The organism is Nostoc sp. DedQUE12b (assembly GCF_034530835.1).
Classification (GTDB): Bacteria; Cyanobacteriota; Cyanobacteriia; order Cyanobacteriales; family Nostocaceae; genus Nostoc.
Genome location: NZ_JAVRCI010000021.1, coordinates 57,672 through 99,754 on the forward strand (window position 1 = coordinate 57,672; position 42,083 = coordinate 99,754).

The window sequence follows — 42,083 nt, forward strand, 5'->3', positions numbered from 1 at the left end:
GCAAGGCATCGTAGACTTTCAGAAGTTTCTTGATAGCGGTTTCTGTCGCTTGAGTGATGGTAATACCCAATTTCAAAGCAGCTGTGACACCGTAAAGGCCAAAAAGCCCAAAGGAGAATACTACACGACCCAGACCCCAGGCACAATAACGCCCAAGGGTTTGAATATTGGGCAAGTGCATCTCTACCCAGGTGTGAGCGTTGGCAGTTCTGGGAGGCGTGGCAACTTTGATATCTATTAGATCATTTCCCATACTGCACCTCTATTTTCAAGTAAAAAGGGTGCTGGCTTTGCTGTTTGCACAGTGCAATGATGCCAATAATTAGCGCTGAGGTGGTGAGAATGAGAATGAAAATTTGATTCATCCTTTCACCTCAATTTCAGGAATTTCAGCAACCGTAATTACTGGTGGATCGATTTCAGAACTTAGGTAAGCAAGCGCTGTATAAGCATCACCCACGGTCAAATCTGGGTAATATCCTTTTTCTATCAAAGCTTGGTAGTCTGGATGATTGCTAATTTCACTAATTAGTAATGAGGCTTCAACTATTAGTTCAGAAAGTGTTTTCATCCGCCGATCCTCTTGTACATGAAGGAATTAGATGATGAACCCTCGCGGGCTACTAATTCGGATTCTGGAGTATCAGCGATGATGTCAGCCCAGCCAGTTTTATCGTTATTGCGGATGTTGCTTTCTGCGATCGCACCAAGTCCCGGACGAGCTTTTTCAAATTCCTCAACTACTTTTCGTTCTTTAGGCGTTAGTGGTTGGTCGTTCATGGTAAGTTTTGGTTAGGTAGAGATGGGAACAAGTTCTAACTACGACCTAGAGCTTGTTCTGTATCAGTTCAGTGGTTAGACAGTGAGACGCGGTAACAGCGTCCAGAGCCGACCATCATCACTTGACGGTCGGCAAGTCTCACCGCTTTGGAGCGGCTAACTTTCATCATGGGAAACGAGCCATCAGCACTGAGGCTGAACATCTCGTAATTTTTTAAAGAACCCCATTCCACAGCAGTTTTGTCTGATAACCCAGAAAAAGTTACTGGGTTCATGTCTGCGGCAGAGGCGGCACTTGGTAAAGATGGCAAGTGTCGCTTTTGTTTGTCTTTTTTCGGCTTATCCTCGGTCTTTGGTGCTGCTTTAGTGCCGTTAGTAGTGGCTTCTAGTGCTTCCATAGTCATTGCATAAGGGTATGATGCACGGTCTTAAGTCCGTGCATAGTGCTGTTAACGTCCTTGCATAGTGGGGTTTAAGTGCCACTATGCAACAGGTTTACTACTGCGATCGCAGTTGAGTCATTTTTGTAAAATGCTTGTTATCACTGGGTTTGCCAGCTTTTTAGCGGGGTTTACCTCCGTTAATCTTGGGTTTTGAGTCAGCTTTAGGGTGTTTCCACGCCGGGGCACTAGAGCAATGGCGTGGGTGCTTTCTCCGGTTTGACCACGCAAGGTAAAGGCGTGGGGGAGTGAGATCACAGCAGGTTTACAACTGAGTGAGAAACTAGCAAAAGATCAGCCAAATACTGCTCTTAGCCAAGTCAGGTTTTTGGCTGGTCTTTTATTGTCCTCTAACCAGACATTATGTCTAGACGCATGGTTTTTGTCAAGCGTTCTAGACAAGGTGTCTAGAACGTGTATCATGATAAAGAAAAGACCGACTAGAAACGAACAGCAAGGAGAATCCCCATTGCGGAGTCTAAGGCTTGAGCTAGATATGTCTCAAGAGGATTTTGGACGCACCATTGGAATAACAGCTAGAACTATTAGCCGTTGGGAAGCAGGAGATAGCGTCCCTACCTTTACGGTGACTCAAATGAAAGCTTTAGACCGCTTACTGCGATCGAAGGGTAAAACTATTCAAGATTTACCTGATGATTTTGGCCCACCGAAGGGACTGAGCGAAAAGACCTAACGCAAAGTCTAAAAAAACCAAAAAGCCACCCAGATTTACAAGGTCGGTGGTGGCTTTCTGATATCAAACTAATAGTATTATGCCAGAAAATTCATCAAAAAACGCACTTCCTTGGACGGAAGAACACGAAGCATTCTGCTACAAACATCATATTTGCCCTGCCGCTAAATCACTTTGGCAATGGCTAATGAGGCAGGGTGTAATAGCTGAAGAAGTCGAGCCAGATTTATCAGAATTTAATGCCACCGTAGCCAAGTCCAGAGGTAAAGGATACTCCCACAATTACCTCAAAAAGATATTCGATCAGTTAGTAGAACACAGAGTTATACAAGTCGTTAAGCAGTACAGTTGGAAGATATTTAAGTTACTTGTAAGACCGCTTGAATGGTTGAAGCCACCGAGGAAGAAGCGAGAAAAAAACTTACAAAACCATAATTTAAGTTACACTTCACCCACTTCAAATGATAAACCTGCCGTTCCGAGTGATATACAGCAGCAGCATTCTAATTCTGATATCAACTTAGAAACTCTAGCTGAGAACGGTATACATTTTGACTCAAACGAGAAAGAAGTGCTTGAACGTCCAACTAACGAGATTAAACTCGCACTTTTAATGTTTAATCTTCGTGGTGCTTTAGACAAAATTCTTAACCCAGAAGGATTTATACGCCAGTGTTTGAGACAGAGATGGTGGGAGTTTCCGCGTAATTACAATCTTTTACTTCAAATGTTTGGGAACTCTACAGAGTGGGATGAATTATTCCCCTCTGGATGATTCATCTGTATAAAAAAGGGCCGCGCTAACGGCCGTCATTATTCTTACTTTCAAAAACATTATGAAACACAAACCTTATGTAGGTGAACAATTAGCATTATTTGCAATTGCACCAACAGTTGAAACAAGGACTATCATTCACGATCCTTACTGGGATGAACTGGATACCCGCCAAAATAGTCATAGTGTTGGGGCGCAAATCTTAAACTCTAGCAATCCGTATAAAACTGTTGGGGCGCAGGTTGCAACTGATACCTTAAAAACTGCGCCCCAACACGATACCCACTGGATAGAGAAATATTGGGTAGAGCGCTCTGGTAATAGATATTGGTATTACCGCTATTGCTGGATGGTAGGCAGGAAGAAAAACCGCCTTTACCTGGGGAGTGTGGATAGTGTACTGGCCAAGCGGAAAAAGGCAGATGTAGAAATTGCGATCGCAGATGGTAAGCTTCCATCTGAGATAAAGGACTTGATCCGAGGCTGGAAGAATGAATCGCCCACCATGCCCAAGATGCAACGGAACAACGCTAATTTTTAAAAACGGCAGTTATAAATTGTCTGACAATACCGTAGTGCAAAGGTGGTACTGTCAAAAATGCCGTAAAAGCTTTAGTCCTGCAACATTTCTGGAGATTGCCGCAGCAGGTCTTGAAGTTTCCGCAGCTCATCCCAGGTACGAGCGGTAATATCTGGTTTTGCAAAAAGCTGTGTGGAGCGGTAATTCTTGGTTCTCCAAGCAATGTAGCGGTCAATTATCACGAGGAAATCCCCTATCAGCATGGGGATTTTTTCAGACTCATTATTTAACAGTTTGGAGTCTACAGCCCTAGCGTAAACCGAAATGTTGTCTTTGAGCGCTAAGGGGACGCGAATTGTTGTTGTCTTGCCACTGCGCCAGCTGCTGCCTGATTTCCAGGTTGTCCGAGTCCGTCCCATGCATTTGTATAAAGTGCCGTGTTACACGGCAATATTACCATTCCCCATTCCCCATTCCCCATTCCCCATTCCCAATGACTAATGACTAATGACCAATGAAAAGCGATCGCACAAATAGGATGAACGCGCGATCGCAATAAATCCAATAAGGTTAGGTGTTTCTAACCGAGTCCAGCTTATCCGCCCTGGCTGCGGTTTGTCATAAGTTCGGGTACACCCGGTCAACTTCATCCCATGCCTGGTTGGTGAGATTTTCCAGCGCCATCGCCAAATACACAGGATGATCGTAATGTCCGTGCTGTAAGCGCTCAAAGAAGATTTCGATTTGGAGGAATAGGAGGTTGGGGTTCATAGAGTTGCGATCGCGCCTCTTCTCTCATCCGCCTCTATTTCAAAGTAGGGGTCAAGTCCTTTATTGTCGCGGTGTCCGGTGAACGTGCGAATAATTTCTTTTTCGATGCCATTTCTTCTCAATCGGTTCACAAAACTCCTTCGCATAGTATGAGTAGAAATACCCTTGGCTTCATATCCTGCCTTTTCCACCGCAGCCATCAAGATGTTGTACGCATTTTTCCAAACAATAGGTTTAGTCCCACATCGTGAGGGAAACAACCATTCACTAGTTGTTTTTGGCTCGTATCGCTCCAAAGACTCCTTCAATGTTGGATGTACTGGAATTTCTGTAGTATCGGCTGTCCCGTCTGGCCGATGCTTTCTGATGATTGCGGGAAAGATGATATCCGTTTTAGGAATGCCTGGGCGATCGTAAACATCACTTACCCTCAGTTTTACGAGGGCCCCCCAGCGCTCCCCGGTGAACCATCCAAGGTCTAAAAGCAGTTTGTATTTTTCTGTCAAAATTTTTCGCCGGATTTTAGAATATTCAGCGTCTGTGATTACAGCAGCTTTCCCAATTCTGTTATTCTTTGGCATAGATATAAAAAAATGAACTTCGCGTATTCCGCTTTTACCTGGTTCAGGGGTAAAAGTGGAATTACCTAAATATTCACTAATAGTAAATATTCGCTCAATCCTATTCCCAGCAAAGGATACGCGTCGTCAGGATATATACCACTTCTACATAAAAGTGGAACATTTACGATTTTTTCTATTAGCAATACAACGGGAGAGTAGCTATTTAAAAATCAATAAGTTATGACAGCGCTCAACCTTGCGACTCAGATTCCTTCACAAATAAACACCCTTGAAAAACTTCACATGTGGAGCGCACAAGCTCTATTTGCAATAAACACATCATTAACAGTAGTTGAAGGGGTGGGTTATACCGAGAGGGCAGCACAGGCTGGTTTATTTTGGGTTGCAGCTGATAGTAAAACACGAGGTATTTTTCGTGTCAGCCTTGCAATTGACTCAAGCTATCTCAGTGCGACCGGTAAACCGTGGACATTTGCACAAGAACTATCTACGACTGCTATTCCTGTTAACTTCAGCAGCAACTAATAGGATAGTAAACCGACATGGACAATCCCCGTCAGTTTTCATCCCTGGATTACGCCGATGCTGATATGTACGGGGCATTAGTTGAGCGTCCATCACCGGGGGTTCCACTTGAAAAGCCTAGACCCGTTACAGCGACAAATAGAGAGAATGCCACCGAACGAGCAACCGAGAAACGGCTATGGCAAGAAGAAACTGCTCGTAACGCTGAATACTTTCGACAACAAAAACAACAGGAAATTGCTAGAGAAGCTGAGATACTGAGGCGAGAAGCTGCTCAACGGCAAGCTATTGCTAATAGGATTAGCGGTAATGCACCGGCTGACCCAGAAGTGGCGACCCCAAGGCGCGAATCACCACTCGCACAGCAGCAGCGCTCAACACCCGAACGGCAGCCACTGCCTTCTAGAGGAAGCCCACCGCCGACAATCAGCGGGACTGCTGCAAGACCATCAGCACTGGTGGAACCGACTGCGTTACCAGCACCAGCCGCACTTAAGGAAGCGATCGCCAATACATTAGGGGGTGCTGCAAGTGCATTACCCCGCTCAGTTCCCACATCCGCAGGTAGATTACTTATTCCCGGTGTATCAGCAGGTTTATCACTTGGAAGCAGACTTGTCGCTGGTCAATCAGTGACCCAGGCTGTTGTTGGTACAGCAGGCGTATTTGCTGGCAGTACAGCGGGTACGTTGATTGGAACTGCTGTAGGTGGGCCCGTCGGTGGAATGATTGGCGGAATGATTGGCGGTTATGTTGGGGGATACATTGCGGATTCATTTTTTCGCAATCAGTTACCATCAACTGTCCCAGACGCGCCAATATACACGCCGAATTATCAGACCTTCGTTGGTGGACAAGACCCAAGCCGACAGTATTACGTTTATTGGGAACGCCGCTCATCCATCGGTACGGTAGTTCAGTACCAATCCGCGCCATTAATTGGTGCGATTACCGCATTCACTGTAACAGCTACGACCGACAACCGCTGGAAAGTAGACATCTACTACAATAGCGGCAACTCAGTCGGTAGCACTACTGTTGGCTCCACATCCGATCAACGTGCGCCGTACGTGACAGCAGTTTCTCGCACGGATGGCTCCCCGGAGATATACCCTGATACACGGCCATCCACAGCACAACCACCCGATAATCGACCTTATTACCTTAGCGAAAATCCACTTAACAGTGATGCAACGATACCGTCAGGAACGCCAGCGGCGGGGCGTAATAAAGGTAAGACACGAGAAATAGCACCGTCACTGCCATCTAATAACGTGCCTAATGGTGGTGGTGCCTTCCCCGGTCACGGTGGATTAGCGCCGTCGTTCCTGCCTAATCCCACTCAAACACCACAGCCTTTGCCCGGTTTGATGCCAGCACAACAAAATCAACGTCAGCCATTACCGTTTGCTGAACCGGAAGATATGCCACAGGCACGACCCGTCAGGTTTGGACTGCAAATAACACCCTCAACAGGTGGAGTAGTCGAGCCAAGTTACGCTGATGTTACACCTGCGACCATAACACCTACAACCGTAACGCCTGCCACGATTACGCCGAGCGAAGGCAATGATAGCCAGGGTAATCCGATATCGGGTGTACCTTACGTCAGCCCAGTTTCGACAAACAGCACCGGAGTACCAACGTCAATACCATTTCCAGTACGCCTGGAACCGATACCCGATGCATTGTCACCGACACCAAAAGCGAATAGTGCCCCAAAGGTAGAATCACCCACAGAAACCATTGCCCGTAAACAAGCTGAAGATAATGAAGCTACCAAAAAGGCAATAGAAGACCAAGTGGGGCGATTGACAGCAATAGCAACAGCAATTGCAGCCCTAACACCTGCCATTCAAGGCATACCGAACGCGATCGCAAATAGTCCCAATGTTCGTGCTGCAAACCGCGACGATGTGCAAGGGGCTGTTTGCGAGATATCTCAGCCTACTGGTTGCCTTGGTGCGCCAATCAAGCAAGCTGAGGATGCAGCAAAAGCCAACGGTAATAAACTTGATCAACTAAATGCTGCTCTTGGTGCAGGTAATGCGGGTGCAAATGCAGCACTTCTTGCGGGGCAGGAAACTATTTTACAAAGATTGGGCGATCAACTACCTGGGGGAATTGGTGGGAAGCTTTCAAGATTTGCTGATTGGATGCATCTTGATCGCCTTTTAAATTTAATGACTTTTGCTGCAACAGTTCATAATGCAGCAATGCTATCCAACAACCTAGCGCAAACTTTATTTAGTGCAATTGGTAATGTTTTAAGTGCAATTGGACTAAAAAAAGAAGATGGTAGCGCTTTTGATATTGGTAGTGTAATTTCTTCCGGGATTGAATCTTTAATCAAAGGAATGATTGGAGAATAAAATTACAAGGCGCTTAATAGCACCTGGAAAAAAGCAAATCGTATTTATCAAGCTGCGGCTAACCTTTTAAATTCAATTCAATCGCTCAGTGCATCTATTCTTAGTGCTTTGGAGGTTGTTGGGCAATGGAATGCAAAAGTTGCTAATGCTTTAAAGCGTTTTGGAGTCGTCGGTGAAAAAGCTTATTCATGGATGAATCCGAATGTCAATTTTCAAAATAAATACTTCACTGCCCTTGAAAACGCCACTAACGTTATCTCTCAAGTAGACCAAGTAGCAAGTGAGGTTTTATCAATTAAAGAAACAGTGGGGCAGATTGTAGAACAGAAAAAAGAAGTTGATGATTCATTGAAAGAAACTGACACTAGTAAACAAAAAACAGATTTACCCGAAGCGGTCAAAATAGCACAAAAAGAAAGTGAATCAAAAGCAGCAAGCGCGGCAAAACCCGTAAGCGAAACCGATAAAGAAGCAGATGAGGATTAAAAATGGTTGCTCAATTTCCAATTACCCCAACAACACCAGCGAAGAACCTTACACCGCAAATCAAGGTAGATGTGCTTACTTTCACCGAAGCAATTCTACTAGTAACTGAACTGGGGATGCCAAGACATTATCGAATGTGTGCTATTGATATTGCAATAAGCAATGTCAATAAAAACCTAGCAGTGGGAACATTCTCAAGGGTTTTTGCTTATGCACAATCTCTAGCTAACAATGATATTAATCCGACACCAAACGTTAATGCTAATCCAGTAGAAGCTTCCGCTAACTTGCTTCAGGCTAAACCGACTACAGGTATAACGCTATCCATAGATTCAACAGAAATAATATCAGTGTGTGCCTTGACGTTGAGCATTGCCAACCTCCGGTTAGATTACATGGACGAGTATTTCAATAGCACACTAACATACTTGACAAATGCTATTGCAAGCGATTTAAATCCTAGCACATAGACATGGCATTACCAACTAACTTTAGCGAATTTGAACACCTCCAAGATACAGTTAGACTTGCACACAATAAAGCTGTTCGAGCATATTTTAAAAATCAAGCTGACGACGATATTTCCACCCCAAAAGCAAGTCTTAAACACGCTTGCTTAATGAAAGATGAAGATAGCGCAGTCATGACACAAATGAGGTCATGGCTGTTTGAAATTACCATTGGACACGCTCAATCTTTACAAGCTCCTATTTATGGGATTCCAGTACAAGAGCTACAAAGAGAGTCTAAATTCAGGCCACAAATAAAACTTTATTTCAAAGAACCATACGATTTTGAAAAACATGGTGATGGTACAGAACAGGTACGCGGTGAAATCGGCTTTCGGATCATGAACAAAACTGCTGATACTATTTCAAGAGCCGATGCTGTAGGATATGCCCGTGAAATCAAGGCAGAGTTTGCTACACCTCCATTGATTTGGAAAAAAGGTAAATATAAATGCACATACCTAGATTTAGATAATGGGTTTGATTTACGCTTGTTGTGTTTATCTAAAACTGAGGGTGAATCTACGGTTAAATCAGTTTTAAAAATATTAGATAAAACTTATAGTGATAATAATTTTCAATTTATAGAAAATACTAAAGAGTTTCCAACTAATCCAGGCACACATCGAGTTTATGGCAGGACAGTTAAGAAATTTAGGCAACGTCCAACGGCGGAGGTGAAATTTACACACGCTCAACTACTTATTCCTGGACAAGTCAAGCCCGTTAATCTGGTAGGACTTAACGGACGACTCAGAAGTGCCATCGAAAACGTGACCGCTCCATAAGGCTTTTAATTCTTTCTAATTCTTTTTCGGAAAGTTAACTTGTCACTGGTTTAATTCTGCCTAAAACACGGTGCTAGCTTGGGTTGATAACTAAGTAGCAAGTTTGTAGGATTTTAGACAAGATGGGCAGATATGGTGACATTCGGCGAGCTAAAGAACTAGGCGATGCTTTAACCAAACTACGTGAATGGGAAGACAAGACGCTAAAGGAAAAAAGAGCGGCATACAAAGCACAGCGTGGTACTTCAGTAAGGGTCAAAGTTATTCGCGCTAAAGGATATGTTGAGTCTTTTGAACTTCAGGGGCGTATATATTTGCCAGTGAAACTGCTTTCAGATAATCAAACGGGAGGCAACGCCACCACGCTAGCAAATGTAGTCCGCGAAGCAGTACAAACAAGTGGACGGACTCTTGCAGTAGGTTTTGAATTGCCTACGGGTGGTTTGTTGCTTGATAATTTAACCGGCTATCGCCCAGCAAAGCTATCGCTAACAGATCGTGGGGCAGAAGTCGCTGACAGCAAATCACGCATTACGGATCTTGAGTACAAGCGGTATGACAACAAAAGTGTTTCGTCTGCTTTCGGTTCTAAAGCTACCGGCAGTGAGCCTTACGCAGATGCTGTTGCAGAAATAAGTGACATAGCATCAATTAAAGCTTTTGCTCAAAAAGAAGGTAATCGAGTTTCGTTTATTCCAGAGGTTATCTAATGAGCGGTTTGTTACTGCCAGATTACCGTGATTTGTTAATGGTATCCTCTGGCGATGAGCGCAGTATCAAAGGGATGGTAACTATCAATCAAGCTTCTGCTGACTGGCTAGCAAGCAGGATAGATACAGGTACTTATTTTGATGTGTTAGATCATTTTGGGATAGACCCTTTTTCACATCTTAATCCTGTAGAAGATTTGGTTTTTAATCAAGTTATTACGTTAAACCTTTGACATGAGGGAATTACAGCTTGGTAATTCTAGTAATTGGGAGAATATTCACAACGAAAATATTTCGGCAATATTTCTACCTAAAACTGGGGGCGGATATATAACCGTCCCTATTCCGGAAATATCTATTGCTGTTTTGCTAAATGTTTTTGTTGTAGCAGTTAAAATCTCTACTAATGTCCCAGAAGGTAGAGAATGGAAATTTGCGGGGCATATAAAGCAATCTGTTAGCACAGGAATAGCTTTTGATAATTCTCAGGATGCTAGCTTTAACAGAAGGCAGCCTTTGTTTTTAGATAAGATAAATCTTGTTTTCTTTCCCAAGATTTCCACTAGCTACAGTATTTCTATTCAGGTTCCTAAGTGGTTTGAAAATGCTGGGGTTGCTGTTTGGCGTTACACGGGGCCAGATTATGATTCTGATTTAGCCCGTATTGAATCAAAAATTGATGCTCTTTAAATGAAAATCGATGTTGGCAACACTCTAACTATTATCCTTGGACTACTTACTTTAATTGGAGCGATTTACCGATTAGCTCAAGTTGAAGCAAATATTAACAGCAAGATTTCTGATAATGAATCAAAAATGTTGATAATTGTTGATGCGCTGAAAGACAGCTTAGTTGACAAATTAAATGCTATCAATGCCAAGCTAGAGATACACATAACTAAATACGAAGGCGACAAAGAATATATTTATATATATCGATTGAATGACAATGAGAAAACCATTGAGCATAAATTCAATCGACTCGCCAGCTGGATAACTCAAATAGCTGGATTTCTTCACAGGAAAACTGGTTTTCAAATCCGCGATGATAAATTCTAAACCTACTTAAAATCAATGCTATCTCTTCAAGACTTTACCGATGAATTAGAAACCTGGGATAATTTCAAAACTTATTTAGAAGCACTCCCAACCAATCAAGTTGGTGGTTTAACAGCAAGTGCTAAATTCCACCCGGTAGGGCTTTAACTGCGGATTAAATATCAAAACCAAAGTGTTGACATTAATTCGGTTTTATCGGCAATCGATGCCCATGAAATTCTGACTCCAATTTGGATCAGAAAATATCTTGATTATTTTTTGGGTAGACAAGAGGAAGAGATGTACTCTGTTGAAACTTGTCTAAATCTACTCAACAGAATTATTGAGGAATTGACTCCTCTTTCTGAGCAACCAGAGCAAGCCATTGATTCATCTCAATAAAAACTTCACACTTTTGATTGTTATCCCACATCCACCACCCACCAGCTAATCCCGCGTAGAAGTTAAAATCAGCAATTTCCCTCAAGGTCAGATCATCCGAGCATTCTCTGACCTTTTTCCATAGGATAAACTCAAGCCCTGAAAGCCATCTAGCTGACCACATTCTTTCTGAAAAACTGGTCATCATCTCCCAAACCATTTGTTTTGGGTCTTCTGCGATCGTTAATTCATTCATGTCTTGCGGGGATGCTTTAGGGTAACTGAAAGTTTTTGTCACAGGATGGGCAAAGGCAGTCTGTATGTGATTTGAACGATAATTTGACCAAAGAGACGGGACATACTTCACTGGGGATTCACTCTAGCTGAGTAGCTAAAGCCTTAACAAACTCTCTAGACGTAAACTGAAACATAAACTGTAAAACTTTAGATATCTGGTTTAAATATGCATTATCCAGAACCCTTGTAGAGATGTAGCACTGCTACATCTCTACATTTTTTCTACCAAATATCTCGTGAGTAGAGTAAGTGAAAGGGGTAAGCTTTTTTAAAATCGTATGAGATGGGCTACTTTGATGTTCGTCGATTAACTAGGGTAGCGCTAGCTTGGTCAACAGGCATTAGCACAACTTCATTAATATTGACATGGGGCGATCGCGTCACACAGAAAAATATCACATCAGCCACATCATCTGCTGTTAGGGGTGTAACTCCCTGGTAGACTTTGTTGGCGCGTTCAGTATTTCCGTGAAAGCGTACCTCGCTAAATTCCGTTTCTACCATACCAGGGTCAACGGAAGTTACACGTACCTGTGTTCCTAATAGGTCTTGTTTTAAACCTTCAGAAATTGCTCTGACAGCAGCTTTGGTAGCACAGTAGACATTACCACCGGGATAGGTTTGATGTCCGGCGATGGAACCTAAATTTACCACATGACCGCGATCGCGACTTACCATTCCCGGAACGACATAGCGGGAGACGTAAAGTAAACCCTTAACGTTAGTATCAATCATGTCTTCCCAATCTTGAAAGCTGCCTTCGTGCAACTTGTCTAAACCACGACTTAGACCAGCATTATTAATGAGAATGTCGATGTCAGACCAGGCAGAGGGTAGAGTCGCAATGGCAGATTCAACAGCATGGCGATCGCGCACATCTAATTGTAGTAAATGAATTTCAGTACTAAAATCTTTACTTAGAGTATCTGCTAGCTGCTGCAAACGTTCTAACCGTCGTGCTGCTAAAATCAGTTTTGCACCCGCACCAGCAAAGATTTTTGCACAGGCAGTACCAATACCACTACTTGCACCAGTGATCAAAATAATTTGATTTTGTAGGGAAATCATTAGGATAGTTAGGAGTGAGGAGTTAACAGTTATGAATTATGAATTAGCACAAGTTTCATCGTTCATAATTTATCATCAGTCGGTCATAACTCCTAACTCCTAACTCCTAACTACTTCTTCACTACTTGCAAGCGCTGAGTTACCATAGTCATTCCATTACCCCGCAGGATGACAGCAGAAACCCATTGGCTACCTGGGATAGATGGTGCTTGTCCAACTTTAAACAGTCCGCCAGATGTTAATAATTGCAAATCTACGGGTGTGGGGTTAAGAAATTTATCTGGTTTAATGGGTTCTTCTAGCGCCGTTCCTAGTAGAAAATCATCACCAAGTGGCTCTTGGACGATCGCATCAAAATTATACTTCTGACCAACTTGCACCTGCTGTGGTAATTTAAAATCAATTTGGGGTGGTTTGCTACCAGAGGTAAGCAAGGTTCGTTCTGACAAAATGTCTTGGCGGACTATTTTTCCGCCTTCAATACGCTGACGCGATTTAATCGTCGCATTAAGAGCCAACTTATTAGTGTTACCAGAGGGTAAGCCAGTTATCTTTGTTTCTGTTTCAGCAATAATCCCATTGGCTTCAGGTTTTGAAGATAGCAGTTTCGTGCTGTATTGCAATTTCGGATATCGTTGCCAAAATGAAGTCAAAGACTTTTCCAGGGTTTGGAGGTTTAATCCATCGCCATGAGTGAAATTGGGGCTGTAAAATTGCAACACTCCTCTGACATCGCCTCGGCTAGCAGCGCTATCAACTTGTGTCAACAGGTTTTTCAGATCGGCTGGTGCATTTTGGGATGTTGTGGCTTGAGATAATTGCTGTGGTGTTGCAGCCTGAGTACGTTGCCAACCAGTTGTTAAACCAATAGTCAGCAGAAACGAAACCAGCCAGATATTTGCTGGAAATTTGAGTTGTCGTCTCACTAAGGCGGTAATAATGTTAGTCATTGGTAAGAATTTACTGATTTGATTAGAGAAAGTAAGCAAATTGTTTTATCTTAGTTAAGCTAGACGCTAAACGGTAGAGGTTTGATGGCAAACGCACCGATACGATTATTAATAGCTGCCAGTGGGACTGGTGGACATTTGTTTCCAGCGATCGCCCTGGCGCAAAAACTTCCAGACTATCAAATAGAATGGCTGGGAGTACCCGATCGTCTAGAAACTCAACTTGTCCCCAAACAGTATCCCTTGAATACTATTGCAGTTGAAGGGTTTCAGCAAGGGTTTGGACTTTCTTCGATTCGCATTTTGGGTAAACTCGCCCTTTCGATTCTAGAAGTCAGACGAATTCTCAAACAGGGGAATTTTCAAGGGGTATTTACCACAGGCGGTTACATTGCCGGGCCAGCCGTAATTGCGGGGCGTTCTCTCGGTTTACCAGTGATTTTCCACGAATCTAACGCCTTACCAGGTAAAGTAACTCGCTTTTTTGGCCCTTGGTGTAGTGCGGTAGCCTTGGGATTTGAAGTAGCTGCTAAGTATTTACCTCGTGCCAAAAATGTCTATGTTGGTACTCCTGTAAGAGAGCAATTTCTTGATGGGGCAATTAATGCACCATTGGATTTAGCTATTCCTGATGGTGTTCCTTTAATTGTTGTTTTTGGTGGTAGCCAGGGTGCAGTTGCAGTAAATAAGTTGGTGCGCGAATCTGCAAAAGCTTGGTTTGATGCTGGTATTTATGTAGTACATTTAACTGGCGATCGCGATCCCGAAGCAGACAGTCTCAAACATCCACAGTACATAGCCTTACCTTTTTACAACAATATGGCAGCGTTGTTGCAACGTGCTTCTTTGGCGATTAGTCGTTCTGGCGCAGGTAGCTTAACAGAGTTGGCAGTATGTGGAACGCCAGCGATTTTGATTCCTTACCCCTTTGCCGCAGAAGACCATCAATCTTACAATGCAGACGTATTTACAAAAGCTGGTGCGGCGTTAACACTGAAGCAATCGGAGTTGACGACTGAAGCATTGCAAAGTAATGTCTTGAATTTATTGCAGTCACCGCAAGAGTTAACAAATATGGGGGAAAAAGCAAAGGCGATCGCAGTTCCTGATAGTGCCGACAAGTTGGCGCAGTTAATGCGTGAGGTGATAGAAAAATAACTTTGATTATTTAGTATTAAAGAATATGTTATTTAGCAAAAAATTCCGCTTTACAGTAGGTTGTGCTGCCTTATTACTTGTCAGTTTAGTAAGTAGTTATCTATATACCCACTCAAAAACTAAACAGCTAGCTCAAGAAAATCACTCATTTACTCAACAAGAAAATTCTACCCTACTTCAATCACAGATTTTTCTGACCTCAAATCAAGCTGCCGATCAACTTACTTCAAGGTTTCAAAATGCTTTTTCATCTCGACAGAACTTGTTAGCAGCATCTGTACCCTATCCAGTTATTGATGAGTTCAAAAAATATAAATTTAACATTAATGGCAGCCAGATTGCTACACCAGGAAAATTACCAAATAGTAAAGTTAAATTTAATCAAGGAGATTTATTAACTGTTCTCGTTAATACTAAAAAATATTTTCAAGATTATGCTTCAAAAGACCCAGATATTATGCGTCCAGGAGTACTTACTACTCAAGGAGTTACTGTACCAGATGTCCTCACAACTTTGGATTTCATGATTGCTGTTTTGAAAGAGGATATTGCTAATAATCGGGCTACTCGTTTACAAGACTCTAAATTTATTAATACCAATTTTCGAGTCATTAAATGGTCTGCCTACAACCCCAAAAGTAAACAGCAAAAACAATTACGAATCACCAAATATGCTGTATTTACTCACCCTGGTTCCCGCAAGAAAACCTCTACTTTTAATATACCAATTTATAGCTTAAAAGATAACTCTAATAACGATAAGTTTTACACTCGATACACAAAGCAAGATGTTTTGTCTGGTATTTATGAACCAGGTGGTAGAGAATTTGGAAAAGTTACAACTCTTGCTTATCTAACTAGAAATGGCTTAGAAGAAGCAATTATGCAAGGAACAATCCTGATTAATTTTACAGATGGTGATCAGGCATTTTTTAATGTAGATAGAAACAATGGAATGGCTTATATCCGCGGATTAAAGGCAACAGCACAAAAGCGTTATTGGTATTTTAGAGAAGTTGATGATATTAAAGGCTATGGATACAAAATAGATGCAAAAATTTCTATTAAACCCGGAGTTACTTTTGCTGGAGATGTTTTGAATATCGGTTTAGGTAAGGTGATTGTGATTGAGCATACTCAAGGTGGTCGCAAACATTTGCAAATGGGAGTCATCGCCGATACAGGTGGAGCATTTTTACCCAATCTTTATCAGCTAGATTTTTTGGCTGGGATTTTTAAGAATAAAAAAGAATTTGGGCAGAATATAAGCCAATTACCGGAATATGCCACAGCATATTTTTTAGTCAAGAAGTAATGCATTGACCAAAGAGGGGGGGAGGGGGGAAGGGGGAAAGGGGAAAGGGGAAAGGTTAAAGGGAAAGGAAAAAGATGTATTTCGAGATACGTAGTACGAGACATACAGCGTCCTCGCCTCGTATCAAGCCCCTAACTTTAGTTATGGGGTTCCCTTTCCCTTTTGCCTTTAACCTTTTCCCTGCCCGAAGGAAGGGCTTGACCTGATGTCAAAAATCTATGCACGGGTTAACAATTCTAAGTTGTGGCCATCGGAATCATAGAAATAGAAGCCACGACCTTCCTTTCTGTGGTTAATCTGTCCTTTATTCTGATGCATGGGGTCGCTACTGTATCCAATACCTGCCTCTTTGATGCGTGCAAAAATTGCATCAAATTCTTCATCACTGACATGGAACGCATAATGATGTGGCTCGAACGCTTCAGCGTCGGCGAAGTCGAGCGTTAATGCATCATTTATATGCACAGCAGCGAAGTAACCAGCGGGAAGCTCGACCTCTAAACCGAAAATTTTTGCAAAGAACCTCGCCGATGCTTCTTTATCATGTGCGGGCACTATAGTGTGATTTAAAGTAATTGTCATGTCACACCTTCCCTCCTAATTTTGGTAGTAATCCATATCAACTCTCGATTTCAGAGTCGATAACAACAATGTTCCTTTCTATTTTATCTTTTGGGCGCTAACGCCGAAGTAAATATATCTAAATCCTGTGTTCAATGTATTTGGAACAACCGCAAACACTAAGCATCAAGTTTAAATAAGCAAACCTGATAACTCGTATCAGATTTACTGTAGTAATAAAACTTGATTAAAAATTGTAAAGCAGTGTAAAGTACATTCACAGGCGAAAACTTTACCGCCTGATTCATAAATAACTAACCGCACTTATAAAACAATGACAACAACCTTACAACAGCGCTCAAGCGCCAATGTATGGGATCGATTCTGCGAATGGATCACCAGCACCAATAACCGGATCTACATCGGTTGGTTCGGCGTAGTGATGATTCCAACCCTACTAGCCGCAACCGCTTGCTTCGTAATCGCCTTCATCGCAGCTCCTCCAGTAGACATAGATGGTATCCGCGAACCAGTAGCAGGTTCCTTAATTTACGGAAACAACATCATCTCCGGTGCAGTAGTACCTTCCTCCAACGCAATCGGTTTGCACTTCTACCCAATTTGGGAAGCAGCATCACTTGATGAGTGGTTGTACAACGGCGGTCCTTACCAATTGGTAATTTTCCACTTCCTGATTGGCGTATTCTGCTACATGGGTCGTGAGTGGGAACTATCCTACCGCTTAGGTATGCGTCCTTGGATTGCAATTGCATATTCTGCTCCAGTTGCAGCAGCAAGCGCAGTATTCTTGGTATACCCCATCGGACAAGGATCATTCAGCGATGGTATGCCCTTGGGTATAAGTGGAACCTTCAACTTCATGATCGTGTTCCAAGCAGAACACAACATCTTGATGCACCCCTTCCACCAATTAGGTGTAGCTGGTGTATTCGGCGGAAGCTTGTTCAGTGCAATGCACGGAAGTTTGGTAACTTCCTCCTTGGTTCGTGAAACCACCGAAACCGAATCTCAAAACTACGGTTACAAGTTCGGACAAGAAGAAGAAACCTACAACATCGTTGCGGCTCACGGCTACTTCGGTCGGTTAATCTTCCAATACGCTTCCTTCAACAACAGCCGTTCACTGCACTTCTTCCTCGCAGCATGGCCTGTAATCGGCATCTGGTTCACCGCCTTGGGTGTCAGCACAATGGCGTTCAACTTGAACGGTTTCAACTTCAACCAATCAATCATTGACTCTGAAGGTCGTGTGATTTCAACTTGGGCAGATGTAATCAACCGCGCTAACCTGGGTATGGAAGTAATGCACGAGCGTAATGCTCACAACTTCCCTCTGGATTTGGCTGCTGGCGATTCTGCTCCTGTAGCAATAAGCGCTCCTGCTATCAACGGTTAATCATAATCTGAGATAAGCTCTTCACGTTTATCTGTAAAAGAAAGACGCTCTCCCGAAAGGGGGGGCGTTTTTCCATTGGGTTAATTAATCCATTAAGCATGACATTGAAGTGTAAAAATGACCCTCATAGTTGAGAAGTTAGGTAATAATTATCAAAAAGTAAATTTTACGGGTAATAATTGCTAGCAGCGCAGATAATTGCCTGAAAGCTCAAGTATAAGGAGAAGCCAATAATGATTTTACACCGTGGACGTAGGGTAGTAGCTGCTTTGCTGCTGTCAGTGGTACTACTGACAACAGCCTGTAGCCCAAAAGAACCTGGACGTTTTGACCAGGCGCAAAAAGAAAGCACTCAACAGAAAAAGGGTCTTGCGGTAGCTAAAACTGCAACTCAGGGTAGCGAATTTAATAAATTTTTCCCAAAAGCTGGTGATGGCTACCAACGCGTCTATACCCAAGAGAAAAAAGGCTTTGCGGAAGCGAAGTTGAAAAAAGGCGGTAAAGATATAGCGGTGCTGTCTATTTCTGATACTACTAGCACACCCAGTGCAGCAGCAAAGTTCTCGAAAAGCACTAAAGAAATTGGCGGTTATCCTGCAATAGAAGTTGGTAAAACGCAAACTGCAATTTTGGTAGGTAAGTACCAAGTAAAAGCACTTTCTCGTGATTCATCATTTACAGGTAGCGATCGCGAAGATTGGCTAGAGAAGTTTAATCTTAATGGTTTGGCTAACCTGAAATGATTTGCACTACTAACATTCAGATCATAAAACCTAAATAAGGAGATTTTTGTGAGCAAATCGATTGTTGAGTTGGTTGATCAATTGCCAACTGGCGGCTTGACTGTTTCTATGTTGAAGTCTCTCGATTTTGTTGCTCCTGGAGAGTGGCAAAATACCGTTGGCTTTGTCAACACTATCAAGAAAGTCACAGGGGAAGACGACGAAGATTTAATTCAGCAAATTGGCGAAAGAGCGATTTATCTATTCAACGATAAATCCCAAGGATACCAAACAGCCTTGTGGTTATATCAAACCGTTGATGCTACAGATAAAGCGCTTGGTGCAGCAGCCTTAGCTAACAAAGTCGGCGAAAAAATTCCTTTGTTGGGTTTTTTAAACTCTGTCACTCCCAAGCCAGATAAAGCCCAAACCATTGATTTGACATTAAAATTAGTGGCTGAGTTGGTAGCCTTTTGTCAAATTAATGGGATTCCGGGAGATAGTATTGGGGATTTTGTCGCCTCTTTAGGTGAGTATAGTGGAGAGTCGCTGATCCGTATGGTGGCATTAGTTTGCGTTGATGGTTTGATACCTTTGGGCCCAGATTTTATCAGCAAAGCGATATCTGGGCTGAATCAAACAAATCCACAGGAGTTAGAACAAAACTCGACTTTCCAAAACATCAAAGATGTGATTCCAGGTAACAATGCTGGTAGTAAACTCAACTTTATCGGCGAAAGCTTTGACTCAGTTAAAGGTTGGATGAATGGGTTAGTTAGTGCCAATAATTTAACGCCGCAAAAGGTTGTCCACAACTTGCAAAGTTTTACCGATATTGCTGATGACAAGTTGGACTACCTCGCAGCATTCCTGGATGTAGCAACAAATTATTATGAGCACACTGGCACGCAAACTTTAGCACATCGCTTGATTGAACGCGCGGTGGCTGAGATTTAGGTTGATGGGTGATTGAAGAAGGTTACAGGTTACAGGGGACAGATTATTCCCTATTACCTGTAACCTGTAACCTCCTAATCCAGGGCCTATTGGGGTAAATGCAATTCTGCTGCGATCGCATATAAGTAAGGTTGAAAAATAGCCAAGTTCTCTAGTTTATCAAACTTACCTGTTTGCGTACCTGTGTCAAATGCAGTAGTCATTACGTAAAGTTTAGTACCATCAAAGGCAACATGACCGATATGTTGCTCTTGTACTCCACCTTGTCGCTTAAGTCCGGCGAACCCATAACGGATTCCCTGAAGCTTACCAATGGGTACTGGTTGCGGTGGGTAGGCTGAGAAAATAATCTCTTTTCCATATTCACCCTGGCGATCTTTGGCTAACGCAGCGTAGTGGTCTATAACCCAAGTTTTAAGTACTGGTAATAACTGGGTTTGGTACTTGGGACTTTGGTAGTCTACTAAAGAAGCAGTTGGAATACCCGCTGCTAAGAGTTTCTTTCGGAAATCCTCATTGTTTGCTAGTGGGTAAATGTTAATCTCAACTGTACCCAAACGTTTTCCTTTGGAGGAGACACACAACAGGGGTGGATTTCCTTCACAGGGATAAATTTGCCAGTTAGTTGGAGCAGCAGTACTTCCCAGGATTTTCTGCCAGATATTTTCCTGATTAGAGTTGGGAAGTTTCGCAACGGTAGGAGGTTTTACTACTTTGGGTGGAGAAAATTGGGGTAGAACAAATTTGGCTCCTACTGGTATTAATACCAGCAAAATAGAGCCTAGTAATAAATGATAAAGTCGTAACATTTTTTCAAAATCCAGAGCCAGGGATTGCAAACTAACGATATTTACAATACTTTACGGATACAGAGGAAGAATACATTTATATTGCTGCAAGTTCCGCAAATGGAACTCAACAAACTATAGCGCTTCTTTGTAAAATCAGGTATAAATTAGGAGCGCATAGTTAGCTGTGCGTCTCTACGAAATGCTCTAAGTAGCTATGTATAAATAAATTAAAGTTTGTAGTAAGGACTTTAGTCCTAATACACCTTGCTATGAGCGATGAATCGCTCACTACAAACTAGGATTTTATTGTATGTTTTATTATGCCTACTTAGTTCACGCAATTGAAAATATATACACTTAGTAGCGCTGAAAAACGGTACAGCCCTACTACGAACAGCTTGTTTATTAATTGATGTGTGCCTAATTACTTGTGGCTTGCCGGAGGTATGGCAACAATGAAGAGATGCTGGCTAGATGTCAAATCGAAGGGCAAATTTGCTGGGACTTTTAATTGAAGCGAGAACGTTGTTGACGACGTTGTTTGTGCCTAGCAATTGCTTTACGCTTCTCTTTTTCTATTGGCGTCTCAAAGTGACGCTTTTTTCTCATATCTTGGAAAATTCCTGCTTTAGAAACTTCCCGTTTAAATCTTCTCAAAGCTGATTCGATACCTTCATTCTCTCCCAAAACTACTTGTGTCATTCTCATTCCTCCTTAATCTGGATGAATAGTTCAGGACTACATACTAAATAAAATATTCCAGCAGAATGGAGCCTTTGGCTTTATCTGCTGGAGACTCTAAATGTGAAATTTTCAGGAATCTACTTAGTAGCGATTATTGTTGCGGCGGGCATTATTACCGCCACCCCAGCTACCACGAGAGGAGTTACTTCTTTCCTCACGAGGTTTAGCTTTGTTCACTTTCAAATCACGTCCCATCCATTCAGCACCATCAAGTGCATCAATGGCAGCTTGTTCTTGTGTGTCTGATTCCATTTCCACAAAAGCGAACCCACGAGGCCGTCCTGTTTCCCGATCTGTGGGTAGTTGAACACGATTTACTGTTCCGTATTCTGCAAAAGCCTGCTTTAGGTCCTCTTCTGTAACCTGATAGGACAGGTTTCCGACGTAAATTGACATAGAAATCTCCGAATTCAGGGAGTGTAGAGAGTTAAATTCGGAGAGACGGTTTTTAGAAATCAAAACGAGTTACTCAACCGAAAATAATCTTTATGTCCATGAGTGTAGCACAGCATTCAGCCTTTGAATATTGTCTGGTAGTGAATTTTATTCACAAATCAAACCTTTAAGGACGGTTTGCAGACTTTCTAAAGACTGGCTTTTGTTGCTTGTACTATAAAAGTTACACTTTTAATCGGAAATCGTAATTAACTCGCGATCGCCCAGGTATTTAGTGTTTTGAAAATTAAGCTGTGGACTAAAGAGTAAAGATTATTATTGGTGGTAGTGCTAATCATACCATGATTAACTATCTTAAAAGAAATTTCAAAAACATTCATTCTCAAATGCATTATTAGCTATGGTCAAACTGCGCTAAAATCCCTTCTGCTTTGTTACACAATACTTCGTGATATTCAGCATTACTAGCTAGCAAACCTCCCCATTGATTGATATCACCAGTGTTATACTGCAACGGCGTGCCATCGAAATGAGTAAATTTGCCACCAGCTTCTGTTAAAATAAGCTCTGGGGCTGCTATATCCCAATCTTTGGGCGCAGACTTGCCGGAAAGGGAAATGTAGATATCTGCCTGTTGCTCGACAATGGTAGCGATTTTGCAGCCTACACTACCCACAGATTTCTGATTTTGACAGGGTAAGTTTTGTAGTAAATAATCTAAGCGTTGGTTGCGGTGAGAGCGACTAACGACTAAGGTTAAATCTTCAATTCGTTTGCCTGACGACACTTGTAAAGGAACAGATCCGTCACAAGTTTCTACAAATGTACCCCCGCCTTTGGTAGCGTAATACAACTTTTGAGCCTCTGGTACTGCCACCACTGCCAACACTGGGCGTGTTTCCTTGACTAAAGCAATGTGAACTGCATAGTCGCCAGTTTTTTCGATAAAATCTCGCGTGCCATCCAACGGGTCAATTATCCATACCCAAGAGGCAGAAGCCTGTCTACCACTACTTGACGATTGATAAGTTTCTTCGCTGATGTAAGCAAAATCTTCGTTACCCAAAGTTGCTTGTAGCCTCTGCAAAATGTATTGACTCACAGCTACATCAGCAACAGTGACAGGCTCATTCTGCTTATATTGAATTTCTAAGTTAGGGTCTTTTGCTGTGCCGTCGTAATACGATCGCAGTATATCTGCTGCGCCCCAACCTACCTCACGAGCGATCGCTAATATTTCTTGTAAATCTTTCATTAATTTGGCCTATCTAAAAATATGCATAACGTGATTAGGGACGGCACAGCGATACTTAGTTTAACTAATTACGAATTACGAATTATCTTAAATCCATCCAGCGCCGAGTACCAAAAAATTTACAGGAATCAGCAGCAATATTAGCTGCCAGTGTTAGTGCATCAGTAAAGCTTTCCCTTAAAATGTAATGACAGAAAGCACCGTGAAAAATATCTCCAGCCCCTAACGTATCAACTGCTTGAATCTGCGGCACATCTACGATACCAGTTTTAGTGCCACTCAAGTATTCAATTGGTTCTTGTCCGTGGGTAATGGCGATGTGAGGAATATGAAATCCACTGAGATAGCTAAATACATCTTCTCCAGTCTGGCAGTTGGGGGGATAAAAATTAGCTGAACAGATAGCATAATCCACAAACGGTAGAATTTGCTCAAATCCACGCTTCCAACTACCACCATCAATTACCACTGGGATATTATTGGCCTTAGCCATTTGGGCTATGGAATCACCAACCACCATCTGATGTCCATCAATCAGTACGATATCGACATTCTGCAAAATATCTGGCGGGATAGATGCGCTGCTAGCTTGAGTTTTCACAGCATTGATCGAAACCACAGCGCGTTCACCTGTGACTTGAGTGACAATAATCGAAGATACAGGCGGTACTAAATCAGTGCTAGGCTCAAGGTCTGCGATCGCAACTTTGTAATTTGCCAAGTCATCTCGAATTAGCTGCGTCATTGGGTGAGAACCTACTACACCTAAGACAGTAGCCTGATTTCCTAAATAATTAAAAGTTACAGCCGCATTTGTTGCTGGGCCCCCTGCCGCTATAGTATGGTCAGTAGCGACAATCTTCTGATTATTCTTGGGGGCAGAGTCAGCAAGATAAATCAAATCTAAAGTTGCTAAACCTACAAATAACCCACTATTCATCTGCTCTTTTGTTCAAAATTCAATTCTGAGTTCTGGCTCACTTCGACTCCTTTCGACTTCGCTCAAGGCAAGTCGCTCAGTGACTTCCTGACTCCTGAATTCTTTCTTGGAAAATGGATATGGCTCTTGGCGACTGATAACATCAATCGCTGTCTTCAACCAATTAATATAAGTCTCTTCTCTTCGGATTACCAACTCCAGCACCAGCCTTTGCATTACCTGCTTGCGGTTGGCAGATTCATCACCCAGCGATGGCAAATCGATGCTTTCACATTCAGCCAGCTTTTTGCTTCGAGCCACCAATTGTTGCTCCAGTAGGTGAATGATGGTTTCATTGGACAACTGATCTGCAAAATGCAATTGGACGAGTAAAGGTTCTCTGATAGTCGGTAAGGGCTGATGAATCCCTAGCCATCGGCTAAATTCGACTTTCCCTGGCTCCGTCACACTGTAGACTTTGCGGTTGGGGCGATCGTGTTGAATCTCAATGTTACAGGTAATCCAGCCTTGCTCAACTAGCTTATCGAGAGTTCTGTAAATTTGTGCCTGATCTGCTGGCCATAGATGGGCGATGCATTGATCAAAGCAGCTCGTTTTGAGGTCGTAGCCCGTCATTTCTTGCTGCTGAAGAAGACCTAAAATTACATTTGCTAGCGACATGAAGATGGTTTTCCCATAATTGATATTTTCTCGCTCGGTTCTACACTATGTATTTCTTATAATTTTATGTTAATATATGATTAATCAAATATAAGATATGACGTTTATAAAAGATATAGTTATTATAGTGCTTCTTAGCAGGGAAACCAAATACATAAAAAACTCTATTCACAAGGACATGGGGAAGAAGAAGGGAATAAGTTAAAAGTAACAGCGTACAGATTCCTATCACCTGTTACCTGTCACCCCAATCCTAATGAAATTATTTAAGCCATTGAAGACTATTGTAACAAGAGGATAAGTAACATTGACTTCTAACACACTTACCCAAAGAATACGTCAGCATCAATATCTGCGTGATTTACGAAACAAATTACTCCACCTTCATAAGATGTTGCTGGAGACAGAACGTATTGCCTACGAACAGATTAGTGGACGAGTATCAAGTGCAGAACTTCTTCAACTAGTCATTGCTCACGAACAATTTGCTTGGCTACATCGCATTTCTGAGATGGTTGTGCAAGTTGATGAAATGCTCCAAGCAGATGAACCGATATTGCTGGACGATTTCCAAAAATTGATTGCTGATGTCCGTACACTCATTGTACCGCTAGAGACTGGTAATACCTTTGAGAGAAAGTACTACAACGCTCTCCAGCGTGAACCTGGTGCTATTTTGGCACATGCGGATATATCCAAATTTCTCACGGCTAAGGTTTAATATCCCAAATTATTTGTAGTAGGGACGCACAGATCACTGGTGTCAACTTAAGCTAAAAGCCTTTTCAAATCTCGTTTCCAGCCCAGAGGCTGTAAACGAGACAAGGAGACAATATCTAAAAGCTGGTTCTAGGCTGGCTTTCACGTTAAGTTGACACCAATGGCGAGACGCCCACTCTACAAAAATCATCCCTTGATTCAGCAACGCCGCTTTTTTAACTGGAAGTCCCTAAAGGTAAGATATTTTTAGGCGATCGCTAATTTACCCAAACAGTGCTGAGTACAAAAGTAAGAATCCTCTCAGCATAGGGAAGCAAATGGAAAATAATAACTCCTTATTCTTAACTCCTAACTAATGACCAATGATCCATTTGCACCAGTTATCGGACAACAGCAAGCTATAGAATTACTTACTCAGGCTGTCAGACAAAACCGGGTTCCTCCAGCTTACTTATTTGTGGGGCCAGATGGTGTAGGCAGGAGTTTAGCAGCCAGGTGTTTTGTGGAATTGCTATTTTCTAGTGACATGGGAGTCACTGCATCTTTACAAAACCGTTTGCGTCAGGGGAACCACCCAGCTTTATTGTGGGTGCAACCAACGTACCAATACCAGGGACAACGATTAACAGCAGCAGAAGCAGCCGAAAAAGGACTAAAGCGTAAAGCACCGCCTGTAATTAGACTAGAGCAAATTCGGGAAATTACCGAGTTTTTAGGTCGTCCGCCTTTGGAAGCACCGAGAAATGTGGTAGTGCTAGAAGAAGCTCAAACAATGGCAGAAGCCGCAGCCAATGCTTTACTTAAAACTTTGGAAGAACCGGGACAAGCGACATTAATTTTAATTGCACCTACACCTGAGTCTGTGTTGCCGACTTTGGTATCACGCTGTCAACGCATTCCTTTTTATCGCTTAGATACACAGTCCTTGGCTGTTGTACTCACACAAATAGGTCATCAGGAAATTTTGTCAAATCAGGCAGTATTGAGCATAGCATCTGGTAGTGCTGGAAGTGCGATCGCATCTTATGAGCAATTACAAGCTATTCCTGATGAGTTACTCGAAGACTTGAAAAAAGCGCCTAAATCTTACCGTAATGCCTTAGAGTTAGCCAAAAAAATTGATAAGGATTTAGATACAGAAGCACAACTGTGGTTGGTTGATTATCTTCAGCAATTTTACTGGCAGCAGTGGCATCAACCTAGTATCATTAACCAGCTCGAACAATCTCGAAAACACTTGCGTTCTTACGCTCAACCACGGCTAGTTTGGGAATGTCTGCTTTTATCTGTGTATCAAAAATCAAATTCTATTTCTATTACTCATCGCTGAGTAAGATTGTATTTCTATAGTTCCTCATCAAAGTCTCAGTAGAATATTTAATTAGTTCGTAGCGAAATAAATTAGGCAAAACTCTGCATTACTTTGCGTCCCTCTGCGTTTCAAAACATTATAATGTCTTGTTCATCGTCTATCGTCAAGTTCATAGCGAGTGAAGGTATTGTAATAAAAGCGATTCCTGGATAAAACAAAAAGTTTATATGACCTCAGTTTCTCCTCACAAAAAAGCCAGAGCCTTAAAACCTACCAGCCGCCGCCCTGCAAAAGAACTCTGTAGCGAGTGCGGACTATGCGATACATATTATATTCACTATGTCAAGGAAGCTTGCGCTTTTATTAATCAGCAAATAGGCGAACTAGAAGTTGAAACACACACGCGATCGCGCCATCTCGAAAACCCTGATGAACTCTACTTTGGTGTTCATCAAGACATGATAGCTGCGAAGAAACAGCAGGCGATCGAAGGCGCACAATGGACGGGTATTGTGAGCAGCATTGCCATCGAAATGCTTAATCGCGGCTTAGTTGAAGGTGTCGTCTGCGTGCAAAACACCAAAGAAGACCGCTTTCAACCCATGCCAGTCATCGCCCGTACCCCAGAAGAAATACTAGCAGCGCGGGTAAATAAACCAACACTTTCTCCGAACCTTTCCATATTAGAACAGGTGGAAAAATCGGGAATGAAACGGCTGTTGGTAATTGGTGTTGGTTGCCAAATCCAGGCATTACGAGCCGTAGAAAAACAACTTGGTTTAGAAAAGCTGTATGTTTTGGGTACGCCTTGCGTAGATAACGTTAACCGCGCTGGATTGCAAAAATTCTTAGAAACCACCAGCCGCTCGCCTGACACAGTTGTGCATTACGAATTCATGCAAGACTTCCGGGTTCACTTCAAACATGAAGATGGCTCATCAGAAACAGTGCCTTTCTTTGGCTTGAAGACCAACAAACTCAAAGATGTCTTTGCCCCATCCTGTATGAGTTGCTTTGATTACGTCAACTCTTTAGCCGACTTAGTTGTTGGTTACATGGGCGCACCCTTCGGTTGGCAATGGATTGTAGTTAGAAATGACACTGGTAAGGAAATGCTGGATTTAGTGAAAGACCAGTTAGATACCCAACCAGTAACGTCTAAAGGCAACCGGAAAGAAGCTGTACAACAAAGCATTCCCGCTTACGATAAAGGCGTTACCCTACCGATGTGGGCAGCAAAACTGATGGGTGTGGTAATCGAAAAAATCGGCCCCAAAGGTCTAGAATATGCGCGATTTTCCATTGATTCTCACTTTACCCGGAACTATTTGTATGTGAAGCGTAATCATCCAGAGAAATTAGACGCACACGTTCCAGAGTTTGCCAAGCGTATTGTTGGGCAATATAAATTACCAGAATAGAAGAGGCAGGGGGCAGAGGAGCAGAGGGGCAGAGGGGCAGAGGGGAAAGACTTACTGCTGCTTCTCCTCTGCTCTCCTGCTCCCCCTCATTGCTGACTCAACTCGATAATATTCCCATCAGGATCTTGAGTGAAGAGGGCAGGGCGACCGGAGGCGCTGGCTTGAATGGGATAATTATGATTGAGAAATTCCTGTTTGGCGGCGTCTAAGTCAGCGACTGTGAAGGCAACGTGGGGATTACGTCCCCATTTTTCGTTTGGGTTTTCCGTGGGGACAGTGGTTGCAACTATTAGGTGAATTTGATAGTCACCGACTTGATACCATGCACCAGGGTAGTTTAGAGAACGATCTATTTTGGATAATCCCAATACTTTGCCATAAAAATGTTCCGAGCGTTCTAAGTCAGTCACAAGAATCGCTGTATGGAGACTTTGGGTAATCTGCATTGTCGGTAAGATGCGATCGCGTTTATTTAAATTTTGGCGTAGTTTGAACTCTTTCGGTGAGTGAGAAAGACAAGAGGAGAAGAATTAATAACCAACGCCTAATGACAAATGACAAAGGACAAATACCATCACAAATTCAAAGGCCGCTGAACTGTAAATGTTATCCAGCCCTGAGAGCTGGTAACTTCAATTCTGCCTTGGACATATTCTACTAACTTCTTAACCAATGTTAAACCTAATCCTGTGCTGCTCTGTTGCCAGCGTTCCCGTTTCGGGTTGCCGTAGGCATCGCTTTCAAGAATCCGGTAGAACGACTCAAAAATTCGATGACAAGCTTGTATGCCCAATTCGATAAACCCTAAATCAGCAAATTCGGACTTTTTCTCGATCGCAGACTACTATTTTTAGTCGCATAAACGCATAATAGAATAGTGACTGATCTGTTCGTACCTTTACAATCTCTCAAACAAGGTGACTGGTTCAAGCTGATCTGCGGAGCCAGTTTCCAGCATTTGCCGGCAGTCAGAAGTTTAACGTTAGCCTATACTTTGGCGGGCGCTGACTGCATAGATGTTGCAGCTGATCCAGCAGTAATTGCAGCAGCGCAGTCAGGGCTACAAGCAGCCAAATCTCTGGCTAAGGATGCCCAAAAGCGAGGCTTTGACTACAAAGGCAATTTACCCTTTTTGATGGTCAGCCTAAACGATGGAGAAGACCCCCATTTTCGCAAAGCAGAATTTAATCCTCATGAGTGTCCTACAGACTGCCCTAGACCCTGTGAACGGATTTGTCCGGCACAAGCGATTGTGTTTGACAATCCAAAAGAAGACTTTTCGGGAGTAATATCGCAAAAGTGCTATGGCTGCGGTCGTTGTATACCAGTTTGTCCATACGATATAATTAATACAAGTTCATATATGTCAACGCCGGGAGCGATCGCGCCATTGGTAATGTCAACGGGAGTAGATGCCGTAGAAATCCATACGAAAGTCGGGCGTTTGGCAGAATTTGAGCAATTATGGCAGGCAATTTCACCGTGGGGCGATGAATTAAAAGTACTAGCTATCAGCTGTCCCGATGGCGAGGGGATGACTGACTACTTAAGAGCAATATATGACCTGATTGCCCCACTCAAGAGTGCTTTAATTTGGCAAACCGACGGCCGTCCGATGAGTGGTGATATTGGCGATGGCACCACAATAGCTGCGGTGAAATTAGGGCAAAAAGTTTTGGCAGCTAAGTTACCGGGATATGTGCAGTTAGCAGGCGGCACAAATAAGTATACCATTGCTAAGTTAAAGGCAATGAAACTGTTAAACAGTGCTGAGTTCCGAGTTATGAGTGCTGATAAAGACTGTATTACTCAGCACTCAGCACCCAGCACTCAGCACTCCCACATCGCCGGGGTCGCCTACGGTAGCTACGCCCGCGTACTACTGTCACCAATTCTCGAACAGTTAGAGAATAAGGAGGTAAGTAACACCAATGTGAAGGCGACTATTCGCCTAGAAGAAGATGAAGTATTACTTTGGCAAGCTGTAGAACTTGCCTATTCTCTCGTTTCCCAGATCAAGTCACAGCAGGAGGGTTAATCGCTCGTTCGGAAAATTCCCAGAGCGGGTTCTCCTGCATGCAAATGTCCTCGCTATCTCTAAAAACGTCACCATAGAACGCATGACGATTACAGACGATCTCCAAAAGTTATTAGACATTTTGCCCCAAGACCTGCAACAAGTACTAGAGAGTCATCCCAAACGAGATAGTTTAGTAGAAGTGGTCTTGGATTTGGGTCGTCGCCCAGAGGCTCGCTTTCCTAATCAAGCTGAGTATTTGAGCGAAGTACCCGTTACTCAAGAACAAATAGATGATTGCATTCAACGAGTCGGAATCTTTGGCGGAGATAATCGGGCAGGAATTGAGCAAACTTTGCATCGGATCAGCGCCATTCGCAACCGCACTGGTAAGATTATTGGCTTGACCTGTCGCGTTGGTCGAGCCGTATTCGGAACCATTGGCATGATCCGCGATTTGGTAGAAACTGGTAAATCGATTCTCATGCTGGGGCGTCCAGGCGTGGGCAAAACTACCGCCTTACGGGAAATAGCCCGTGTTTTAGCGGACGATCTGCATAAGCGAGTGGTGATTATTGACACCTCCAATGAAATCGCTGGGGATGGTGATGTTGCTCACCCCGCCATTGGTCGCGCTCGACGGATGCAAGTGGCTCATCCAAACGAACAGCATCAGGTGATGATTGAGGCAGTGGAAAACCACATGCCAGAAGTCATTGTCATTGATGAAATTGGCACGGAACTGGAAGCTTTAGCGGCTCGTACCATTGCAGAACGGGGCGTACAGTTGGTAGGTACTGCCCACGGAAATCAGATCGAAAACCTGATTAAAAACCCCACCTTGGCTGATTTAGTTGGGGGTATCCAAGCTGTGACATTGGGAGACGATGAAGCCAGACGGCGAGGCTCTCAAAAGACTGTTTTGGAGCGGAAAGCCCCGCCTACCTTTGAGATTGCGGTAGAAATGTTAGAACGCCAACGCTGGACAGTACACGAAAGTGTTGCTGACACCGTAGATAATCTCTTGCGGGGGCGTCAACCTACCCCACAAACGAGAACCGTTGATGACCACGGCAAAATTGCGGTTACACGTCAGTTAGCTGTTGTCAACGGTCGTGGTGGACAGCTAGGAACAGTAGAAGATTCTTTCCCACCGGCGCGACCGTCTAATGGTTGGCGTTCATCTGGACAAATGGTTGCACTACCCCAATTGCCTGTAGAACGGGTAACTGGGCGCAGTGAGTTTGACCGTTTGCTGGATGAATCCTTCAATTATTCTGAAAGCATTGATTTTGATGCTGCTACAAGAGTGCCAGGGCCCAATGGTGAAGATTTGCCATTGCACGTTTACCCCTATGGCGTTAGCCGTCACCAACTGGAACAGGTGATTAGCGTGCTAACTTTGCCCGTAGTATTGACAAAAGATATAGATAGTGCTGATGCAATTTTAGCACTGCGATCGCACGTCAAAAACCACGCTAAATTGCGCCAAATGGCCAAAGCCCGTCATGTACCCATCCACGTAATTAAGTCCAGCACCATTCCCCAAATTACCCGTGGTTTGCGGCGGTTGCTGAATATCGACGATCCAGAGATGGCGGATGATAGAGAACTACAATTGTTTTTGCACAATGGTAGCGATGATGAGATGGATGCTCTTGAAGAAGCTAGACTTGCCGTTGAGCAAATTGTGATTCCTAAAGGACAGCCAGTCGAGTTATTGCCGCGTTCTCCCCAAGTCCGCAAAATGCAACATGAGTTGGTAGAACATTATCGCCTCAAGTCGCATAGTTTTGGCGAAGAACCAAATAGAAGATTACGGATTTATCCGGCGTAACTTTAATAACTCTACCAAAAAGTTTACTTACGATGTACACACAAGCCTTTGTCAAGGTAATTTACGGTTAGTCTTGTACGATAGCCCCTGAGATACCTCACCCTGTCCTATCCTTAGTCAGGATAGGACAGGGTGAGGTTTTGGAGGACTTTTGGGTAATCGGATAACTTATGTGTACAGCGTAACCTTTTAGGAGAAAAGTTTATGGATTTGGAAAGCGCTTTAACTATCAAAAATCGCCAAAATTATTATCTATACTCAAGCTAATAGTCCAATTTTCTCGCACTAATTCGCTGTTATCATCAACATTACGCAGCGTCTCATAGACAAAGAATTCGTAAAGAGTGAGTAAGCCCTAATTCACTCAATCTTGCATTTTTTTAAACATCTGTTACATTACTTTACAGACAGTTATAACTGCTACAACACTTGAATTTTGGAGTTATGCTCATGTCAGATTTTAAGAATTCTGCGTCTATTGTTTCAGAAGATCCTAATGCTGTGCGTTTTGGCTTCACTCCTCAGAGTGAAAATTGGAATGGTCGTCTTGCAATGATTGGTTTTGTCTCTGCAATTTTAATTGAAGCTTTTTCTGGTCAAGGGCTACTCCATTTCTGGGGTATCCTCTAAATTGGCGATTGTAGGGTAGTACAGCAGTTCTACCCTGCAAAATTCTCTATATTCTACGCCAGTCATTCGTTTCTAACATCTGGCGGCTATTGCCATTGGTGCAAAATATCAGATTTTTCCGGTTAAGCCAAAATATAAGTGAATAATTACTTTACATTGAATATGTATAGCTAAAACTCATGGAACTACCCCAACGCGTATCAGTCCGCTACAAAGACGCGTCCTTCAACACCAATGAAATCCGCTTGAGAACTTTTCGGCTTGGGTTGCAAATATGGGATGAACAAACTAAACCCAGAAAAACAGAGCTTTATCAGTTTATATCGTCTTGCTTAAAACAAGTTGACCGCCAAGATCGTTTTATGTTTTCTCTGTTGTTCATAGAATTAACAGACCTCATTCGCAACTCTTCTCTGGAAAGAGGAACAAAAGAGGTTCTGATTAAAACAGCTTTTAGAGAATTTGCTTATGCAATAACAGATTTTGAAGACGTTGCCAAATAAGGTTAGTTATGGAAATGCTGGAATTGCGTAGGCGTAAGCATCACCCGAAAGTCAGCGAACCTAATCGAGTAAGATATCTATGAAGTAAACAGAAACAGCTTTCCAATCGGATTAGTTTTTTCGCTAAATGCGCGGATGGGTAGGTGTTGGGGAAGGGGGAACACAAAAATGCCTGAATTGCCCTATATGCAAGGATTTGATGGCTATAGCATCTTGAAACCATCCGCGCACCTTATGTAGACTGACTTTCAGCTATTTACAGTTAGCACGATTGCCACTATTGCTAACAGGCTAATAGATGTTAATGCTTTTATCGCAATCAACTAAAATCCCTATTAGGGATTGAAACATATACACGAAGAAAACTAGTAGATTGTCGGGAACCAAGAATCGCAATCAACTAAAATCCCTATTAGGGATTGAAACTTTAGTTGTTTCAGTGTCGATGTCACTCTTTACAAGTATCGCAATCAACTAAAATCCCTATTAGGGATTGAAACTTTCCTAGCAGTCAGTTTGAAAATTTTTAATGAATCGCAATCAACTAAAATCCCTATTAGGGATTGAAACTTCAAAGTCCTTTACAAAAGTTAATTCAAATGCTTGAATCGCAATCAACTAAAATCCCTATTAGGCATTGAAACTTTTCTTCTATCGTCTTGATGCGATCGCCTGATGGTGCAATACGATCGCAATCAATATCCCTATCAGGTATTGGAACGAAGTATACCGAGAACTAGCCTCGGAAAATAGTATTAAAAATTACAAAAATTACTTCAACGGTCATTCCACATCCAGCTTGAGGGCTGTGATATTATAGGAGACTGCTGCATACATTTTAGAAAAACAAGAAACCGAATCGACCATGGCCCTCACGCAACTGCGGAAACAAGAAATAATCTCCAACTACCAAGTTCACGAAACTGACACTGGCTCGGCCGATGTCCAAGTCGCTATGCTAACTGAGCGCATTAACCGCCTCAGCGAACATCTCCAGGCAAATAAAAAAGACCATTCTTCCCGGCGGGGACTGTTAAAGCTAATCGGTCAGCGCAAGCGTCTTCTAGCTTATATATCGCAAGAAAGCCGGGAAAAATATCAAGCTTTGATTGCTCGTCTCGGTATTCGTGGATAGGACTACCGCTTATGTCTGCTGAAGAATCTGAACGCAGTCGTTTGCCTTTTGAACCGAACAAAAAGCGCCAAAAACCCGCAAAAGCTCAAAGTAAACCAGCAGCACAGCCCCAAGAATCCGTCAAAAAGGCTGATAAAAAAGTGGTTTACACCAAACAAGAGATGGCAATTCCCCAAGTAGTCAGCCAACGAATGATCCGACGGGTAGCTGGGTTATCGGGTATACCAACAGCTTTGGGCATTAGCGCCTTGGTTGCTAGCTATCTGCTTGCTGCCTACTCCGATATCCGACTACCTCCGATCGCCGTGTTATTGGTGAACATGGGATTATTTGGTTTGGGGGTTTTAGGGATAACTTATGGCGTTCTCTCTGCCTCTTGGGATGAAGAAAAAGTCGGAAGTTTTCTGGGTTTGGGTGAGTTCAACACCAATTTGGGACGAATGGTGGCAGCTTGGCGCGAAACTCGGCAAAAAAACTTATAATGAACGGCGCTCAGGTATTAAGTAACTGTGATATTGGGTAAATAAAAAAGTGAATGTTGAAGTTGAAATTTTATCACTTCAACATTGCTAATTAAAATTATCCAATCCTTTTTATACCCCATATCTAGTTATTTAGCAGTAAAAATGCTGACTGAGCGCTACATTTTGTCTATTTATTTTGTAAACAAATTTTATTTTTAACTATTTGTAATTAGGCTAATAGGCAACAATAAAGTTAGCCTATTTACAGAAAATTTTACTCAATTAATCAGGGACTTTCAGATGATTATAGTAATGAAAAGTGGTTCCCCAGAGGCGGAAATAAACCGCATTGATGAGGAACTTAGTAGCTGGGGGCTAACTCCAGAAAAAATTGTAGGTCAACACAAAGTAGTTATTGGTCTAGTAGGTGAAACCGCCAGCTTAGATCCGTTACAAATTCAGGAACTTAGTCCCTGGATTGAGCAAGTGTTACGGGTAGAGCAGCCTTACAAACGAGCTAGCCGTCAGTACCGTCACGGCGAAGCTTCGGATGTGGTGGTTAATACTCCCAGTGGAGCGGTGGTATTTGGCGAACACCAGCCTTTGGTAGTTGTTGCTGGGCCCTGCTCTGTAGAAAATGAAGAAATGATTGTGGAGACGGCGCGGCGCGTCAAGGCAGCTGGAGCCGCATTTTTGCGCGGAGGGGCATACAAACCCCGGACTTCACCTTATGCCTTCCAAGGACACGGCGAGAGTGCTTTGGATTTATTGGCGAGAGCGCGGGAAGCCAGCGGACTAGGTATTATTACAGAAGTGATGGATGCCGTAGACCTGGATAAAATTGCCGAAGTTGCTGACGTGATTCAGGTGGGGGCAAGAAATATGCAGAATTTCTCCTTGCTCAAAAAAGTCGGAGCGCAGCCGAAACCTGTTCTGTTGAAACGGGGAATGGCAGCTACTATTGAAGATTGGTTGATGGCAGCCGAGTATATTCTGGCATCTGGTAATCCTAATGTAATTTTGTGTGAAAGAGGAATACGCACCTTTGACCGTCAGTATACGCGAAATACACTGGATTTATCAGTAGTGCCCGTGTTGCGAAAACTGACTCACCTGCCAATTATGATTGACCCCAGTCATGGCGTAGGTTGGTCTGAATTTGTGCCTTCAATGGCAATGGCTGCGATCGCAGCTGGCACAGATTCCCTGATGATAGAGGTTCACCCTAATCCTGCCAAAGCTTTATCCGATGGGCCCCAATCTTTAACACCAGATCGTTTCGATAACTTGATGCAAGAATTGGCAGTAATTGGTAAAGCGGTGGGACGCTGGCAGCAACCAGCTGTGGCTCTAGCTTGAAATTCAGTTGCAACTTATTGCTAGGCATAAATAAATTAAAGTTTGTAGTCAGGACTTTAGTACTGATAAATCCGAAGAAGCGATAAATCGCTCACTACAAACTAGGATTTTTTTGTATGTTTAATTATGCCTACCTATTTATTGTAAAAATGAAATTGTGCCCCTTTAGAAATATTCTAAAGGGGGTTTTTAAACACTAACTAAAGCTATGGAAAAAAAATGTGCAATCAATATTGATGGCAGTATTTTTTACAATTGTAAGACTTTTTATCTATATAAATAGCGAGCAGGTATCCAGCGGCGACCATGATTTGTTTGCACCCAAGTTTGTGGCAGTGCTTACCTGGCTGCAATATGGTTACTGCAACTCAATTTTGCCACTATAAAAAAAGGGACGGGTAAAACACCCATCCCAGAAAATTCACTTTCATTCAATTGATAGCAAAACTTTTATTGCACTTGAGTGGGGAAAGCACCAGGTTGCACAGCGATGTTAATACTCTGCCCATTGCGACGTAATTCCATACGTAAATCGCTTCCGACTTGGCTATTTTCTACTGCCCTTTGGACACTGCTGGCATCTGTGACTGATTGACCTGCAAGCGTTTGGATCACATCACCAGCACGTATCCCTGCTTTAGCAGCTGGTGAATTTGGTATAACTTTTACAACTAATACACCTTTATCTTCATTTACATTCAAACCGCTATTGGGATCTGAGTTGATATTTTGTTTTAGTTGAGGTGTTAACCCTACCATCTGAATTCCCAAGTAAGGATGTTCTACTTTGCCTGTAGCTATTAGTTGACTGGAAATGCGTTGTGCTGTGTTGATAGGAATAGCAAAGCCTAATCCTTGTGCCCCTTGAATAATGGCTGTATTCATGGCAATTACCTGGCCACGGGAATTTAGCAGGGGGCCGCCGGAGTTACCAGGGTTAATTGCTGCGTCGGTTTGAATATACTCTACTCGCCTATCGGGAGCGCCGATTTGATTACTACTACGTCCAGTGGCACTAATGATTCCGGTAGTTACTGTATTATCTAGTCCAAGGGGGTTGCCGATCGCGATCGCCCATTCTCCCGCTTGCAGTTGATCTGAGTTACCTAAAGCTACTGAAGGTAGATTCTCTGCTTGAACTTTGATAACAGCGACATCGGTTAATTCATCTTTTCCTAACACCTTACCTTGCAAGGTGCGCCCATCCTTGAGTGTTACTGTCACCGTATCAGCGCCATCTACTACATGGGCGTTAGTGAGAATCCGACCATCGGCACTGATGATAAAACCTGAACCAGTACCCCGTTCTACCCTTTCTCCTGATTGTGGCAATTGGGAACCAAAAAAGCGGCGAAAAAACGGATCGTTAAATTCATCTGGTATCTGGGTTCTGACGGTTCGGGAAGAGTTAATCCGCACTACTGCTGGCCCGACCCTTTGCACTACCTGTGTCACAAAGTTAGGATCTGTAGCTGCTGGCAATGGAGCAGCAGCATTTACTCGACTAACTGCCAAATTAGATGCACTCTCAGACACCTGCCGAGAGTGTGCAGCCATATAGCCGCCTGCCAATGTCATACCTGATCCCAGCAGCACCAGCGATAGAGAGGCAGCAGCCTTTTTCCAGGGTGCTTGATTACGGTATTTGGCATCAGCAGTGTTATGTAAAATGCTATTTGATGGGTGTTCTCTGTTGCGAGATTCGTTTTGCATTGCTGTCTGGAAGGATATTTAGATGTATTACTAATGTAGATATTATTTGTGACAGTTTTGTTGCGAAGGTATTGCATTGTTGTGAAAGCTTTGGTATTTTATTGCACCGTATTGGAATATAGTCATTCGTAGAGACGTACATCGCTGCGTACTCTTTACCAAACTTAGTGCTGAGTGCTAAGTGCTGAGTGCTGAGTAAATTAAGAATTACTCAGTATTTATGTACTTGGGTTTGAGCAAGTCCCCTTGTGGGCGGTCTTTAAACTCAGAACTCAGCACTTGGAACTCAGCACTCTTCATCATGCCTGAAGGAATAAAAATGGTACAGGGGAAAATCTTACTTAAACCTGGCACTTTATGCACAAGTGTTAAAGAACGAACTGAATATGCTTTGCAATGCGGGGCGCTACTCTCGATTCCGACAGAATTTGAATTTGTTGAACAGGATGGCGTGCGCTTCTTGGTACGGATTTTGTCTAACCTGAATCGCAAAAAAGCAGCTAAGAAGAAACAGGAAAAACAATCTACTACTGCTGGTGAAGAGTTTAATCCTTTTTTGCCCTACGAAGAGGATTTATTTGTGGCGGATATCTCCGATACCCATGTATGTATTTTAAATAAATTCAATGTTGTAGATTATCATCTGCTAATCATCACTCGTAGTTTCGAGGAACAGGAAAGCTTACTCACCCTAGAAGATTTTACGGCTATGTGGGCGTGTTTAGCTGATTTCGATGGTTTAGCATTTTACAACAGTAGCAAAACCGCAGGTGCTAGTCAGCGACACAAGCATTTACAAATAGTACCCCTACCACTTGCCTCTTCAGGGCTGCAAATACCAATTGAAGCTTTGCTAACATCAGCACAATTTGAAAACTCGAACGCAGCTTCAGCAAAACTTCCTTTTATACATGCTTTCGCACCATTAAATTCTAATTGGGTGCGATCGCCATTAGCAGGGGCCCAAGCAACACTGGAAATTTATCGCACTTTGCGTCACGCTGTAGGTTTAGATGCAAAGCAATCTGGTGCTTACAATCTGCTAGCGACAAGAGAATGGATGTTAATCGTACCGCGATCGCAAGAGCATTTCCAATCTATCTCTGTGAATTCATTAGGATTCGCTGGTGCGCTGCTGGTGCGAAACGCAGCAGAAATGGAGATTCTCAAAACCCAAGGGCCGATGACTATCCTCAAAAATGTTGCTATATCCTAATTGAGTTCGTGGGATATACAGCAGTTTTCAAGTAGATAAGGTACAAAATGCAAGACTTAAAATCAGCTATAAAAAAAAGTTTTACTCTCTTCCTCTGCCCCCCTGCTCCCCTGCACCCCTGCACCCCTGCACCCCTGTCCCCCTTCGGTAATGTCAATTTAAATCATTCTCAAGTGTTAGTGTTTCCCAATCTAAATCTGATGCTATTTGAGCAAGTTTATCTAAATCAGTCAGGTTATCTAGATAGGGTAAGCAGCCTAAAACTGGCGTGTTAGTGAGTGATTGAATCAATTGATATGGTGTCCAGTCGGCTATTTCTGCATCCGTTCGGGGTTGTACGCAGTTCAGAACAATGCCTTTGAGATTGACGCACAATTGTCTAGCTAATGCTACATTCGCCACTGCTTGAGCGATCGCACCCAACCTCACTGGTACTACCAATACCGTTGGTAAGCGCCATTCCCCCGCTAAATCAGCTACCGTTAATTCCTCAGTTATTGGCGAACCTAACCCTCCCAAGGCTTCTACAAGGACAAAATCACGCTGCGATCGCAATTTAGATAAAGCTTGCCACACTAGTGCTAAATCTACTCGGCGATTTTCCCGTGCTGCTGCTATGGGAGGAGCCAGAGGTGCTTGAAAGTATAAAGGTGTAATTTCTTCAGCAGATTGTTCTAGCGCGAATAGCTTTTGATACCACTCGCGATCGCCAACGCCCGATTGAATCGGTTTCATGATTCCCCAGCGACGCTGCGGGTAATATTTTTGCCAATAAGCTGCTAATGCTGTTGTTAAAACAGTTTTACCAGCTTCTGTATCAGTTCCAGTAATTAGTAGTGTGTTTAACATTAATTTCTTTGGCCAGAAAATGGTTGGGTTTCATCAGCCGGCGGCAAAGTTGGCGCTTCAGTAATCGTCGGAATTGGCAAGGGTGTTTCTGTGGGAAGTGGCAAGGGTGTTTCTGTGGGAATTGGCAAGGGTGTTTCTGTGGGAATTGGTAAGGGTGTCTCTGTAGGAATTGGCAAGGGTGTCTCTGTGGGAATTGGGTTGACTGGTTTTTCTAATGCAACATTGAGATTGTAATTGCTTTCAGTAACTCCTGAAAGCAGAGTTAACTCAATAGTATATCTACCAGTAACCAACAATGTGCCTTGATAAAATGTGACTTGTTGGGCAGTACTATCAATTGGTTGTCCATTGGGACTTAAGACTGTCAGCAGAATGCTGCTTCCTGGGTCAATAAACGTGTTTAATTTAGCACCTTCTCGCCCAAAAAAGCTGTACTGAATGATTTGATTTGCTTTGAGAGTACCTTCAACCGTGGTTGGGTTAGATGTTGTCAGGTTGAGGCGCTTAGTAGATATAACAGGTTGATTAGTAGGTGTGAGTGTCGGTGTTGGTGTTGGTGTTGGCGTCGGTGTGAATGTAGTACCGCCAGCAATTACTGGTGAAGGGAAATTTTGTGGAAGCGTCTCATCTGATATTTTTGACTGACTGCGGATAGAACTTACTAGTGCCCAAGAACCAAATCCTGCTACGATCACTACACCAATGGCAATTGCGGCGATCGCTAACGGATTATCCAAGATTGAGCTGGTGGAACTTGGTGGAATCACAGGATCGGGTTTCTGGGGCGAAGCTGCTGGTGCTACTAAGTCAGGACGGCGACTAACTGCCATTGTTTGCAAGTTAGACACATTCACATTTGGAAGATTGACTTCGTGTAAAGGTTGTAGTGCTTGAGATACACTAACAGCAGTTTGATAGCGATCGCTCGGTATATGATTCAACATTCGATTCAACACTACAGCAAATCGCGGGTTCACTTTTACCCACCGCTGCCAATTCCAAGTTAGCTGGTTTTGATCGAATAGATCCTTTGGTTCTTTACCAGTCAGCAAAACAATCGCGCTCACCGCTAATGCATACAAATCACTACTAGGATAAGCTCCCCCTGTTTGCATTTGTTCGCTGGGAGAGTAACCTAATTTTCCTACGGTGGTTTCTGGTATGGGACTATCTGGCGATTGTAAACGCGTTGCCAGTTCCTTCACCACCCCAAAGTCAATTAACACAGGTTTAGCGTCACTATCTCGCAAAATAATATTTTCTGGCGAGATATCTCGATGAATAATTCCTCTACTGTGAATATGCTCTAAAACAGGCAACAACAACTCTATCAGCTGCAATACTTCAGCCTCTGTGAAAGTTTTACCCACAGCTTGACGTTCAGCCAGCAGAGTGCGGTACGTCTGACCTGCAACGTAGTCCTCCACCAAAAATAAGCGTTGGTCTTGCTCAAATCTTTCCCGGAATTTCGGCACTTGCGGGTGTTCGATTTGATATAAAATGGCAGCTTCTCGGTGAAAAAGCTCTTGTGCCCTCTCCCAATCCAAAGCCGACCTTGCTGTTGAATTCAATTCCTTGATCGCGCAAAGTTCGTTAAAGCGCCTCTGGTCTTCTGCCAGATAGGTTCTACCAAATCCTCCTTGTCCGAGAATTTGAATTATGCGGTAACGGTTCTGCAAGACAGTGCCAACTGTAATCGGTGGTTGCATGATCGGTTGATTGAGTGTATTAGCAACTGAGGAGGAAGTCACCCACAAAGATGAAGTCAAGAGGCGACGGACAGTTACCTGCGGCAATATTCTACTATACCCAACAAGTACACTCCCACCAGAGCAAGGTTGTTTCCTAGTCCATAACTTCAGAGTCCCCAATCCTCAATTCAATTTTTATTCCTGGGAAAACGATAGATTTTGAAATATGTAAAATTAACTTGAGAATCCAGCTTATATAAATAACTCATCTGTTTCTCAATCAATCCTTTAGGAAATAAATGGTCACGATTCACTACGCTCAAAACTATATCGGCATTATTGTTAATTTTTCAATTTTTTTGCAAAATTTTCCTTAGTAATGCCCTTTATTAAAGGATTTCCTAAATCCATTCCATTCAGAGTTATACCAAGTTGTGATAGATAGTATTATTTGCTTGAAAGCTAGTCCAGCAGAGCTTAGACGCTAAAGAATACTAACTTTGGCAACTTGGTATTACAGTGTCACCGTAGTATCTAAATAATCTTGGGTTGCCAAATCAATACTTCTCGCTTTGTGCATTTTTAACTCGGAATCGGGTTTGGGGTAAAGGG

The 42,083-nt window shown here is 42.9% G+C and carries 51 protein-coding genes, 1 pseudogene and 1 CRISPR repeat array (1 of these 53 only partly in view); of the genes and pseudogenes, 29 read left to right on the forward strand and 23 right to left on the reverse strand.

Features of this window, described 5'->3' with window-relative positions; genetic code table 11:
- From RMY16_RS13215 to RMY16_RS13235, 5 genes are all read right to left on the reverse strand, one after another.
- Nucleotides 1-253: the 5' portion of a hypothetical protein gene (locus RMY16_RS13215; RefSeq protein ID WP_322736743.1), read on the reverse strand. The gene continues 959 nt to the left of window position 1, outside the view; 253 of the gene's 1,212 nt are visible here — the first part of the coding sequence; its start codon is at nt 251-253; its stop codon lies off the left edge, out of view.
- Entirely contained in the window at nt 243-365 is a 123-nt protein-coding gene (locus tag RMY16_RS13220) for a hypothetical protein (protein WP_322736744.1), read from the reverse strand. Before RMY16_RS13220 ends, RMY16_RS13215 begins: the two co-directional genes overlap by 11 nt.
- Nucleotides 362-571, reverse strand: coding sequence for a hypothetical protein (locus RMY16_RS13225; protein ID WP_322736745.1), 210 nt, complete (start codon nt 569-571; stop codon nt 362-364). Before RMY16_RS13225 ends, RMY16_RS13220 begins: the two co-directional genes overlap by 4 nt.
- Nucleotides 568-780, reverse strand: coding sequence for a hypothetical protein (locus tag RMY16_RS13230; protein WP_322736746.1), 213 nt, complete (start codon nt 778-780; stop codon nt 568-570). Before RMY16_RS13230 ends, RMY16_RS13225 begins: the two co-directional genes overlap by 4 nt.
- Nucleotides 781-848: 68 nt before the next feature.
- Nucleotides 849-1,184 (reverse strand): hypothetical protein, encoded by a 336-nt coding sequence (locus tag RMY16_RS13235; protein WP_322736747.1) that lies wholly within the window; start codon nt 1,182-1,184, stop codon nt 849-851.
- 457 nt (nt 1,185-1,641) lie between these two features.
- Between RMY16_RS13235 and RMY16_RS13240 the strand changes: the two genes are divergently transcribed.
- The 3 genes from RMY16_RS13240 to RMY16_RS13250 all read left to right on the forward strand — a co-directional run bounded on the left by RMY16_RS13240 (nt 1,642) and on the right by RMY16_RS13250 (nt 3,230).
- Nucleotides 1,642-1,914 carry a helix-turn-helix transcriptional regulator gene (locus tag RMY16_RS13240; RefSeq protein WP_322736748.1) on the forward strand — a complete coding sequence of 91 codons (273 nt, stop codon included), beginning with the start codon at nt 1,642-1,644 and terminating at the stop codon, nt 1,912-1,914.
- 79 nt (nt 1,915-1,993) lie between these two features.
- On the forward strand, nt 1,994-2,689 hold the full coding sequence (locus RMY16_RS13245) for a hypothetical protein (protein WP_322736749.1): 696 nt from the start codon (nt 1,994-1,996) through the stop codon (nt 2,687-2,689).
- A gap of 61 nt (nt 2,690-2,750) precedes the next feature.
- The gene (locus tag RMY16_RS13250) at nt 2,751-3,230 is read left to right on the forward strand and encodes a DUF4102 domain-containing protein (protein ID WP_322736750.1); all 480 of its coding nucleotides are present in this window, start codon (nt 2,751-2,753) and stop codon (nt 3,228-3,230) included.
- 71 nt (nt 3,231-3,301) lie between these two features.
- On the opposite strand, the gene RMY16_RS13255 is transcribed toward RMY16_RS13250, so the two are convergent.
- From RMY16_RS13255 to RMY16_RS13265, 3 genes are all read right to left on the reverse strand, one after another.
- Complete coding sequence (locus tag RMY16_RS13255; protein ID WP_322736751.1) at nt 3,302-3,628, reverse strand: hypothetical protein; 327 nt, start codon at nt 3,626-3,628, stop codon at nt 3,302-3,304.
- Nucleotides 3,629-3,827: 199 nt separating this feature from the next.
- A complete protein-coding gene (locus tag RMY16_RS13260; protein ID WP_322637042.1) occupies nt 3,828-3,980 on the reverse strand; it encodes a hypothetical protein in 153 nt (50 codons plus the stop codon).
- Entirely contained in the window at nt 3,977-4,561 is a 585-nt protein-coding gene (locus RMY16_RS13265) for a tyrosine-type recombinase/integrase (protein ID WP_322736004.1), read from the reverse strand. Before RMY16_RS13265 ends, RMY16_RS13260 begins: the two co-directional genes overlap by 4 nt.
- 222 nt (nt 4,562-4,783) lie before the next feature.
- Between RMY16_RS13265 and RMY16_RS13270 the strand changes: the two genes are divergently transcribed.
- The 10 genes from RMY16_RS13270 to RMY16_RS13315 all read left to right on the forward strand — a co-directional run bounded on the left by RMY16_RS13270 (nt 4,784) and on the right by RMY16_RS13315 (nt 11,160).
- Nucleotides 4,784-5,089, forward strand: a complete 306-nt coding sequence (locus RMY16_RS13270) for a glucose-6-phosphate dehydrogenase (protein WP_322736752.1) — start codon at nt 4,784-4,786, stop codon at nt 5,087-5,089.
- A gap of 17 nt (nt 5,090-5,106) precedes the next feature.
- On the forward strand, nt 5,107-7,461 hold the full coding sequence (locus RMY16_RS13275) for a hypothetical protein (protein ID WP_322736753.1): 2,355 nt from the start codon (nt 5,107-5,109) through the stop codon (nt 7,459-7,461).
- A gap of 108 nt (nt 7,462-7,569) precedes the next feature.
- Nucleotides 7,570-7,947 (forward strand): hypothetical protein, encoded by a 378-nt coding sequence (locus RMY16_RS13280; protein WP_322736754.1) that lies wholly within the window; start codon nt 7,570-7,572, stop codon nt 7,945-7,947.
- Between the two features lie 2 nt (nt 7,948-7,949).
- Entirely contained in the window at nt 7,950-8,417 is a 468-nt protein-coding gene (locus RMY16_RS13285) for a hypothetical protein (protein ID WP_322736755.1), read from the forward strand.
- Nucleotides 8,418-8,419: 2 nt separating this feature from the next.
- On the forward strand, nt 8,420-9,244 hold the full coding sequence (locus tag RMY16_RS13290) for a hypothetical protein (RefSeq protein WP_322736756.1): 825 nt from the start codon (nt 8,420-8,422) through the stop codon (nt 9,242-9,244).
- A gap of 122 nt (nt 9,245-9,366) precedes the next feature.
- Nucleotides 9,367-9,954 (forward strand): hypothetical protein, encoded by a 588-nt coding sequence (locus tag RMY16_RS13295; protein ID WP_322736757.1) that lies wholly within the window; start codon nt 9,367-9,369, stop codon nt 9,952-9,954.
- Entirely contained in the window at nt 9,954-10,187 is a 234-nt protein-coding gene (locus tag RMY16_RS13300; RefSeq protein WP_322736758.1) for a hypothetical protein, read from the forward strand. The genes RMY16_RS13295 and RMY16_RS13300 overlap by 1 nt, the downstream gene beginning before the upstream one ends.
- 1 nt (nt 10,188) lies before the next feature.
- Nucleotides 10,189-10,644, forward strand: a complete 456-nt coding sequence (locus tag RMY16_RS13305) for a hypothetical protein (protein WP_322736759.1) — start codon at nt 10,189-10,191, stop codon at nt 10,642-10,644.
- A complete protein-coding gene (locus RMY16_RS13310) occupies nt 10,645-11,013 on the forward strand; it encodes a hypothetical protein (protein ID WP_322736760.1) in 369 nt (122 codons plus the stop codon).
- Nucleotides 11,014-11,028: 15 nt separating this feature from the next.
- A complete protein-coding gene (locus RMY16_RS13315; RefSeq protein ID WP_322736761.1) occupies nt 11,029-11,160 on the forward strand; it encodes a hypothetical protein in 132 nt (43 codons plus the stop codon).
- A gap of 172 nt (nt 11,161-11,332) precedes the next feature.
- Here RMY16_RS13315 and RMY16_RS13320 read toward each other — a convergent pair whose 3' ends face one another.
- The 3 genes from RMY16_RS13320 to RMY16_RS13330 all read right to left on the reverse strand — a co-directional run bounded on the left by RMY16_RS13320 (nt 11,333) and on the right by RMY16_RS13330 (nt 13,688).
- Nucleotides 11,333-11,740, reverse strand: a complete 408-nt coding sequence (locus tag RMY16_RS13320) for a hypothetical protein (RefSeq protein ID WP_322736762.1) — start codon at nt 11,738-11,740, stop codon at nt 11,333-11,335.
- A 218-nt stretch (nt 11,741-11,958) separates the two neighbouring features.
- Entirely contained in the window at nt 11,959-12,738 is a 780-nt protein-coding gene (locus RMY16_RS13325; RefSeq protein WP_194044754.1) for an SDR family oxidoreductase, read from the reverse strand.
- A gap of 110 nt (nt 12,739-12,848) precedes the next feature.
- On the reverse strand, nt 12,849-13,688 hold the full coding sequence (locus RMY16_RS13330) for a nuclear transport factor 2 family protein (protein ID WP_322736763.1): 840 nt from the start codon (nt 13,686-13,688) through the stop codon (nt 12,849-12,851).
- An 84-nt stretch (nt 13,689-13,772) separates the two neighbouring features.
- Here RMY16_RS13330 and murG point away from each other — a divergent pair, with 84 nt between their 5' ends.
- Both murG and RMY16_RS13340 read left to right on the forward strand, forming a co-directional pair.
- Entirely contained in the window at nt 13,773-14,846 is a 1,074-nt protein-coding gene (gene murG / locus RMY16_RS13335) for an undecaprenyldiphospho-muramoylpentapeptide beta-N-acetylglucosaminyltransferase (protein WP_322736764.1), read from the forward strand.
- 25 nt (nt 14,847-14,871) lie between these two features.
- Nucleotides 14,872-16,161, forward strand: a complete 1,290-nt coding sequence (locus RMY16_RS13340) for a hypothetical protein (RefSeq protein WP_322736765.1) — start codon at nt 14,872-14,874, stop codon at nt 16,159-16,161.
- A 216-nt stretch (nt 16,162-16,377) separates the two neighbouring features.
- On the opposite strand, the gene RMY16_RS13345 is transcribed toward RMY16_RS13340, so the two are convergent.
- Entirely contained in the window at nt 16,378-16,743 is a 366-nt protein-coding gene (locus RMY16_RS13345; RefSeq protein WP_322736766.1) for a VOC family protein, read from the reverse strand.
- A gap of 313 nt (nt 16,744-17,056) precedes the next feature.
- Here RMY16_RS13345 and psbA point away from each other — a divergent pair, with 313 nt between their 5' ends.
- The 3 genes from psbA to RMY16_RS13360 all read left to right on the forward strand — a co-directional run bounded on the left by psbA (nt 17,057) and on the right by RMY16_RS13360 (nt 19,818).
- Nucleotides 17,057-18,139 (forward strand): photosystem II q(b) protein, encoded by a 1,083-nt coding sequence (psbA, locus tag RMY16_RS13350; RefSeq protein ID WP_322736767.1) that lies wholly within the window; start codon nt 17,057-17,059, stop codon nt 18,137-18,139.
- 233 nt (nt 18,140-18,372) lie between these two features.
- The gene (locus RMY16_RS13355; RefSeq protein WP_322736768.1) at nt 18,373-18,882 is read left to right on the forward strand and encodes a hypothetical protein; all 510 of its coding nucleotides are present in this window, start codon (nt 18,373-18,375) and stop codon (nt 18,880-18,882) included.
- A gap of 48 nt (nt 18,883-18,930) precedes the next feature.
- The gene (locus RMY16_RS13360; RefSeq protein WP_322736769.1) at nt 18,931-19,818 is read left to right on the forward strand and encodes a hypothetical protein; all 888 of its coding nucleotides are present in this window, start codon (nt 18,931-18,933) and stop codon (nt 19,816-19,818) included.
- 86 nt (nt 19,819-19,904) lie between these two features.
- Here RMY16_RS13360 and RMY16_RS13365 read toward each other — a convergent pair whose 3' ends face one another.
- From RMY16_RS13365 to RMY16_RS13390, 6 genes and pseudogenes are all read right to left on the reverse strand, one after another.
- Nucleotides 19,905-20,627 (reverse strand): hypothetical protein, encoded by a 723-nt coding sequence (locus tag RMY16_RS13365; RefSeq protein ID WP_322736770.1) that lies wholly within the window; start codon nt 20,625-20,627, stop codon nt 19,905-19,907.
- A 489-nt stretch (nt 20,628-21,116) separates the two neighbouring features.
- Nucleotides 21,117-21,311 carry a 30S ribosomal protein S21 gene (rpsU, locus tag RMY16_RS13370; RefSeq protein ID WP_069073011.1) on the reverse strand — a complete coding sequence of 65 codons (195 nt, stop codon included), beginning with the start codon at nt 21,309-21,311 and terminating at the stop codon, nt 21,117-21,119.
- Between the two features lie 123 nt (nt 21,312-21,434).
- A complete protein-coding gene (locus tag RMY16_RS13375; protein WP_194047264.1) occupies nt 21,435-21,749 on the reverse strand; it encodes an RNA recognition motif domain-containing protein in 315 nt (104 codons plus the stop codon).
- A 394-nt stretch (nt 21,750-22,143) separates the two neighbouring features.
- A complete protein-coding gene (locus tag RMY16_RS13380; RefSeq protein WP_322736771.1) occupies nt 22,144-23,004 on the reverse strand; it encodes a 3'(2'),5'-bisphosphate nucleotidase CysQ in 861 nt (286 codons plus the stop codon).
- A gap of 82 nt (nt 23,005-23,086) precedes the next feature.
- A complete protein-coding gene (locus tag RMY16_RS13385) occupies nt 23,087-23,944 on the reverse strand; it encodes a sugar kinase (RefSeq protein WP_322736772.1) in 858 nt (285 codons plus the stop codon).
- Nucleotides 23,945-24,070: 126 nt separating this feature from the next.
- Nucleotides 24,071-24,604 (reverse strand): annotated as a pseudogene (locus RMY16_RS13390) (PadR family transcriptional regulator); the annotation flags it as partial.
- Between the two features lie 307 nt (nt 24,605-24,911).
- Here RMY16_RS13390 and RMY16_RS13395 point away from each other — a divergent pair.
- The 3 genes from RMY16_RS13395 to RMY16_RS13405 all read left to right on the forward strand — a co-directional run bounded on the left by RMY16_RS13395 (nt 24,912) and on the right by RMY16_RS13405 (nt 28,057).
- The gene (locus RMY16_RS13395; protein ID WP_322736773.1) at nt 24,912-25,325 is read left to right on the forward strand and encodes a hypothetical protein; all 414 of its coding nucleotides are present in this window, start codon (nt 24,912-24,914) and stop codon (nt 25,323-25,325) included.
- Between the two features lie 354 nt (nt 25,326-25,679).
- Nucleotides 25,680-26,654: a DNA polymerase III subunit delta' gene (locus tag RMY16_RS13400; protein ID WP_322736774.1), complete on the forward strand. Its 975-nt coding sequence runs from the start codon at nt 25,680-25,682 to the stop codon at nt 26,652-26,654.
- Nucleotides 26,655-26,863: 209 nt separating this feature from the next.
- The gene (locus tag RMY16_RS13405) at nt 26,864-28,057 is read left to right on the forward strand and encodes a Coenzyme F420 hydrogenase/dehydrogenase, beta subunit C-terminal domain (protein ID WP_322736775.1); all 1,194 of its coding nucleotides are present in this window, start codon (nt 26,864-26,866) and stop codon (nt 28,055-28,057) included.
- An 86-nt stretch (nt 28,058-28,143) separates the two neighbouring features.
- On the opposite strand, the gene RMY16_RS13410 is transcribed toward RMY16_RS13405, so the two are convergent.
- Nucleotides 28,144-28,503: a VOC family protein gene (locus RMY16_RS13410; protein WP_322668928.1), complete on the reverse strand. Its 360-nt coding sequence runs from the start codon at nt 28,501-28,503 to the stop codon at nt 28,144-28,146.
- A gap of 128 nt (nt 28,504-28,631) precedes the next feature.
- Nucleotides 28,632-28,850, reverse strand: coding sequence for a sensor histidine kinase (locus RMY16_RS13415; protein ID WP_322736776.1), 219 nt, complete (start codon nt 28,848-28,850; stop codon nt 28,632-28,634).
- An 84-nt stretch (nt 28,851-28,934) separates the two neighbouring features.
- Between RMY16_RS13415 and ldpA the strand changes: the two genes are divergently transcribed.
- The 7 genes from ldpA to aroF all read left to right on the forward strand — a co-directional run bounded on the left by ldpA (nt 28,935) and on the right by aroF (nt 36,002).
- The gene (gene ldpA, locus RMY16_RS13420) at nt 28,935-30,095 is read left to right on the forward strand and encodes a circadian clock protein LdpA (protein ID WP_322736777.1); all 1,161 of its coding nucleotides are present in this window, start codon (nt 28,935-28,937) and stop codon (nt 30,093-30,095) included.
- 82 nt (nt 30,096-30,177) lie between these two features.
- On the forward strand, nt 30,178-31,911 hold the full coding sequence (locus tag RMY16_RS13425; RefSeq protein WP_322736778.1) for a R3H domain-containing nucleic acid-binding protein: 1,734 nt from the start codon (nt 30,178-30,180) through the stop codon (nt 31,909-31,911).
- Between the two features lie 450 nt (nt 31,912-32,361).
- Nucleotides 32,362-32,541 carry a chlorophyll a/b-binding protein gene (locus tag RMY16_RS13430; protein ID WP_099103697.1) on the forward strand — a complete coding sequence of 60 codons (180 nt, stop codon included), beginning with the start codon at nt 32,362-32,364 and terminating at the stop codon, nt 32,539-32,541.
- Nucleotides 32,542-32,720: 179 nt separating this feature from the next.
- On the forward strand, nt 32,721-33,044 hold the full coding sequence (locus RMY16_RS13435; RefSeq protein WP_194046858.1) for a hypothetical protein: 324 nt from the start codon (nt 32,721-32,723) through the stop codon (nt 33,042-33,044).
- A 312-nt stretch (nt 33,045-33,356) separates the two neighbouring features.
- A CRISPR array of direct repeats spans nt 33,357-33,688; the repeat unit is 37 nt; unit sequence ATCGCAATCAACTAAAATCCCTATTAGGGATTGAAAC.
- Between the two features lie 221 nt (nt 33,689-33,909).
- Complete coding sequence (gene rpsO / locus RMY16_RS13440) at nt 33,910-34,179, forward strand: 30S ribosomal protein S15 (RefSeq protein ID WP_041565894.1); 270 nt, start codon at nt 33,910-33,912, stop codon at nt 34,177-34,179.
- Between the two features lie 11 nt (nt 34,180-34,190).
- Nucleotides 34,191-34,661 carry a PAM68 family protein gene (locus RMY16_RS13445; RefSeq protein ID WP_322736779.1) on the forward strand — a complete coding sequence of 157 codons (471 nt, stop codon included), beginning with the start codon at nt 34,191-34,193 and terminating at the stop codon, nt 34,659-34,661.
- Between the two features lie 282 nt (nt 34,662-34,943).
- Nucleotides 34,944-36,002 (forward strand): 3-deoxy-7-phosphoheptulonate synthase, encoded by a 1,059-nt coding sequence (aroF, locus tag RMY16_RS13450; RefSeq protein ID WP_322736780.1) that lies wholly within the window; start codon nt 34,944-34,946, stop codon nt 36,000-36,002.
- 450 nt (nt 36,003-36,452) lie between these two features.
- Here aroF and RMY16_RS13455 read toward each other — a convergent pair whose 3' ends face one another.
- The gene (locus tag RMY16_RS13455) at nt 36,453-37,715 is read right to left on the reverse strand and encodes an HhoA/HhoB/HtrA family serine endopeptidase (protein ID WP_322736781.1); all 1,263 of its coding nucleotides are present in this window, start codon (nt 37,713-37,715) and stop codon (nt 36,453-36,455) included.
- A 319-nt stretch (nt 37,716-38,034) separates the two neighbouring features.
- Between RMY16_RS13455 and RMY16_RS13460 the strand changes: the two genes are divergently transcribed.
- The gene (locus tag RMY16_RS13460) at nt 38,035-38,931 is read left to right on the forward strand and encodes a phosphorylase (RefSeq protein ID WP_322736785.1); all 897 of its coding nucleotides are present in this window, start codon (nt 38,035-38,037) and stop codon (nt 38,929-38,931) included.
- 153 nt (nt 38,932-39,084) lie between these two features.
- On the opposite strand, the gene bioD is transcribed toward RMY16_RS13460, so the two are convergent.
- The gene (gene bioD / locus RMY16_RS13465; protein ID WP_322736782.1) at nt 39,085-39,780 is read right to left on the reverse strand and encodes a dethiobiotin synthase; all 696 of its coding nucleotides are present in this window, start codon (nt 39,778-39,780) and stop codon (nt 39,085-39,087) included.
- On the reverse strand, nt 39,780-41,489 hold the full coding sequence (locus tag RMY16_RS13470; RefSeq protein ID WP_322736786.1) for a protein kinase domain-containing protein: 1,710 nt from the start codon (nt 41,487-41,489) through the stop codon (nt 39,780-39,782). Before RMY16_RS13470 ends, bioD begins: the two co-directional genes overlap by 1 nt.
- Between the last annotated feature and the right edge of the window lie 594 nt (nt 41,490-42,083).

Excerpts from the sequence above, each read along its gene's own strand:
- RMY16_RS13220 (WP_322736744.1), bottom strand. The coding sequence starts at position 365 with ATGAATCAAATTTTCATTCTCATTCTCACCACCTCAGCGCTAATTATT.
- RMY16_RS13225 (WP_322736745.1), bottom strand. The coding sequence starts at position 571 with ATGAAAACACTTTCTGAACTAATAGTTGAAGCCTCATTACTAATTAGT.
- RMY16_RS13230 (WP_322736746.1), bottom strand. The coding sequence starts at position 780 with ATGAACGACCAACCACTAACGCCTAAAGAACGAAAAGTAGTTGAGGAA.
- RMY16_RS13235 (WP_322736747.1), bottom strand. The coding sequence starts at position 1,184 with ATGACTATGGAAGCACTAGAAGCCACTACTAACGGCACTAAAGCAGCA.
- RMY16_RS13240 (WP_322736748.1), top strand. The coding sequence starts at position 1,642 with ATGATAAAGAAAAGACCGACTAGAAACGAACAGCAAGGAGAATCCCCA.
- RMY16_RS13245 (WP_322736749.1), top strand. The coding sequence starts at position 1,994 with ATGCCAGAAAATTCATCAAAAAACGCACTTCCTTGGACGGAAGAACAC.
- RMY16_RS13250 (WP_322736750.1), top strand. The coding sequence starts at position 2,751 with ATGAAACACAAACCTTATGTAGGTGAACAATTAGCATTATTTGCAATT.
- RMY16_RS13255 (WP_322736751.1), bottom strand. The coding sequence starts at position 3,628 with ATGGGACGGACTCGGACAACCTGGAAATCAGGCAGCAGCTGGCGCAGT.
- RMY16_RS13260 (WP_322637042.1), bottom strand. The coding sequence starts at position 3,980 with ATGAACCCCAACCTCCTATTCCTCCAAATCGAAATCTTCTTTGAGCGC.
- RMY16_RS13265 (WP_322736004.1), bottom strand. The coding sequence starts at position 4,561 with ATGCCAAAGAATAACAGAATTGGGAAAGCTGCTGTAATCACAGACGCT.
- RMY16_RS13270 (WP_322736752.1), top strand. The coding sequence starts at position 4,784 with ATGACAGCGCTCAACCTTGCGACTCAGATTCCTTCACAAATAAACACC.
- RMY16_RS13275 (WP_322736753.1), top strand. The coding sequence starts at position 5,107 with ATGGACAATCCCCGTCAGTTTTCATCCCTGGATTACGCCGATGCTGAT.
- RMY16_RS13285 (WP_322736755.1), top strand. The coding sequence starts at position 7,950 with ATGGTTGCTCAATTTCCAATTACCCCAACAACACCAGCGAAGAACCTT.
- RMY16_RS13290 (WP_322736756.1), top strand. The coding sequence starts at position 8,420 with ATGGCATTACCAACTAACTTTAGCGAATTTGAACACCTCCAAGATACA.
- RMY16_RS13295 (WP_322736757.1), top strand. The coding sequence starts at position 9,367 with ATGGGCAGATATGGTGACATTCGGCGAGCTAAAGAACTAGGCGATGCT.
- RMY16_RS13300 (WP_322736758.1), top strand. The coding sequence starts at position 9,954 with ATGAGCGGTTTGTTACTGCCAGATTACCGTGATTTGTTAATGGTATCC.
- RMY16_RS13305 (WP_322736759.1), top strand. The coding sequence starts at position 10,189 with ATGAGGGAATTACAGCTTGGTAATTCTAGTAATTGGGAGAATATTCAC.
- RMY16_RS13310 (WP_322736760.1), top strand. The coding sequence starts at position 10,645 with ATGAAAATCGATGTTGGCAACACTCTAACTATTATCCTTGGACTACTT.
- RMY16_RS13315 (WP_322736761.1), top strand. The coding sequence starts at position 11,029 with ATGCTATCTCTTCAAGACTTTACCGATGAATTAGAAACCTGGGATAAT.
- RMY16_RS13325 (WP_194044754.1), bottom strand. The coding sequence starts at position 12,738 with ATGATTTCCCTACAAAATCAAATTATTTTGATCACTGGTGCAAGTAGT.
- RMY16_RS13330 (WP_322736763.1), bottom strand. The coding sequence starts at position 13,688 with ATGACTAACATTATTACCGCCTTAGTGAGACGACAACTCAAATTTCCA.
- murG (WP_322736764.1), top strand. The coding sequence starts at position 13,773 with ATGGCAAACGCACCGATACGATTATTAATAGCTGCCAGTGGGACTGGT.
- RMY16_RS13340 (WP_322736765.1), top strand. The coding sequence starts at position 14,872 with ATGTTATTTAGCAAAAAATTCCGCTTTACAGTAGGTTGTGCTGCCTTA.
- RMY16_RS13345 (WP_322736766.1), bottom strand. The coding sequence starts at position 16,743 with ATGACAATTACTTTAAATCACACTATAGTGCCCGCACATGATAAAGAA.
- psbA (WP_322736767.1), top strand. The coding sequence starts at position 17,057 with ATGACAACAACCTTACAACAGCGCTCAAGCGCCAATGTATGGGATCGA.
- RMY16_RS13355 (WP_322736768.1), top strand. The coding sequence starts at position 18,373 with ATGATTTTACACCGTGGACGTAGGGTAGTAGCTGCTTTGCTGCTGTCA.
- RMY16_RS13365 (WP_322736770.1), bottom strand. The coding sequence starts at position 20,627 with ATGTTACGACTTTATCATTTATTACTAGGCTCTATTTTGCTGGTATTA.
- rpsU (WP_069073011.1), bottom strand. The coding sequence starts at position 21,311 with ATGACACAAGTAGTTTTGGGAGAGAATGAAGGTATCGAATCAGCTTTG.
- RMY16_RS13375 (WP_194047264.1), bottom strand. The coding sequence starts at position 21,749 with ATGTCAATTTACGTCGGAAACCTGTCCTATCAGGTTACAGAAGAGGAC.
- RMY16_RS13380 (WP_322736771.1), bottom strand. The coding sequence starts at position 23,004 with ATGAAAGATTTACAAGAAATATTAGCGATCGCTCGTGAGGTAGGTTGG.
- RMY16_RS13385 (WP_322736772.1), bottom strand. The coding sequence starts at position 23,944 with ATGAATAGTGGGTTATTTGTAGGTTTAGCAACTTTAGATTTGATTTAT.
- RMY16_RS13400 (WP_322736774.1), top strand. The coding sequence starts at position 25,680 with ATGACCAATGATCCATTTGCACCAGTTATCGGACAACAGCAAGCTATA.
- RMY16_RS13405 (WP_322736775.1), top strand. The coding sequence starts at position 26,864 with ATGACCTCAGTTTCTCCTCACAAAAAAGCCAGAGCCTTAAAACCTACC.
- RMY16_RS13410 (WP_322668928.1), bottom strand. The coding sequence starts at position 28,503 with ATGCAGATTACCCAAAGTCTCCATACAGCGATTCTTGTGACTGACTTA.
- RMY16_RS13425 (WP_322736778.1), top strand. The coding sequence starts at position 30,178 with ATGACGATTACAGACGATCTCCAAAAGTTATTAGACATTTTGCCCCAA.
- RMY16_RS13430 (WP_099103697.1), top strand. The coding sequence starts at position 32,362 with ATGTCAGATTTTAAGAATTCTGCGTCTATTGTTTCAGAAGATCCTAAT.
- RMY16_RS13435 (WP_194046858.1), top strand. The coding sequence starts at position 32,721 with ATGGAACTACCCCAACGCGTATCAGTCCGCTACAAAGACGCGTCCTTC.
- rpsO (WP_041565894.1), top strand. The coding sequence starts at position 33,910 with ATGGCCCTCACGCAACTGCGGAAACAAGAAATAATCTCCAACTACCAA.
- RMY16_RS13445 (WP_322736779.1), top strand. The coding sequence starts at position 34,191 with ATGTCTGCTGAAGAATCTGAACGCAGTCGTTTGCCTTTTGAACCGAAC.
- aroF (WP_322736780.1), top strand. The coding sequence starts at position 34,944 with ATGATTATAGTAATGAAAAGTGGTTCCCCAGAGGCGGAAATAAACCGC.
- RMY16_RS13455 (WP_322736781.1), bottom strand. The coding sequence starts at position 37,715 with ATGCAAAACGAATCTCGCAACAGAGAACACCCATCAAATAGCATTTTA.
- RMY16_RS13460 (WP_322736785.1), top strand. The coding sequence starts at position 38,035 with ATGGTACAGGGGAAAATCTTACTTAAACCTGGCACTTTATGCACAAGT.
- bioD (WP_322736782.1), bottom strand. The coding sequence starts at position 39,780 with ATGTTAAACACACTACTAATTACTGGAACTGATACAGAAGCTGGTAAA.
- RMY16_RS13470 (WP_322736786.1), bottom strand. The coding sequence starts at position 41,489 with ATGCAACCACCGATTACAGTTGGCACTGTCTTGCAGAACCGTTACCGC.